The organism is Nocardioides maradonensis, assembly GCF_054777115.1.
This window is the reverse complement of sequence record NZ_BAAHAZ010000002.1, coordinates 302,727-357,226: the sequence shown is the minus strand read 5'-3', so window position 1 is coordinate 357,226 and position 54,500 is coordinate 302,727. Positions and strand designations below refer to the sequence as shown.

The following is a 54,500-nucleotide window of genomic DNA, read 5'->3' as shown; positions in this document are numbered from 1 at the left end:
CCCGTCGCCGAGCATCGCGACGACCGGGCGGTCGGGGTCGGCGACCTTGGCGCCGATGCCGGCGGGCAGGCCGTAGCCGAGCGTGCCGTAGCCGGTCGGGAAGAGGTACGACGACGGCCGGTACGCCGGCAGCTGGGCGAGCGTGCCGAGGTAGCAGGCCATCGCGTTGTCGGTCGCCATCACCACGTCGCGGGGTACGCCGGCCGCGAGTGCCGCGACGAGCTCGACCCACTCGGCGCCCTCGGCCTGCGCGTCCTTGGCCTTGCGCTCCCGCCAGGTCGCGGCGTCGGGACGAGCCGGCTCGCCGTCGCCGAGCGCGGCGAGCAGGGCGTCGAGAGCGGCCCTCGCATCGCCGACGACCGCCACCGCGGGGAGGGCGTTCGTGACCGCACCGACCGGGTCGACGTCGACCCGGACGAGCTTGCCGACCACGGGCAGCTCGCCGTACCAGAGGTCGGCGGGGGCGAGCTCGGTGCCGATCGCGAGCACGACGTCGGCCTCGGCGACGAGGTCGCGGACGGTCGGCAGGTGGATGCCCGCGCCCAGCGCGAGCGGGTGGTCCTCGGCCAGGACGCCCTTGCCGTTGGTGGTGGTGACGACGAGCGCGCCGAGTCGCTCGGCGACCAGTCGGACCCGGTCGGCCGCACCGCGGGCACCGCCGCCGACGAGGAGCACCGGCGCGGAGGCGCCGGCGAGCAGCTCGGCAGCGGCCGCGACGGAGGACGCCGTCGGCACCGGGACGGGCGACGGCACGGGCGGCACGACCGCCACCTCGGCGGTCTCCGCCAGCACGTCCAGCGGCACCTCCAGGTGCACCGGCCGCGGCCGGCCCGAGGTCATGATCGCGATCGCCTGCGCCACCGCTGTCGGGATCTCCGCGACGCTCGTCGGCCGCAGGCTCGCCGCCGCGACGGCGGCGAGGGCGGCCTGCTGGTCGCGCGACTCGTGCAGCAGCCCGTTGCCGGTGGCCGGGTGGCGCAGCGGCAGGCCGGGCGAGACGACGAGCACCGGGATCGAGTCGGAGTAGGCCTGGCCCACCGCGGTGGCGATGTTGAGCAGTGCCGGGCCGGTCGTCACGATCGCGACACCGACCCGGCCCGTCGTACGCGCGAAGCCGTCGGCGGCGTAGCCGGCGCCCTGCTCGTGCCGGGTGCTGACGTGGCGCACGCCGTAGGCCGGGAGGTGCCGGTAGATCTCCAGGTTGTGGGTTCCCGGGATGCCGAACGCGACGTCGACCCCGTGGGCCGCGAGCGCGGCGACGAGGGCCTCGCCCCCGGTCATGGCGGTCATGATGCCCCCTTCGAGGAGTCGGCCTTCGAGGAGTCGGCGTAGACGACCTTGCCCAGCCACTGTCCGCCATCGACGCTGAGCACGTCACCGGTGATGTAGCCGGCCCGGCGCGGGTCGAGCAGGAAGGCCGCGGACTCGGCGACCTCCTCGGGCGTGGTGAACCGGGCGGCCGGCACCGAGCCGAGCACCCGGGCGCGGTCCTCGTCGGTCGGCCAGAGCGCGGCGCCCGCGCCCTCGGTCTCCGTCGGGCCCGGCGAGATGCAGTTGACGCGTACGCCGCGCGCGCCCCACTCCGACGCCAAGGTGCGCGTCATCGCGAGGATGCCACCCTTCGCGGCGGCGCTGTGGACCGTGCCGGGGTGCCCGTGCCAGGCGTAGGACGCGATCACGTTGAGGATCGAGCCCTCGCCCTGGGCGAGCAGGTGCTGCGCGGCCGCGCGGGTGGCGTAGAAGGTGCCGTTGAGGACGATGTCGACGACCGCGCGCCAGCCGCCCGGCGTGAGATCCTCGGCCGGGCACACGAAGTTGCCGGCCGCGTTGTTGACCAGGGCGTCGATCCGGCCGAAGTCGGCGACCACGCCGTCGACGGCGGCGGTGACGGCGTCCGCGTCGCGCACGTCGCAGCTGACGAAGGCGGCACGTACGCCGTGCTTCTCCGCGAGGCGGACCGTCTCCTCCAGCGGCTCGGGACGGCGGCCGAGGACGACGACGTCACCGCCGCCCTCGGCGTACCGGACGGCGATGGCGCGGCCGATGCCCGAGCCGCCCCCGGTGACGAGGGCGACCTTGCCCGTGAACTCGCTCATGCGTCCTCTCCTCGGATGTCGGTGGTGGTGCGGTCGGCGGCCAGGACGAGCGCGTCGACCGCGACCGCTCCTCCGGGTCCGACGCGCAGCGGGTTGATCTCGCACTCGACGAGGTCCGGATCCTCGGCCAGCAGCCGCGAGACGGCGGCGACCACCGCGGCCGCCGCGTCCACGTCGACCGCCGGACGACCGCGCCAGCCGTCGAGCAGCGGGTGGGCGCGCAGCGACTCGATCATGGTGCGCGCGTCCGCCTCGCTGACGGGAGCGATCGCGACCTGCACGTCGCGGTAGACCTCGGCCTGCACCCCGCCCATCCCGACCAGGACGACCGGACCGAAGGACGCGTCGCGACGCGCGCCGACGATCAGCTCGACGGTGTCGGCCTGCCGGTCCATCTCCTCCAGGACGTACTCGCCCTCGCCGAGCCGTCCGCTCATCGCGGTGAACGCGGCCACCGCCGCGTCCGCGTCGGCGAGGCCGACGACCACGCCGCCCACCTCGGTCTTGTGCTCGAGCCACCCCGCCTTGAGGACGTACGGCGCCGACAGCCGGTCGGTCGCGGCCGCCAGGTCGGCGAGGTCGCGCACCGCCGCCGCTCCGGGGTAGCGCACCCCGGCCGCGGCCAGCCGGTCGCGACCCGCCAGGTAGGCGAGCGCCTTGCCGGTCTCGGCGGTCGGCTCGGCCACGGCGCCGGGCAGCGTCCGCGACGCGTCCTCGGCCATCGTGGTGGCGAGCTCCAGCGAGCGGGCGACCGCGTCGATGGTGTGCATCGTCGGCACGGCCTGCTCGCGCATCGAGCGCACCGCGACGGAGTCGTGGCTCATGCTGTGCACGACCACGGGCCGGTGGTGGGCGCCGACGACGCCGGCGAGCGCGCCGACGACCTCGAGCTCGCGCTCGACCAGCTCCGGGGTGTCGGCGCCGTAGCAGCCGAAGTAGCCGGACAGCACCACCGCGTCGACCTCGCCGCTGGCGGCGAGGACCTCGACCACCCGGGCGTACGTCGACAGGTCCTGCTCGCCCGCGCCGGCCAGGTCGACCGGGTTGGCCACCGCCGCGGCGGCGGGCAGCAGCGCGGCGAGCTCGGTCTGCGTCTCGGCGGTCAGCTGCGGCACGCGCAGGGTGTGCCGGGCGAAGGTGTCGGCGGCGATGGCGCCCTGGCCGCCGCTGTCGCTGACGATCGCGACCCGGCGACCGGTCGGCAGCGGGCCGCCCACCAGCAGGTGGGCGAGCTCGACCGCCTGGGCCGGGGTGTCGACGAGCGCGGCACCCGCGGCCCGGCAGGCCGCACGGACCACGTCGGTCGCGGCCGTGAGCGCACCCGTGTGCGACTGCGCCGCGGCCCGGCTCGCCTCGCTCGCGCCGACGGTCAGGACGACGACCGGCTTCCCGGCCTCGCGCAGCCGCGCCATGGTCGCGACCAGGTCGCGGGCGTCGGCGAAGCTCTCCAGGTAGAGCACGACCGCGCGGGTCTGCTCGTGGTCGACCAGGTCGGCGAGCAGCTCGGCCGCCGTGACGTCGACCTGGTTGCCGACGGACACGAACCGCGAGACGCCGAGGCCCTCGTGGGCCGCGAGACCCGCGAGCTCCAGGCCCAGCTGACCCGACTGGGAGATGATCGCCAGGTGTCCCGGGGTGAACGTGCCCCAGGCGAGCTCGAGGTCGGTGCCGGCGTCGTACATGCCCAGGCAGTTGGGGCCGACGATCCGGGCACCCGCGGACCGGATCCGGTCGGCGAGACGGCGCTCCAGGCCCGGCTCCCCGTGGGCGTTGTCGATGCCCGCGGTGATGCCGAGGAAGCCCTTCGTGCCCAGCGCGAGCGCCTGCTCGACGACGCCCGGGATGGTCGCCGCCGGTGCGCACAGCACCACCAGCTCCGGTGCCTCGGTGAGCTCGTCGAGCGAGCGGACCGAGGCCGCGCCGTCGATGGTCGCTCCCTGGGCGTTGACCAGGTGCACCTGGCGACGGTCCGCACCGCGCAGGGCGCCGCGGGCCAGCCAGTAGCCCCACTTGGCCGGATCGGCCGAGGCGCCGACGACCGCGACCGAGCGCGGGTCGGCGAAGACGGACAGGCTCATCGGGCGACCGCGCGGGAGATGATGAGGCGCTGGATGTCGCTGGTGCCCTCCTCGAGCTCCTCGAGCTTGGCGTCGCGGACCCACTTCTCCAGCAGGAACTCGCGGCTGTAGCCCCAGCCGCCGTGGACCGACAGCGCCGCGTTGGTCACCCAGGAGGTGTTCTCCGAGGCGGTCAGCTTGGCGATGGCGGACTCCATCGCGGTGGCCTCGCCCTGGTCGAAGAGCCGGGCGGCGCGCATCGTCACGAGGTGCGAGACGTCGGTCTTCGCGGCCATGTCGGCCAGCCGGAAGGCGACCGCCTGGTGCTCGATGATCGGCTTGCCGAACTGGGTGCGCTCCTGGGCGTACTGCGTCGCCTGGTCGAGGGCGGCACGGGACAGGCCGGTCGCGCCGGCGCCGATGAGGATGCGCGAGGCGTCGAACGTCCGCATCAGGCCGTAGAAGCCCTGTCCCTCCTCGCCGAGCCGGCGGTCCAGGCCCACGCGCACGTCGTCGAGGAAGACCTCGGCGTTGGTGATGCCGCGCTGGCCCATCTTCCTCATCGGCTGGCCGATGGTGACGCCCGGCAGGTCGCGGTCGATGACGAAGGCGGTGATGCCGCGCGAGCGCAGCGACGGGTCCACCGTGGCGAAGACGATGATCCACTCGGCGTACGGCGCGTTGGAGATCCACGTCTTCTGACCGTTGAGGACGTACTCGTCGCCCTCGCGCACCGCGCGGGTCTGCAGCGCCGCGGAGTCCGAGCCGACGCCGGGCTCGGTGACCGCGAGCGCCGTCACCGGCGGGTTGTCGCCCGTGAGCGGGGTGAGCCAGCGCTTCTTCTGCTCCTCGTTGCCGAGCGCCTCGATCGGGCCGGCGAAGAACGCGCTCGAGGTGAGGAAGTTGCCGATGCCCACGTCGCCGTAGCAGAGCTCCTCCTGGACCAGGCACTGCGTGACGAGGTCGGTGACCCCGCCGCCGCCGTACTCCGCCGGGAGCATGTACGACGCCAGCCCGATCTGCGCGGCCTTCGCCCACAGGTCCAGCGGCGACTCGGTGTCGGCTTCGTCGACCTCGCGGGCGCGGGGCCGGATCTCGCGCTCGGCGAAGTCGCGGGCGAGCGCCACGAACTCCTGCTGCTCGTCGGTCAGCGCGATGCCGTCACGGATGGTGTGCGTCATGGTGTGTCTCCTTGGGAAGTAGGGGCGGCGGCCGGCGGGCATGCTGGCGCCTTCCGACCGGCGGGGCCGGTCGGCGGTGGGGTGCGCGGACGGCGCCGGTCAGAGGCGACCCGCGGCGAGGACACGGCCCAGGAACTGCCGGGTGCGCTCCTCCCGCGGGTCCTCGAAGATCTGCTCCGCGCTGCCGCGCTCGAGGATCGCGCCCTGGTGCAGGAAGCAGACCTGCGAGGCCACCTCGCGCGCGAAGCCCATCTCGTGGGTGGCGAGCAGCATGGTGAGGCCGTCCTGGGCCAGCTCGCGCACGATGGCGAGCACGTCGCCGACGAGCTCGGGGTCGAGCGCCGCGGTGATCTCGTCGAGCAGCAGCACCTGCGGGTTGGTGGCCAGGGCACGCACGATCGCGACCCGCTGCTGCTGACCACCGGAGAGGGCGTCCGGGTAGCTGCCGGCCTTGTCGCGCATGCCGACCCGGTCGAGCAGCTCGAGGGCACGCTCCTCGGCGGCCGCCTTCTCGACCCCGCCCACCCGGACCGGGGCCAGGGTGACGTTGCGCAGCACGCTCATGTGCGGGAAGAGGTTGTAGGACTGGAAGACCATGCCCACGTTGCGGCGCAGCCGGTTGACGTCGACCCCCGGGCCCGTGACGACGTCGCCGTCGACCCGGATCTCGCCGGCGCTGATCGGCTCCAGCGCGTTGATCGTGCGCAGCAGCGTGGACTTCCCGGAGCCGGAGGCACCGATCAGGCACACGACCTCGTGCTTGTTGACCTCCAGGCTCACGCCGCGGAGGACCTCGACGTCGCCGTAGGACTTGTGCACGTCGTGGATCTCGAGGAATGCCATGTCAGGCCCTTCCGCTCTTGCGCTGCTCGCGGGCGATCAGCCGGTCGACGAAGCGCGCCTGGGGGATGGTGATGACGACGAACAGCAGCGCCACGACGATCACCGGGGACAGGTTGAAGACGTTCGACGACTCCAGCTGGGCGCGGGTGAACGCGTCGGCCACGCCCATCACGCCGATCAGCGCGGTGTCCTTCTGCAGGCCGATGAAGTCGTTGAGCAGCGGCGGCACGATCCGGCGTACGGCCTGCGGCACGATGACCGTGCGCAGCGTCATGCCGTAGCTGAGGCCCAGTGAGCGGGCCGCGGCCCACTGGCTCGGGTGCAGCGACTCGATGCCGGCGCGGTAGACCTCGGCCACGTAGCCGGAGTAGGTCAGCGTGAGCGCGATGATCGCCAGCCACAGCGGCGTCATGTCCCGGATCACCGGCACCTCCGCCAGCGCGAGGCCGAAGCCGACCAGGTAGAGCACGATGATGCTGGGAATGGCGCGGAAGACGTCGACGTACGACGTCGCGAGCCAGCGCAGCGGCCGGCCCGATCGTCCCGGCATCAGGCGCATCACGGCCAGCACCAGGCCGAACACCAGCACGAGCACCTCGGCGCCGATCGAGACCTGGATGTTGATCCAGAAGCCCTTCGCCACCTCGCGCCAGGTCGAGCTGATGAGGTCCCAGCGCAGGAAGGTGTGCGCGACGGCGCCGTGGTTCGCGGCGACGAAGCCCAGCAGGGTGGCGACGATGACGACGGCGAGCGCCCAGCCGTTCGCGACGGCCGCGCTCTCCCGGCCGGCCGCGGCCTCCCGTCGCGCGCCGACCAGGTCGCCGGCCGCCAGCAGGGTGGCGCGGGTCCGGCCGCGCGCGATCGCACGGAGGGCGGAGCCCAGCGGGAGCAGCGCGACCGCGCTGAGCACCCAGACCAGGGTGGTCGTGACGGCCGTACGCCGACCGAGGTCGGCCACCGCCGACACCGCGAGGTGGGCGCCGACGGCCGCGACGACCGTGATGACGACGGCCGTCGCAGCCAGCGGGAACACCGGTGCCGGGCGGCTCGCGCCGGGTTCGACCCGGGCGTCGGGGAGCTCCAGAGCCTGCACGCCCATGCTCAGCTCACGCTCCAGCGGGGGACGGCGTTCGGGTCGCCGCCGAGCTCCGGGCCGAGCCAGGTCGCGGACAGCTTGTCGAGGGTGCCGTCGGTGCTCATCTGCTTGAGCGCGTCGTCGATCGCCGAGGCGTTCGCCGAGCCCTCGGGGTAGATGGCGGCGTACTTCTCACCGGTGGAGAACTGGCCCTTGACCGCGAGCGCACCACCGGAGTTGGCCGCGAAGGCCAGCACGATCGAGGTGTCCTGGACCGCGGCGTCGATCTCGCCGCTGCGCACCGCGGTGACCATCGCGTTCTGGTCGCGGAAGGTGCGGACCTCCTGGGTCGGCTTGATCACGTCGTCGACGTACGCGACGGCGGTGGTGCCCACGAGGACGCCGAGGGACAAGGTCCGGATGTTGTCCGCGGTGATGTCGGCGTCGGCCTTCGCGAGCACGCCGATGTCGGAGTCGAAGTAGGGCTGGGAGAACTGGACGACCTTCTCGCGCTCGGGCGTCACCGAGATCTGCGCCATCGCGAGGTCGTAGTTCTTCGTCTTGCCGGCGACCAGGGCGTCGAAGGAGACGTTGTCGACCCGGACGTCCTTGAGGCCCGCGAGGTGGGCGATGTTGGCGGCGAGGCAGTACTCGAAGCCGCCGTTGATCGTGTCCGGCGTCGTGCCCTTCCACCAGCCCGGGGACGGCAGGTTCGTCTGCACGGTCAGCACGCCGCTCTCGACCGGGCTGAGGTGGATCGAGCCCTCCGTGCCGTAGAGCTGGCAGTGGGAGTCCGCGGTCGCGCTGGCCGTCGTCGTACCGCTGCTGCAGGCACCGGTCAGCAGCAGGCCGGGCAGCGCGGCCGCGGCGGCCAAGGCTCGAAGTGGACGCATCGAAACTCCTAAATTGATTGGCGCGTCAGTTGATTCACGAGGAGTGTGACTCAGCCCACGTCGGCATGTCAAGAGTGGTCCCGGGCAAAGATTCGGGAACGAACGAGACCGCCCGGCCAGGGGCCGGGCGGTCTCGTAGGAGTGGTGCGGTCGGGGCGGCTACGCCACTGTGATCAGGTCGACGACGCCGTCGCACACCTCGCGCATCCGGGTCAGGGTCATCGCCCGCGAGGACATCAGCACCTGGATGGCCAGCCCATCGACCATGCCGATGATGGCGTTCGCCAGCAGGACGGGGTCACCGGGCACGATGCGTCCTCGGTCCTGGCCGTCGCGGATGATCGCGGCCATCCGCCGGCGCCACTCGCCATACACCTTCTCGTTCAGTTCCTGCAGGTCAGGGTCATGCAGGGCCTCGAGCCAGAGCGCGAACCACAGGTGCCACGACTCGACCAGCAGCTCCTCGGACGGCAGGTACGAGGCCACCAGCACGTGCAGCCGCTGGGCGGGGTCGTCGATCGCGTCCAGGAGGTCGGAGCGTCGCGCCTCGGAGTTCTCGAAGTTCCACTCGAAGGCCGCGTGCATCAGCTCGCGCTTGGTGTCGAAGTAGTAGTGGATCGTGCCGGAGCTGATCCCGCTGCGCTTGGCCACGTCGGCCACCCGCATCGCCTGGAAGCCCTTCTCGGCCACCACCGCGCGGGTCGCCGCCAGGATCTGCTCCTTGCGCTCCGCCTCGACGCTGGGTCTTGCCATGCCGACCTCCTCGCAAACTTGACGCGTCAGTCAAACATGCCCACGCCCGTTCGGCAAGGGAAACGCCGAGATCCCGCCCGAGCCGAGGCTCGGACGGGATCTCGCACACGGCGGAGGCGGAGGGATTTGAACCCTCGATGGGCGATAAACCCAAACCGCATTAGCAGTGCGGCGCCATAGACCGGACTAGGCGACGCCTCCTCTACCGACCGGACGGATCCGGCGGCCCAAGGTTACCGGCCTCGCGCCGCCGCGACGAATCCGGTCCGCACCGAGGACGGGGTCAGCGAGCGGCGCCCTGGAGGTGGCGCCGTACGTCGCGCGCGAAGTCGTCCTTGTCGGACGCGATCAGGTCCATGGGGATCGTCGAGGAACGCCCGTCACGGAGCCGGATCACGACGCAGTCGAGGTCGCGCGGCGACGCGGCGACGACGTCCTCCACGTCGGACCAGCTGCCCTCGGCCAGGCCGACGCCGCGGACCAGGCGCACCCGGTAGCCGCTCGTCGTCAGCCGGACGACCACCAGCCGCGACGTGAGCCACCAGGCCAGGCCGATCATCCCGAGGACACCGGCGCCGAAGACGAGCACCAGGACGTCCGGGCTCCAGCCGGCGGCGATGACCGCGACGGTGACGACCAGGACCACCAGCGCCAGCACGATCGCGTAGGCGCCGACGAGGCGCACGAGAACGGGGCGGGCCATCCGGTAGTCGGACTGGGGCAGAACACTCACCGGACGATTGAACAAGACCGGGGCAGGGAGCGGCAAAGCGGCGGCACCTAGACTCGGCCCCGTCGTACGCCGTCATGAGGTACGACGTGGACAGGTGCCGGAGTGGCCGATCGGAACCGCCTTGAAAGCGGTCGTAGGGAGACCTACCGCGGGTTCGAATCCCGCCCTGTCTGCCGAGCGGCCGCCTTAGGGTGACCCCCATGAAGCTGCGCACGTCCCTGCCCGCGATCGCGCTGGCGCTGGTCGCCTCGACCCTGGCGCCCGGATCGGCGCACAGCGCACCCGCGACCGCCGCGCAGGCCGGCCCGCTGAGCAGCCCGTTCTACAGCTACTCCGGGTCGACCCCGCTGCGCGACGTGAAGCCGGGCACGGTGCTCAAGACGCGCACCGTTCCCTACAGCATCCAGGGCCTCCCGCTGCCGCTGCAGGCGACCCAGATCCTGTACCGCACCCGCAACCAGCTCGGCCGCGCCGTCGTGAACGTGACGACCGTCGTCAAGCCGGTGGTGCCGGTCAGCGGCACGCCGAAGGTGCTCTCCTACCAGTCCTTCTACGACTCGCTGAACCCCGCCGACGAGCCGTCCGCGGTCATCGCCGGCGCCTCGGGCCTGGGCGCGGGCAACGCGAACGTCGAGACCCTGGTCTTCGCCCCCGCCCTCCTCGCCGGCTACACCATCAACATCCCGGACACCGAGGGTCAGAAGGCGGACTTCGCCGCCGGACCGGAGTACGGCTACACCACGCTGGACTCGCTGCGCGCCATCTCGCGCTCGTCGGCGACCGGGGTCGGTGGCACGTCCAAGATCGGCCTGCTCGGCTACTCCGGTGGCGCGATCGCCAGCGAGTGGGCCGCCGAGCTGGCGCCGACGTACTCCCCGGGCATCGCCTCCCGCATCGTCGGTACGGCGATCGGCGGCGTGCTCGTCCACCCCGGCCACAACCTGCACTACATCGAGGGCTCGCTGGTCTGGGCGGGCGTGATGCCGATGGCGCTGGTCGGGCTGGCGCGGGCCTTCCACCTCGACCTCGCGCAGTACGCGAACGCCTACGGCCGCTCGGTCATGACGACGATGCAGAAGGCGCCGATCGCCGCGGTGCTCGGCATGTACCCGGGACTGACGTGGAAGCAGGTCGCGAAGGCGCGCTACCGGCGGCCCGAGCAGATCCCGGTCTTCGTGCGGACCGCCAACAAGCTGATCATGGGTCGCTTCCACACCCCGTCCGCGCCGATGTTCATCGGACAGGGCACCGGTGGCGCGCTCGAGGGCACCTCGCCCAGCAAGGTCTACGGGCCCGGTGACGGCGTGATGATCGCGGGCGACGTGCGCTCGCTCGCCCGGCGGTACTGCTCGCGCGGGGTGACCGTGACGTACACGCAGTACCCGCTGTCGCACTTCACGTCGGTGGCGCAGTGGCTGCCGGACGCCTACGGCTGGATCACGGACCGGTTCGCCGGGAAGGCCGCCCCGAGCAGCTGTGGCTCGATCGCACCGGGCAACTCGCTCGCCCCGCTCAGGCTGGCGCGGTTGCTCAGAGCAGCGGACCCCACCGCGCGGGCTCGGGGCGGACGACGTCCGGCCGCTGGGCCGCGCGACGCCGGCGGCCCGGCTTGCTGGTGACGACCAGGTCGATGCGGATCACGAGCCAGCCGATGAGGACGCCGAGCACGAGGCCGTAGACGAGGGACAGCCCGGCCTCGCGGATCAGGATCGCCGGGTTGGCCAGCGCGGTCGCCGCCGGTGCGGTCGCGGCGACGCCGAAGGCGCACACCCACCAGCCCTGCCGACGCCGCGCGCGCATGTGACAGCCGTAGACGAGGGCGGGTACGCCGAGGAGGGTGACGATCGGCCGCGGGAAGGCACCCAGGGTGCGGCGGCTGTCGTGCACCCACGCGAGCAGCTGGTCGACCAGGCCGGTCGAGCCGTAGCGACGCAGCAGCTCGGCGTACAGGAGGGTGACGGCGAGGAGGATCGTGCCGATGGCGACCACGAAGAGGCCCCGGCGGCCGAGGCCGTGCAGGCCGGCGCCGAGCCGGTAGACGACGGCGAACGCGCCGAGCAGGGCCAGCCCGAGCACGCCGTACTCGAAGCGGTAGATGTGCAGCGAGGGCTCGAAGCCGATCGCGGCGAGCCCGCCGATCGCGGCGAGGACCAGCGCGATCAGCGCCTCGCGGGCGGAGCCGACGAGGCCCCGCGTCGGCACCGTGACCATCACCGCGAAGACCGCCGCGACGGCCGCGACGAGGACCGCGGCCCCGGTGTGGAGCAGGTCGTAGTGGGTGAGCACGGTGACCAGGCCGAGCGCTGTCGCGAGCCCTCCGAAGATCAGCGGCCGACCGCCGTCGCGGACCGCGAGGCCGATGGTGAAGGCGGCGGCGATGACGACCGCGCCCGCCGGCGCGAACCAGGACGGGCCCGCCGGCACCACGGCACTCACCAGCATCCCGGTGCCGACCGCGACCAGCGCCAACCAGCCACCGAGGAGCCCGCGCGAGAACGACACGGGGCAGGACTTTACAAGCGTCGGTTGGCCAGGGACGGATTGGTACGACGCGCCTGCGCGAGCACCTCCGCGTCCGCAACCGCCCGGAGCACGGTCTCCTCCTCGGGACCCGCCTCGGCCAGGACCCGGCCCATCGGGTCGATCACGAGGCTGGTGCCGCAGTAGCGCGGCGCCGGCTGACCGGCCGCGGCGACGTACACGGTGTTCTCGATGGCGCGGGCCGTGAGCAGCGTGCGCCAGTGGTCGATCTTGCCGGGGCCGGCGACCCAGGCGGCGGGCAGCACCAGCACCTCCGCGCCCCGGTCGACGAGGGCGCGGGCGAGCTCGGGGAAGCGGAGGTCGTAGCAGGTCATCAGGCCGACCTTCCAGCCGGCGATGTCGACGACCACCGGCTCGAGGGGGCCCGCGGTGAGCCGGTCGGACTCGCGGTAGCCGAAGGAGTCGTACAGGTGGATCTTGCGGTACGCCGACGCGACCCGCCCGCGCACGAGCAGGGTGTTGAACGGCCGCACCGGGTCGGTGCCGATCTCGAACATGCCGGCAACGGCGGTGGTGGCGTCGCCCGCGGCGGCGGTGAGGGCTGCCGCGAACGGGCCGTCGGTGGGCTCGGCGTACGGGCTGACGTCGGAGCCGGGCGCGCCGAAGTCGCGGGCGAAGGCCTCCGGGAAGACCACGAGGTCGGCGTCCGCGGGGAACAGGCGCTGCAGGGTCGCGCGGTTCTCGCTCGGCTCGAGGGAGGCGGCGGCCTGGACCAGGGCGATCCTCAGCGGCGGGCGGTCTGCGGTGGACTCCGTCACGGTGCCAGCCTGCCATGCCCGCGTAACACGGCTGTGGAACGCTGAACCGGTGAATGCGGACCTCACGAGCTTCGCCGCCGTCATCCTCGCGGGGGGTCAGGGCGCCCGGATGGGAGGCGTGGACAAGGCCTCCATCGAGCTCGACGGCCGTTCCCTGCTCGAGCACGCGCTGGACGCGGTGATCGACGCCTCCGAGGTGGTCGTGGTGGGCGACCCGGCCCCGACGGAGCGGCCGGTGACGTTCGTGCGCGAGGACCCGCGGCACGGCGGTCCGGTCGCGGCCCTGCTGACCGGGCGCGACCTGCTGCTGCGACGGTTCCCGCGCATCGTCGTGCTCGCCGTGGACATGCCCCGGCTCACGTCCGCGACGTTCCGGCGGCTCGCCGACGCCGCGCCCGGTCACGACGGAGCGGTCCTGGTCGGCCCGGACGGCCGCAGGCAGCTGGCGATGCTGCTCGACCTGGCACGGCTGGACGCCGTGTCCCCGCCGCTGGAGGAGCGGTACGGCGCGGCCCTGCGCGCGCTGCTCGCCCCGCTGGACCTGGCGGAGGTGCGGTCGATCGGCACGGAGTGGCGTGACATCGACACCTGGACGGATCTGCGCGACCTCGCCGAGCCGCCCACCGACTCTTCACCGAATGACCACGGGTGACCCCTTGCCAGGGCCCTCGGATTGTCAGAGCCTGGGAACGTGAATCTGCACGACTGGATCGATGAGCTGTGCGACCTGCTCGACATCGATGCCGAAGCAGACGAGGGCCTGCTCGGCGACCTGTCAGTGGCCGCTTCCGACAACGTGTGCGCGGCGGCAGGGCCCGTGACGGCGTTCCTGCTGGGGTGGGCCGCGGCCACCCGCGACGCGGATCCCGACGAGGTGGAGAAGCTCGCCGCCCGTGCCCAGGCGCTGGCCGAGAGCTGGGACCGGCCGTCCTCGGCCGCGGATGACGACGAGGACGACGACGTGGAGGTCGAGGACGTCGAGCTCGACGAGGAGTACGAGCCCGCCTGACAGGGTGGAGGCCGTCGCGACCCTCGCTAGGGTCGGGACATGCGCGCCATCATCGCCAGCGAGCCCGGCGGACCCGAGGTCCTGAGCCTGCAGGAGGTCCCCGATCCCGTTCCCGGACCCGGCGAGGTCCTGGTTCGCGTCGCCGCGACCGCGGTCAACCGCGCCGACCTGCTGCAGCGGATGGGCTTCTACCCGCCGCCGCCCGGCGCGTCGGACATCATCGGCCTGGAGTGCAGCGGCACGATCACCGCGCTCGGCTCCGGGGTGACCGGATGGGACGTGGGCGACGAGGTCTGCGCCCTCCTCGCCGGGGGCGGGTACGCCGAGCAGGTGGCCGTCCCGGCCGGACAGCTGATGCCGATCCCGGCCGGCGTCGACCTGGTCACCGCGGCGGCGATCCCGGAGGTCGCGTGCACCGTGTGGTCGAACGTGTTCATGATCGGCGGCCTGCAGGCCGGCGACGCCTTCCTCGTGCACGGTGGAGGTGGCGGCATCGGGACGTGCGCCATCCAGCTCGCGTCGGCGCGGGGAGCGCGGGTGTTCACGACGGTCGGCAGCGAGGAGAAGGCGGCCGAGTGCCGCGCGCTCGGGGCCGAGGTCACCATCAACTACCGCGACGAGGACTTCGTCGAGGTCGTCCGCCGGCACACGGGCGGCGCCGGGGCGCAGGTCGTCCTCGACAACATGGGCGCGGCGTACCTGGGGCGGAACGTGGACGTCCTCGCCGACCAGGGCCGCCTCGTCATCATCGGTATGCAGGGTGGGGTGAAGGGAGAGCTCAACATCGCCACCCTGCTCAACAAGCGCGGCTCGGTCATCGCCACCTCCCTGCGCGGCCGGACGCTCGAGGACAAGGCGCGGATCTGCGCCTCGGTCGTCGAGAACGTCTGGCCCCTCGTCGCCGACGGCCGGCTCAAGCCGATCGTCGGCGCGGCCCTCCCCCTGGCCGAGGCCGTCGAGGCCCACCGCCGCATCGACGCGGGCGAGGTCGTCGGGAAGATCCTCCTCACCACCACCTGACCGCGAGTTCTGGCTCCTGGTCGACCGAAACCCTCCCTTCGGCTGACCACGAGCCAGAACTCGCGGGGTGAGTAGGGTCGGAGGCATGAGCGAGGAGCAGCAGATCGTCGTGATCGGGCCCGACGGCCAGCCGGTGTCGCAGCAGGCACCCACGGCCGAGCAGGAGGAGCGCGAGGGCGAGGGTCCGCTGACCGACCTGGTCGAGCAGCCCGCGAAGGTGATGCGGATCGGCAGCATGATCCGCCAGCTCCTCGAGGAGGTGAAGGCGGCTCCGCTGGACGAGGCGAGCCGGCAGCGCCTCGCCGACATCCACCGCTCGTCGATCAAGGAGCTCGAGCAGGGCTTGGCGCCCGAGCTCGTCGAGGAGCTGGAGCGGCTGTCCCTGCCGTTCTCGGAGCAGAGCGTTCCGTCCGAGAGCGAGCTGCGGATCGCGCAGGCCCAGCTGGTCGGTTGGCTGGAGGGGCTCTTCCACGGCATCCAGACGGCGATCTACGCCCAGCAGATGACCGCCCGCGCCCAGTTCGAGCAGATGCGGCGGGCGCTCCCGCCGGGCATCACCGCGGAGATGGTGCAGGGCCAGGCGCAGGGCCAGCACCCGGTCGAGGGCGGCCAGGACCCGACGAACGGGATGTACCTCTAGGACCTAGGACGCTGCTGAACAAGACGTCGTCTCGGCGGGGTTGATGGCTCTGGGCGGCGGGCGGGGCGCCACCAATGGCCGTCGAGCGGCAAGTTGAGTCAGCACTCTGTGGTGCGACAACGGGGTCGTCCCGCCCGCCTCAGGCCATGGTGTGCGCGCGATGTGGCGCTGCGCAAGGGCCCCGTTCCCGGCGTTCAGGCCAAGGCCCAGGTCCCGTTGCTCACGGTGAGTCCCATCTTGAGGAGGCGGCGCAGGTTGAGTGCGGCGGCGCGGTGGTGGAGCCAGTTGTTGTTCTTCTCGATCCCGCGGTAAGGCACACGCCGGTTGCCGCGGGTGAGCCAGGCGATGGAGCGTTCGACCATCGGTCGGTGCTGACGGTAGGTGGCTTGGAAGCCTTCGTCGGCTGCTCGTTTGCGGTGCGCGCGCTGAAGCTCGTCGTGCTCGCCGACGACGAGTTTTCGACCCCGCGACGAAGTGGTGCAGCGCGCGGCCAGTGGACAGTCGCGACACGCGATCCCGTAGGTAACGTTGCCGTTGTTGGTGATCTTGCGGGACACCCCGGCCGGACAGGTTGCGGTGCCAGCTTGGCGGTCGATGGTGAAGTCGTCGACGGTGAAGCCGCCCTCGACAGCCGGATTCAGCGGCCACGGCTTGAGCAGTGGGGTCCACTTCTTCTCGTTCAGGGTGTGCAGCATGTCGCCGGTGGCGTAGGCAGAATCGCCGAGGACCTCAACCTGCTGGTTCTCGGCGATGGTGGGGTCAGCGACCACGAGGTCGGCGCCCACGTTCGCATCGGAGTTTTCCGGCCCGTTGGTCTTGGTCAGCTTCACCGCAGACATCAGCCCGGTGTCGGGCTCGACCACGACGTGGGCCTTGAACCCGTCCTGACGACGTTCGCGGGTCTTGTGCGCGTGCCGGGTGTCGGGGTCCACGGTCGAGATCACCCGGTCCGGCGCGGTCTTGCGTGCGATCCGCCACCGACCGTCAGTGCCATCGGAGTCCTCGGCCGGCTCCACATCCTGACCGGCCACCAACGCCAGCAACGCGACCGCCTCGGCTGGCTTCCCGCCGGCTTCGGTGATCGCCTCAACATCAAGGGCAGCGAGCAGGGCGAGCGCGTCGCCGACCAGGGCGGTGACCAGCTCCTCGCGGGCCGCCGGGTCGTCCCACGCGATCGGCGGCTTTCCCGGCGCGTCATAGTCCTGACCGCTCAACGCAGCCAGCCGGGTGCACTCGGTGCCAATCAGCTCCTTGGCGCCGGGCACTTCACGGCCCACCCGGCGGATCTGGGCGACCAGCTGCGTGACCGTGTCCTGACGGGCGACCGCGTCGTCCAGGACGGTCGAGTCCAGCGCCCGACGCTGCTTCCCGGCGATCGCGCCAGTTTCAGTGACGATCTCGCGGACCACCTCGAAGATCCGCTGCGGGCGGTCACTGGCGGCCAGCCGACGCCGCCAGTAGGTCAACGCCGTGGGATGGAACCCCGCCGCGTCGATCGCGTACCCGCACGCCGCCTTCCACCGCAGGTCGAACGTCAGCGCGTCAACCGCTTCCCGGTCCGAATGCCCATACAACGCCTGAAGCACGATCACCGAGGCGATCACCTCGCCCGGGATCGAAGGCCGACCCCGACCGGACGGAAACAGGTCGGCGAACAACTCCGCTGGAAACAGCCGGTCGCGATGCTCGGCCAACAACGCATACACGCTGCCCGGCTCAAGCAGGTGCCCAGCCACCGACTCCACATCCAGCAGCTCACGCTGCCGATCCGACTCACCCTGCATGCCCTCAGGATTTCAGGTCAGCCCGCCGACCGAGGGAGGCGCGCCTTTTGTTCAGCAGTCTCCTAGGACCGCTCGCGGGCGAGTCGCCCGATGAGGAGCAGGCCCAGGACACCGATCAGGGCCAGACCGACCCCGGGGGCGATCAGCCGGTTGAGGGACGGGACGTCGCGGACGCCGTTCGCCGGCGGGTTCCACTGGACGGTCGTTCCGGAGCCACCGGGCGTGCCCAGGTCGGCGGTGAGCTTGTTGCGCAGGGCCTTGGACAGCCCGTGCGCCAGCAGCACCGAGCCGCCGCAGCGTGCCGAGGTGAAGCCGGTGCGCTGCTGGTCGAGGAACAGCAGGTACGTCGCCCGCTTCCTCAGCGACCTCCCGAGCCGGTAGCGCACCGGGACCTGCGTCAGGGTCGCGGTCGCACCGGGCTGGGCCGAGCCCCGGAACGTGGCGACCACCCGGATCGTGTACGTCCAGTACGCCGGGTGCTGCACGCTGTTCAACGGCGGACCGGGCGTCTTCACCGCCTTCGTGATGCGGGCCGCGATCACGGTGCTGACGCCCTCGGCCGCCTTCTGCACCGACGTCTTGTCCCAGGGCTTCACGGTGCACGAGGACGCCGTGGTGGCACGGGGCCGGGCGTGTGGGACCGCGCCGGCCGGGGCCGCGACGAGTCCGAGGGTCGTGCCCGCGACAAGGAGGATCGCGGCGATCCATCGACGTACCGGAGCAGGCATCACGACTCCATCTCACCAGATCGCCGGTCGCCGGGCCCGAACCAGCGGTCGATCTCGAGGGCCGCGCCGTCGTCGTTCACGTTCGCCGTGACGGCGTCCGCGATCTGCTTGACCTCGTCGGGAGCCTGGCCCATGGCCACCCCGCGGCCGGACCAGGTGAGCATCTCGATGTCGTTGCGCCCGTCGCCGATCGCGAGCACGTCGGCGGCGTCGACGCCGAGCTGGTCGGCGACGTACTGCAGGCCGGAGGCCTTGGAGACGCCCACGGGCGCAAGGTCCAGCCAGGCGGTCCAACCGATCGCGTAGTCGGTGCCCTGCAGCCCGAGACCGTCGACGAGGCGGATGAAGTCCTCGACCTCGGCGTCGGGGTCACGCACGATGACGCGGCTGACCGGGTGCGCCACGAGCTCCTCGACGTCGTCGACGACCGTCTCGTGGCCACCGAGCTCGCCTTCCGGGAAGGGCGCGGTCACGCGGTAGCCGAGCCCGCGCTCCTCGACCGCGACCAGCGCGGTGGGGTGCGCGGCGAGCACGGCGCGGACGGCCGGACCCGCGTCGAAGGTCTCCTCGAAGACGACCTCCATCGGCGGGTGGCGGAGCACGACCGCGCCGTTGGCCGCGACGATCCAGAGCCGCTCGGCGCGCTCGGGGTGAGCGGGGTCGTGCAGGTCGAGCATGTCGGCGACGCCGGTCATGTTGTGCGGCGCGCGGCCGCTCGCCAGCACGATGTGGGCGCCCGCGTCGAGGGCGCGCTGGACGGCCGCGTGGACGGGAGGGGTGACCTCCTCCTGGCTCGCGCCCTGACCCTCGATCCAGCGCAGCAGGGTGCCGTCGATGTCGAGGGCGACGAGCTTCGGGCGCCAGCTCATCGGACCGGCTCGAGCACCTCGCGGCCGAGCCACTTCTGCAGCGCCTTCGGGACCCTGACCGAGCCGTCGGCCTGCTGGTGCGTCTCGAGCACCGCGACGATGCAGCGGGTGATGGCCGTGAGCGTGCCGTTGAGGGTGGCGACCGGGGTCGTGCCGCCCTCGCCGCGCTGGCGGATGTCGAGCCGGCGGGCCTGGAAGTCGAGGCAGTTGGACGTCGAGGTGAGCTCGCGGTACTTGCCCTGGGTCGGGATCCACGCCTCGCAGTCGAACTTGCGGCTCGCGCTGTTGCCGAGGTCGCCCGCGGCCACGTCGATCACCTGGTAGGCCAGCTCGAGCTTGTCGAGGAACGCCTTCTCCCACTCGAGCAGCCGCTGGTGCTCGGCGTACGACTCCTCGAGGGTGGTGTAGACGAACATCTCCACCTTCTCGAACTGGTGGACCCGGATGATGCCCTTGGTGTCCTTGCCGGCGCTGCCGGCCTCCTTGCGGAAGCAGCTCGAGAACGCGGCGTAGCGCAGCGGCAGGCTCTCCGGGTCGAGGATCTCGTCGGAGTGGTACGCCGCCATCGGCACCTCGCTGGTGCCGACCAGGTAGAGGTCCTCGCCCTCGATCCGGTAGACGTTCTCCTCGGCCTGCTCCAGGAAGCCGGTGCCGTCCATCGCCTCGGGGCGGACCAGGGCGGGTGCGATGACCTGGGTGAAGCCGGCCTCGCGGGCCTGCTCCATGGCCAGGTTGATGAGCGCGAACTCCAGCTCGGCACCGACGCCGGTGAGGTAGTAGAACCGGGACCCGCTGACCTTGGCGCCGCGCTCGAGGTCGATCGCGCCGAGGATCCTGCCGAGCTCGACGTGGTCGCGCGGCTCGAAGCCCTCGGCGGCGAAGTCGCGCGGCGTGCCGACGGTCTCGAGGACGGCGAAGTCGTCCTCGCCACCGGCCGGGGTCTCGTCGGCGGTGATGTTGTGGATCCGCTTCAGGGCGATGGTCCAGGCCTGCTCGGCCTCCCGCTGCGTCTCCTCGGCCTGCTTGACCTCGACGGCGAGCGCCTTCGTCTGCGCGAGCAGCTCCTGCTTCTCCTCCGGGCTCGCCTTCGGGATCAGCCCGCCGAGCCGCTTCTGCTCGGCGCGCTTCGCCTCGAAGTCGGCGATCGCCTGGCGTCGTACGCCGTCGGCGGCCAGCGCCTCGTCCACCACGTCGGCGGACAGCCCGCGCTTGACCTGGCTCGCGCGGACACGGTCGGGCTCGTCGCGGAGGATGCGCGGGTCGATCATGCGCTCAGGCTATCGGCCCACGCGAGACCCGGGTTTGTCGCGGTCGAGACCCGGGTTTGTTCCAACCGAGACGTGTGACAGTCCCGCTACTCGGGCGTGACAAACCCCGGTTTCGGGAGTGACAAACCCGGGTCTCGGCGAAGACGCGTCAGAAGGGGGCGACCTTCTCCGGCGCGGGGAAGATCTCGTCCAGCTCGGCGAGGTCCTCCGCGGTGGGGACCCACGAGGCGGCCGCGGCGTTCGCGGCGACCTGCTCGACACGGGTCGCGCCGGCGATGACCGAGGTCACCGGGTCCTGGGCGAGCAGCCAGCCGATGGCGACCGTGACCTCGGACAGCCCACGGGCCGCGGCGAACTCGCCGTAGGCGACGAGCTGGGGCGAGGTGGCCTGCTCCACCAGGTGCGTGCGGGTGCGGGTGAGCCGGGTGCCCTCGGGGGCCACGCCGCCGGCGTACTTGCCGGTGAGCAGGCCGTTGGCCAGCGGGAAGTACGGGAGCACGCCGAGACCGAGCGCGCGGGCTGCGGGGAGCACTTCGAGCTCGGCGCGCCGGTCGAGCAGGTTGTACTGGCTCTGGCTGGAGATGAAGCGGGTGGTGCCGAGCGCGCGGGCGACGTACTCGGCCTCGGCGATCTCCCATCCGGCCCGGTTGGAGTGGCCGATGTAGCGGACCTTGCCCTCGCGCACCAGGTCGTCGAGCGCGCTGAGCGTCTCGTCGATGGGGGTGAGCGGGTCGGGAGTGTGGAACTGGTAGAGGTCGATCCAGTCGGTGCCGAGCCGGCGCAGGGACGCCTCGACCGCCGTACGGATGTAGCGGCGGGAGCCCCTTGCGCCGCCGTCCGGGCCGTTCACGCCGCCCATGTCCATGCCGAACTTGGTCGCCACGACCACGTCGCGCCGGCGCCGGCCGAGCGCGGCGCCGAGGCACTCCTCGGACAGGCCGGGGGTCGCGCCGTAGGTGTCGGCCACGTCGAAGAAGGTGATGCCCGCGTCGATGGCCGCGCCGACGACGCGGTCGGTGCCTTCCTGGGACTCGGTGGCCGTGCCGGGCCGCCCGAGGTTGTTGCAGCCCAGTCCGACGGCCGAGACGGAGAGCCCGGATCGGCCCAGGCGACGGAGCGGTACGGCGGGGGCGTCGGTCATGCTCCGACGCTATCCCTGCTCCGTGTCGCAGATATCCTCAGGCCCGTGCTCGACCGTCCCCGCTGGGCTCCCCTGCTGTGGTCCGTGCTCCTGCTCGGGCTGTTCGCCGGGCTGACCGGGCTCGTCGCGGGTCACTGGTCGCCGCTGGTCTCGCTCGACGACCAGACCCGCGGCTGGGCGGTCACCGCGAGCACCCCGGCCTGGTGGGTGCACGTGCTGCTCGGGATCGAGGTGGCTTTCGGCAACATCGGCATGACGGCGTACACGCTGCTGCTCGCGGGCTGGCTCGCCTTCGTCCAGAAGCTGCACCGGGCGGCGATCCTCGTGGTCGCCACGATGCTCGCCTGCCTGCTGGTGACCACCGGGGTCAAGGCGCTGATCGCCCGTGACCGACCCGCGTGGCAGTGGACCTCAGCGGTCCTGCACGGCCACTCCTTCCCGTCGGGGCACTCCTCCCACATCGCCTCGTTCGCGGGGCTGGCGATGGTGATCGCGCTGATGCTCATCCGCCGCTCCGCCTTCCGCCGCCTCGTGTACGCCGGCGCGACGCTGGTCGTGCTCGTGGTGGCCGCCGACCGCATCCTGCTGGGACGCCACCACCTGACCGACGTGGTGGGCGGGGTGCTGCTCGGTGCCGGCCTGGTCCTCCTCGGGCTGGCGCTCTACAGCCCGCTGCCGAAGAGCCACGCCCTCGGCGCACTCCCCCTGCCCGAGGCCTACCCGGGCAACCGCGAGCTGGCAGTGATCCTCAACCCGATCAAGGTCGAGTCGGTCTCCCAGTTCCAGTCGCTGGTGACCCAGATGGCGCTCGCCTCCGGGTGGTCCGAGCCGCGCTGGCTGTTCACCACGGTCGAGGACTCCGGCACCGGCCAGGCCCACGAGGCGGCCGTCGGCGGCGCCGAGCTGGTGCTGGTCTGCGGCGGCGACGGCACGGTCCGCGAGGTGTGCGCCGAGCTCGCCGGCACCGGCATCCCGGTCGGCATCGTGCCCGCCGGCACGGGCAACCTGCTGGCCCGCAACCTCAGCCTCCCGCTGTTCATCCGGGCCGCCATCGACATCGCCCTCACCGGCCAGGACCGGGCCATCGACATGGTCCACGTGACCGGCGATGGCATCGAGGACACCCACTTCATGGTGATGGCCGGCCTCGGCTTCGACGCCGCGATCATGGAGGGCGTCAACGAGGACATCAAGGCCAAGGTCGGCTGGCTGGCCTACGTGCTCTCCGGCCTGAAGGCGCTGATGTTCCCGACCATGCGGCTCGAGATCTCCGTCGACGACGGCCCGTGGACCAAGCACCGCGCCCGCACCTGCGTCATCGGCAACGTCGGCTCGCTGCAGGGCGGGATGAACCTGATCCCCGACGCCGCGATCGACGACGGCCAGCTCGACGTGGTGCTGCTCTACCCGCGCAAGTTCCTCAGCTGGATCCCGATCGTGGTGCGCATCCTGTCGCGCCGCGAGGAGCGCGCTGGGGAGTCGGTCGCGCGGATGACCGGCCGCAAGGTCGCGGTCCGGGCGACGACGGACGTGCCGCGCCAGCTCGACGGCGACATCATCGGGCTCGGCAAGGAGCTGACCATGGAGTGCATCCACGGCCGGGTGCTGGTGCGGGTGGCGCGCTAAAGGCGTGCCATGCGCGCGTGCGCGACCGCCTCGGACTCCTCCGGGGACAGCTCGGACTCGCCCGCCCAGGCCGCGATCGGCTTGGCGTAGGTGCGCGCCTCGTCGCGGCCGCGGATCGAGGTGAGCACGACCCCGTCGCCGGCGTCGTCGAGGAGGGCGAGCGACCACGACAGCCGGCCGCCCATCTCGTCGAAGGCGTCGTAGCGGACCACGGCCAGGTGGCGCAGCGCCCCCTTGGCCTCCTCCCGGAGGGCGGCCACCTCGGCCCGCAGCGACGGTACGTCGACGGGCAGGTCGGCGGCGGCGTCGGGACGTGCGGCGGACCGGCGTACCTCCAGGCGGGTGAGGACCGCCAGGGCCAGCGCGGCGATCGCGACGAGCAGGGCGAGGATGCCGAGGACCATGTGCGCAACGGTAGTGAAGGACGACGCCCTACCCTTGGCGCCATGCCCCGCATCGCGTACCAGGGGGAACCCGGCGCCAACTCCCACATCGTGTGCAAGGAGCACTACCCCGACTGGGAGGCCGTTCCGTGCGCCTCGTTCGAGGACGTGTTCGCCGCGGTGAAGAACGGCGAGGCCGACCGCGCGATGATCCCGATCGACAACTCGATCGCCGGTCGCGTCGCGGACATCCACCACTTCCTGCCCGACTCGGGCCTGCACATCGTGGCCGAGCACTTCCTGCGCATCCAGTTCGCGCTGATGGCGCTGCCGGGGGTCGGGGTGGACGAGATCGAGACGGTCCACAGCCACGTGCACGCGCTGGGCCAGTGCCGCCGGGTGATCCGCGAGCTCGGCCTCAAGCCGGTCATCTCCGGCGACACGGCCGGCGCCGCGCGCGAGGTGGTCGAGGCCGGCGACCGCCGGATGGCCGCGATCGCGCCGCCGCTCGCTGCCGAGGTCTACGGGCTGGAGATCCTGCGCGCCGACGTCGAGGACGAGGACCACAACACGACCCGCTTCGTCGTGCTCTCGCCCGACTTCGAGCCCGCTCCGGTGGGCGACGGACCGTTCGTGACGAGCTTCGTCTTCAACGTCCGCAACCTCCCCTCCGCGCTGTACAAGGCGCTCGGCGGGTTCGCCACCAACGGCATCAACATGACCAAGCTGGAGAGCTACATGGTCGGTGGGGAGTTCGCCGCCACCCAGTTCCTGGCGGAGGTCGACGGGCACCCCGACGAGCCCGGGCTGAAGCGGGCGCTGGAGGAGCTCACCTTCTTCACGACCGACATCAAGGTGCTGGGGGTCTACCCGGCCGACCCGTTCCGGCTGCGCTGACCGTGACACGGCGTCACCGGATGTCGAAGTTTGTCCTCCCGCACAGCCACGTTCGGCACTAAGGTGCCAGCATGGCAACGTTCTTCGAGCACTTCACGCCGACCGAGATCGCACGGATCAGCGGCGCCGGCCGACGTGTGAAGCTCCCCGCGGGCTGGTCCCCCATCTGGGCGGACACCCCCGCCGACAAGGCGTACATCATCCTCAGCGGCACCGTCTCCATCCGTCGTGACGGTGAGGAGATCGCGCAGTTGGGCCCGGGCGACATCGTCGGCGAGGCCGGCATCACCGGCGGCAAGCTGCGCTCCGCCACGGTCGTGGCGCTCACCCCGCTCGAGACGATCCACCTCACCGACGAGACGCTCCGAGAGCTCGACCACGACTGGCCGGCCTTCCACGAGGCGCTCGCCGACGTGGCGCAGTCCCGCCTGTCCTGAGGTGACCGAGACCCCCGACGACGGGGTCGACCGGGAGGTCGACTCCGTCGTCGCTGCGCCTGCGGGTGCTGACGCCGTGGACGGTGCCGGCCTGCTCGAGCAGCTCGAGGAGAGCCTCCTCGGATCGTTGCCCACGATGAGCCAGGAACAGATCGCCGAGCGCGCCGGCATCCCGCTCGAGCTCGCCAACGAGCTCTGGCGCCAGCTCGGCTTCGCCTCCACCCCGCTCGGCGAGATCGCCTACACCGAGGCGGACCTCGAGGCGCTGCGCCTGACCAAGGACCTCATCGACCTGGGCGTTCTCAACGCGGACCGCCAGGAGGGCCTGGTCCGCACCTGGGGTCGGAGCTTCGCGCGCCTCGCCGAGTGGCAGGCCGCGCTGCTCGCCGACGTGGCCGTCGAGAGCGGGATGGACCTCGCCGACGCGCTGGTCCTGCTCGGCGACGAGGCGCTCCCGCGGGTCGAGAAGCTGCAGGACTACACCTGGAAGCGGCACCTGCTCAGCGCCGCCGGCCGGCTGCTGGTCGACCGCTCCGGCGCGCACGCGGCGGGCGTCTGCTTCGTCGACATCGTCGGCTACACCTCGCGCTCCCGCACCCTCGACGACGCCGAGCTGGTCGAGTGGCTGGAGGCCTTCGAGACGCGCGCGCTCGTCACCGTGGTCGAGCACCACGGCCGGATCATCAAGAACATCGGGGACGAGCTGCTCATCGTCGCCGACAGCCCGCAGGACATCGCCGAGATCGCGCTGGAGCTGGTCGCCCGTGGGCAGGACCCCGACGACGAGTTCCCGGCCGTCCGCGCCGGTGTCACGTACGGCGACGTGGTCAGCCGGCTGGGCGACGTCTACGGCCCGGTCGTGAACATCGCCGCCCGGCTCACGTCGGTGGCGCGGCCCGGGACGGTGCTGATCGACCGCGGGCTGCACGAGGCGCTGGGTGGGCTGCCGGAGCAGGCCGAGGGCGAGCCGGACGACGACCACGGCGCCGAGGGCTCGGCGTACCGCTTCCGGCGGCTGCGGCGGGTCTCGGTCAAGGGCTACTCCCGGCTGCACGTGTGGGTGCTCAGCCGGCGCTGACCCCGCTCAGCGGATGGTGACCTGACGGTTCGCGAGCCCGTTGCGGGCCGACCGCTCCTCGGCGGTGAGCTCGCCGTCGGCCAGCTCGGCGAGCGCCGCGTCGAGCTTCGCCTTGAACGCCGCCGCGGGCGCCTCGACGGCCTCGGCACCGGTGCCGACCGGCAGGTCCCAGACCGGGGCGAGCAGGCCATGGGCGCGGAACATGCCGACGAAGCGCGCGTCCGGGACGATCACGTCGTCGCCGCGCACGTGGAGGCGCGCGAGCGCGTCGAGCAGCGCGTCCTCGGGCTCGGGCATCACCCAGCGCAGGTGCTCCTTGGCGCCCATCCGGGTCCAGTACGCCGCCTCGACCTCGGTCAGCCGCGCCGTCGGCGAGGCGGCGCCGTCCGCGGCCTCGAGTGCCTGGGCGACCTCGTCGGTCGCGTCCATGTCGGCCACCCAGAAGTCGAAGCCGTCGTGCACCGTGATGGTGAGCGGGGCATCGACGAGGAGGTCCTGGAGGCGCGGGCCCGGGCCGGGGTCGGCGGTCAGGCCGACGACGCCGGGCTCGGCGGTCAGCGCGGCCTCGAGCACGGCGCCCAGGTCGCGGGCCGGGTCGCCGTACGCGTGCTGGACCTGGAGGCCGAGCCAGATGGCGCCGCTCTCCCGGACGAGCGCGGGCGCGGCCATCGGCAGCAGCGTGCAGAGCTGGACGGTGCGGTCCTCGTGGCCCTGGACGGTGATCGGGGCGCTCGCGGCGGGGACCAGCTCGCGCAGCGCGACGACGTCACACTCCGAGGCGAGGCCCTCGAACGGCCGCTTGACGAACACCTGGCCGCCGCCGGGCGCGCCGTGGCACGCCTTGTAGCGCTTGCCGGAGCCGCACGGGCAGGGCTGCCGCGGACCGACCTCGCCGGGTGCGAGGGGCTTGGCGGTCTGGGTGCGGTTGCGCTTGGCCATGCCCGGAATCTACTGATCGAGCAGGCCCAGCATGAACTTCGGGCGGTCGGTGATGATGGCCTTCACGCCGGCGGCCCGGCACAGCTTGAGCTGGTACTCGTGGTTGACCGTCCAGACGTGGATGTCGCGGCCGGAGCGGACCATCGAGTCCAGGGTGCGGGGGTTCTGCTCGAGCATCCGGATGCCGGGGCCGAGGATCCACTCCGGCGGTGTGGTGCGCTTGAGGACCGGCCAGTAGCTGGGACGGTCGAGCAGCTGCACGAGCCGGACCTCAGGAGCGAGCCGCTGGACGCGCTGCAGGGCGGTGTTCGAGAAGCTCATCACCCGGATCGGGGCGCCCTCGGTGTGCCAGCCGAACTCGCGCAGCATCTCGACCAGCCGCTTCTCGACCAGCCCGCTGTAGCGGGTCGGGTGCTTGGTCTCGATCGCCACCTCGACCCGGCGCGGGTAGTCCGCGACGGTCTCGAGCAGCTTGCGCAGGGTGAGGACGCCGCGGAGGTTCTCGTCCTCGTCGGGCGCCTCGTCGTCGAGGTCGGCCCACGGGTTCTTCCAGGCCGCGAAGTCGAGCTCGGAGAGGTCGGCCAGCTCCATCCGGGAGACGACCCCCTTGCTCGCGGCGGTACGCCGGAGGTCCCGGTCGTGCACGCACACGAGGTGTCCGTCCGCGGTCAGCCGGACGTCGCACTCCAGCCCCTCGGCACCGACCTCCAACGCCTCCAGGTAGGCGCCCAGCGTGTGCTCGGCCAGCTCATGACTCGCGCCCCGGTGGGCGACGACCTGCGGTCGCATGGGGACAGTGTCGTGCATCCGGGCAACGGTGCGATGACCGACACTGGGCGGGTGCCCGAACTCGACCCGCTGGTGACCCGGCTGCGCGCCGCCGGCTGTGTCTTCGCCGAGGACGAGGCAGCTGTGCTCCGGTCGTCGGCGGGGTCGCCCGAGGACCTCGAGGCGATGGTGGAGCGGCGGGTCGGGGGCGAGCCGCTGGAGCACGTGGTGGGCTGGGTCGACTTCGCCGGGGTGCGGGTCGCGGTCGAGCCGGGGGTGTTCATCCCTCGGCAGCGGACGGCGCTGCTGGTGGAGGTCGCCGCCGCTTGCTTGCCGGCAGGTAAGCACTTACCTGCCGGCAAGCAAGTGGAGGCGACGGTCGTCGACCTCGGCTGCGGCAGCGGAGCCCTGGGCCTGGCCCTGGCCCGCACCCGACCGCCCGGCGAGGTCGCCGTGCACGCGGTCGACGTCGATCCCACGGCCACCGCGTGCGCGCACCGCAACCTGGCCGACGTGCCCGGGAAGGTCCACATCGGCGACCTCTTCGACCCGTTGCCGGCGGCGCTGGCGGGCACCGTCGACGTACTCCTCGCGAACATGCCGTACGTGCCCACCCGTGCCCGACGGCTGATGCCGGCCGAGTCCCGCGACCACGAGCCCCCGTTCACCACCGACGGGGGCGAGGACGGCCTGGAGCTGATCCGCCGCGTCGCCGCCGAGTCACCGCGCTGGCTGCGGCCCGGCGGCACCGTGCTCGTCGAGACCGGCGAGGACCAGGCCGAGGCGGTCGCCACCCTGTTCGCCGCCCACGACCTGATCCCGACGACCCATCGCGACGACGACCGTTGGGCGACCGTCGTGAGCGGCATCTCACGCTCACGCTGATTCCCCGCCGCCCGCCGCGCTCCCCTACGATCGCGGGGAGTTTCCGGAGCCCGAAGGGGATGCAGTGACTGTCAACGAGGACATCTTCGACCGTTGGAAGAACCGCGAGTCGACCGCAGAGGCGATGATCCCGATCATCGGCAAGCTGCAGCGGGAGAAGGACCTGACGATCCTGCTCCACAGCCGGTCGCTGATGAACAAGTCGGCGGTCAGCATCCTCAAGATCCACCGCTTCGCGCGCCAGATCGAGGGCGAGGAGCTCTCGGTCGTCCAGACGATGCCGTTCCTCGAGGCGATCGCCGACCTCGACGTGCGCGCCGCCAAGATCGACCTGGCGCTGCTGCTCAAGGCCTACAAGGCCGCGGGGGAGCCCGACGACGTCGCCGCCTTCACCGCCGAGGCCCTCGCCGGCGCCATCGGCGAGCACGAGACCCCGGCCGGCACCGACGTCGTCCTCTACGGCTTCGGCCGCATCGGCCGCCTCGTCGCGCGCCTGCTCATCGAGAAGACCGGCTCGGGCAACGGCCTGCGGTTGCGTGCCGTCGTCGTCCGCAAGGGCGGCGAGGGCGACCTCGCCAAGCGCGCCTCGCTGCTGCGTCGCGACTCGATCCACGGCCAGTTCAACGGCTCGATCACGGTGGACGAGGAGCGCAACGTGATCATCGCCAACGGCAACGAGATCCAGGTCATCTACAGCAACGACCCCAGCGAGATCGACTACACGGCGTACGGCATCGACGACGCCATCCTCATCGACAACACCGGCAAGTGGCGCGACCGCGAGGGCCTCTCGCAGCACCTGCGCCCGGGCATCCGCAAGGTCCTGCTGACCGCACCGGGCAAGGGCGACGTCCCGAACATCGTGCACGGCGTCAACCACCTCGACACCAACCTCGACGAGACCGTCCTGTCCTGCGCGTCCTGCACGACCAACGCGATCGTGCCGCCGCTGAAGGCGATGGAGGACGAGTTCGGCATCATCCGCGGCCACGTGGAGACGGTGCACTCGTTCACCAACGACCAGAACCTGCTGGACAACTACCACAAGGCCGACCGCCGCGGTCGCTCCGCGCCGCTCAACCTGGTCATCACCGAGACCGGCGCCGCGTCGGCCGTCGCGAAGGTCCTGCCGGACCTGCAGGCCAAGATCACCGGCAACTCGATCCGCGTCCCCACCCCCGACGTCTCGATCGCGATCCTCAGCCTGCAGCTCAAGCGGGAGACCACCCGCGAGGAGGTCCTCGACCACCTGCGCAAGGCCTCGCTGGTCGGCCCGCTGGCCCGCGCCCTGGACTACACCCAGGCCAACGACGCCGTCTCGACCGACTTCGTCGGCGCCCGGGCCGCCTCGATCGTGGACGGCAACGCCGCGATCGTCGACGGCGACAGCGCGATCCTCTACGTCTGGTACGACAACGAGTTCGGCTACTCCTGCCAGGTGCTGCGCACCGTGCAGTACATCTCCGGCGTCGAGTACCCGACCTTCCCGCAGCTGTAGGGACCCGTACGACGCACCACGGCCCGGTCGCTCCTCAGGAGCGGCCGGGCCGTTGCGCATTCCCGGCGACCGGCGCACACTGAAAAACAGGGATAGTGATCGGACGACGAGATGCAGGACGAACTCTCAGCGAATGTCGAACTGACCCACGAGGTGCTCGCGGCGCGGCTGGCCCACGCCCGGCAGAGCAGGCCCACCCGGGACCGGCCCCGTGACCGATTCCCCGCGACCGACCGGTTCCTGGCCAGCGCCAGCCGGCACGTCGCGGCGGCCAACGCCGTGCTGCTCCCTGCGGTGGCACGTCAGGTTCCCGAAGGGCGTCAGTTCGCCAAGGAGTTCGCCCGGCAGAGCCGTCGGCTGGAGGCCGCGCTGGCCGAAGCGAAGGGCAAGCTGTACGGGTCGACGTACAACATCCGCACGCCGTGGACCTCGGTATGGGGCGAGGTCCACGACGAGCTGGAGGCCTGGTTCGCGATGGAGGAGTCCCTGGTCAGGCGACTGACGGCCTCCCCCGACGTACGCCGCAGCATCGCGCAGCGCCTCTACACCGACGAGTCACGGGCGCCGAGCCGACCACACCCGTACCTGCCGCACCGGGGCCTCGCCGGCCGAGCGGCGCGGCAGGTCGCCCGCAGGGTGGATCGGTTCTGGGACACCGCCGAGGGGCGGATGCTTCCCGAACCGGTCCACTCCGCCACGCATGGCCGCGACGGACGGCTCACCCGCTACCTGCTCGCGGACCCGGACTTCACGCCCCCCGAGTAAGTCCCGCGCGGGCTCAGGCCTGCAGGTAGATCTCGCCGCCGGAGACCGTGATCTTCTTCTCCGGCAGCGCCGTCGCGGCCGGGCCCTGCAGCACCGAGCCGTCGGTGATGGAGAACTTGCTGCCGTGGCACGGGCAGTCCAGCGTGGCGCCGGCGGCGACCGAGCACCCGGCGTGGGTGCAGATCGAGCTGAAGCACTTGAACTGGCCCTTCGTCGGCTGGGTCACCACGACCGACTCGCTGGCGAAGACCGCACCGCCGCCGACCGGGATGGCGGACGTGGCGCCGAGCTGGGTGCCGGACGGCGCGTTCCCGCCGCCCGTCCCGGTGGTCGCGGCCGAGGTCGCCGGAGTCGATGCGGGAGCATTCGGGTCACCCGCCACCTGGTTGCCCTTGCTGCCGCAGGCAGCGAGCAGCGGGACCGCTGCTCCTGCGCCGGCCAGGGCGACGATGCTACGGCGGGGAAGGGCGTTGTCGGTCATGTCTCTCCTCGAGTCGCCTCAGTTGCCAGCGGCGCTGGCGGGAACGGTGTTCTGAACCTGGTCTTCCCACGCGGCACGCGCACCGGAGTCACCCACACGGTAGACCTGCACGCCCGCCGCGAGCGCGGCGACGATCGCGAGCGCACCCACGACCTTCAGCGGGTTGCCCACCTTGCCGCGCCGGTCCAGCACGACCAGCACGACGTCGAGCAGCAGCAGGGGCAGGGCGAACCAGATCAGCTGGTCGCCGAGCTGGGCGTGCTTGCCGGGGTCGCCGACGTGGGTCTCGAGGGACTCGCCGCTGGAGGTCGCCACCGGGATGAGCAACGTCGCCAGGAGCGAGCAGCCGACCAGCAGCAGGCCGTACGACCGGCGCCAGGCGGGCCGGACGACGAGGGCGATGGTGCCCAGGATCGCGAGCGGCAGCAGCACGACCACGGCGTGGACGACGAGGGGGTGCACAGGCAGGCCGTTGATCACGTTGAACATGGGGACAGCCTCCCCATCCCGGGGTCAGGCTCGCGCCAACGCCACGTCAAGAGCACGTCAAGGATCGCCCAGAGGCTGCTGAGGATCACTACATTCGAGGCGTGGCGACGGTGATGGTGGTCGAGGACGACGGAGCGATCCGGCAGGCGCTCACCCGCGGGCTGTCCTCCCTCGGTCACGTCGTCACACCGGTCTCGCACGGCGCCGAGGCGGTCAGCGCCTTCGCGGCGGCGCCGGTGGAGGTGGTGGTCCTCGACCTCGGGCTTCCGGACATGGAGGGCGAGTCGGTGCTGGGCGTCGTCCGCGCGCTCGGCGACGTGCCGGTCATCGTGGCCACGGCGCGCGACGACGACCGCGAGGTCGTGCGGCTGCTCGACGCCGGCGCGGACGACTACCTGATCAAGCCGTTCTCGGTCGCCCAGATGGACGCCCGGATCCGCGCGGTGCTCCGTCGTACGACGCAGGCCCCGGGCTCCTCCCCCGAGCTGACCGTGGGGGAGATCGTCCTGGACGGTCGCGCCCGGGAGGCCACCCTCGCCGGCCGTCCGCTGGAGCTCTCCCGGCTGGAGTTCGACCTGCTCCAGTTCCTCATGCAGCACGCGGGCGAGGTCGTGACCAAGCCGGTCCTCCTCGCCGAGGTCTGGCGGCAGCCGTGGGGCGGCGCCGACCGCACCGTCGACGTCCACCTGTCCTGGCTGCGCCGCAAGCTCGGGGAGACCGCGGCCGAGCCGCGCTACCTGATCAGCGTGCGTGGGGTGGGCGTGAAGCTGGTCGACCCGGGGGCGCCCCAATGAGGCTGCGCACCCAGGTCACCGTGCTCGGCGTCGGCACCGCCGCGCTCGTCATCGTGCTCGCGAGCATCCCGATCGCGCTGCTGCTCCGCAACAAGGCGTACGCCGAGGCCGAGCAGCGGGCGACGTACGCCGCCCAGGGCACCGCCGACTACATGACCACGAGCAGCTACAACGGTCCGACGCTGGAGCTCTACCTGAACCGGCTCAACGACCGTGTCAGCACCCCGGTGACCGTCCTCGAGCCCGGCGGCCAGATGGCCGGAGCGCCGCTGAGCGCCGATGCCCGTGCGGCCGCGCTGCGGGTCCCGGCGCCGGCCCTCGGCGACCACGACCGGGACAACCACGACCTCGGGGCGGTGTCGCGTCCCCAGGCGGCCACGATCGACGACGGACGGGTGGTCCAGGTGTTCTGCGCCGCGCACGGCGGGAGTGCCCGGGTCGTGGCGACCGTGGACTACGGCTCGGTGGGCAGCACGGTCCGCGCGCAGAACCTCGGCATCGGCGCAGTGGCCCTGCTCCTGCTCGCCCTGGCCTGGCTCGCCGCCGACCTCGTCGGCCGCCGCATCACCCGCCCGCTCGGGCTCACCGCGGACACCGCGAGCGCGCTGAGCCGCGGTGAGATGCACGCGCGGGCGCCGGTGGCGGGGCCGCCCGAGGTCGCGCGGGTCGCCGAGGAGCTCAACGCCCTCGCCGCGCGGATCGAGGAGCTGCTCACCATGGAGCGGGAGAACGCGGCCGACCTCTCCCACCGGCTCCGTACGCCGCTCACCGCCGTCCGGCTGGGGGTCGAGGCCCTGCCCGACGGGCTGCAGCGGCTCGAGCTCGAGGAGCACGTCGCCCTGGTCGAGCGCAGCCTCACCCAGCTGATCCGGGCCGCGCGGCGGGGCGACCGCGAGGGGCTGCACCCCGCGTGCGACGCCGCGGCCGTGGTCCGCGATCGGGTGGCCTTCTGGAAGCCGCTCGCCGAGGACCAGGAGCGCAGCTGCACCGTCACCGTGCCGGACACCCCGGCGAAGGTCCGGCTCGTGGCCGACGACCTGGCCGGTGCGCTGGACGGCCTGATCGAGAACGCGATCGCGCACACCCCGGAGGGCGTCTCGATCAGCGTGCAGGTCACGGCCGACGGCGATGACTGGCGGATCGAGGTCCTCGACCAGGGGCCGGGCATCCCGGCGACGGCGATCGAGCGCGGTCGCAGCGACCGCGGGTCGACCGGCCTGGGCCTCGACATCGCCCGCTCGACCGCGGAGGCGGCCGGCGGGCGGCTGGAGCTGGTCAGCGAGGGTCGCTGGCGCGGCGTACGACTGCTGCTTCCTGCTGCCCCGTGATGTCCTCGGGCTCGGCGTGGGCGAGGGCGTGGTGGCCCTCCTCGTCGCCGTGCGTGCGCCACAGGTAGGCGACGAGCACGCCGAACGCCAGCAGCCCGGCGGCCGTCACCGGACCGGTACCGAGGGCGACGCCGCCCTGGTCCTTGGCGTGTGCCAGCCAGTCGGCGACGCTCGCACCGAGCGGCCGGGTCAGCGAGTACGCCGCCCAGAAGCACACGACCGCGTTCGCGCCCAGGCGCCAGGCCGCCAGCGGGACCAGGATGAGCACGCCGAACAGGATGATCGAGCCCATGAAGCCCATGTGCATGTTGATCGCGGTGGTGTCGCCGAGCGCGGTGCCGAGACCGAAGGTCAGCAGCACGGTCGCCCAGTAGAACCGCTCGCGGCGGGCCGTGGTGATCGAGTGCACCGACAGGGTGCCCTCGCTCCGGCGCCACCAGGTCAGGACCGCGACGAGCGCGAGCAGGTAGACGCAGGAGTCGACGTAGTACGGCGTACCGAGCACCACGTGCGGGCCGTCGGCCACCATCGTGCCGAACACGGCGACCATGAGCACCGTCGTCCAGTACCGGATCGGGCTGTACGTCGAGGCGCGCAGCTGCCACCACAGCGCCATGAAGAACCCACCGATGCCGACCACGGCGGCCAGCACCAGGTTCGTGGTGCCCATGAAGTCGGCGCCGGTCTCACCGATCGCGGTGGTCAGCAGCTTGACCACCCAGAACAGGACGAAGACCTCCGGCACCTTGGGGGCGACGAAGGTGCGGGGTGCTGTGCGTTCGGCAGTGCGCTCAGTCATGCGAGGACGGTAGGTGGCCCTTCATGAAGGGGACCTGAAATGGCAGTCAGGAGGTGACGGTCGCCACGTGCGTACGCAGCGTCGGGTTGCCGCAGTAGGTCGCCATCCGGAGCAGGTCGGCCTTCTCGGCGCGGTCGATCGCCAGGCCCCACCGGGTCTTCACGACCACCCACGAGCGGACGTAGCGGCAGGGGTGGTCGATCGGCATCCACTCGTCGGGCTCCTGGTCGCCCTTGGAGCGGTTGGCGTGCAGCGAGACGGGCACCAGCGTGCGCGGGTCGGCGAGGTCGTTGGCGTAGGCCTCGCGTCGGGCCGGGGTCCACCGCTTCCCGCCCGACGCCCACACCTCGGCCAGCGGGACGAGGTGGTCGATGTCGAGCTGGAAGGCCCGCAGGTAGGTGGTGTCGTCGTACCAGTCGTACCAGCGGCCGGTCTCGACGGTGCAGTACTGGTTCTGGGTGACCGGCACCGTGGACGAGCGCTGCAGCACCTCGGCGCGGGTGTCGCAGCCGTCGTGGTCCTGGTCGGTCCAGGTCGGGAACAGGTCGCGGTCGTAGCCGTTCGGCGTCTCGGCGGCCACCTGCAGCGCGTTGATCGCGGCCCTCATCCGCAGCACGACGAGCGTCCCGTTGCCGGCGTACGACGACGCGTGGGCGGGCGCGGGCAGCAGGCCGCCGAGCACGAGACCGAGGACGACGAGCAGGACCGACCGAGAGAGGCGATGCACCCGCGCACGGTATGTCATCGCGCCGCTCCCCCGTGGTCTTTCGGTGGAGGTCGGGACCTACTGCCCGCGGTACGCCGGCGGCCGCTTCTCCAGGAACGCGCCCACGGCCTCGTCGAGGTCGTCGCTCATCAGGAACGCGGAGTTCCACACCGCCACGTAGCGCAGGCCGGCCTCGACCCGCGGGCCGCGCTCGGCGTCGAGCACGTCCTTGATGCCGCTGGTCACCAGGGGCGAGTTGGCAGCCATCCGGCCGGCCAGGTCGGCGGCCGCGGCGCGGAGGGCGTCGCCGTCGGCGTACACGGTGTTGACCAGGCCGATCCGCTCGGCACGCGCCGCGTCGATGTCGTCGCCGGTGAGGGCGAGCTCGCGCAGGTGGCCGTCGCCGATGATGCCGACGAGGCGCTGCAGGCTGCCGAGGTCGGCGACGATCGCGACCTTGACCTCCCGGACGCTGAACTTCGCGCCTGCCGTGCTGATCCGCACGTCGCACGCCGCTGCGAGGTCGACGCCGCCACCGATGCACCAGCCCTCGATCGCGGCGATGGTGGGCTTGCGGCAGGCCGCCACCGCGGTGACGGTGTCCTGCAGGTCGCGGATCTCGTCCAGGAACTCCACGCGTCCGCGGGCACCGGGGAGCGTCGACCTCCGGCCGAAGCTGCCGGCCGCCTCCGCCAGGTCGAGCCCGAACGCGAAGTGCCCGCCGGTGCCGGTGAGGACGATCGCCCGGACGTCGTCGTCGCGGTCGAGCGCACGGACGGTCTCCCGCAGCTCGGCGAAGTACGCCGTGTCCATCACCGGCTTGCCACCGGCGCCGACGAGCTCGACCGTGGCGACGTGGCCGTCGCAGGTGACTCCGAAGCGCCCGCTCACGAGGCCGCCCCGGCCGTGCGCCGCTCCTGGAGGAGACCGGCCAGGACCCGCATGTGCTCGACCTTGTCCGCGTCGTCGGGCGCGACCGGCGAGGTGAGCAGCGTGCGCACGCCGCCGGCCTCCAGCGCGTCGAGCTTGGTCCGCAGCTGGTCCTCGTCACCGAAGAGGGCGACCGCGTCGACCAGGTCCTGAGGTACGGCGGCCGCGGCCTCCGCCTTGCGACCGGACAGGTAGAGGTCCTGGATGTCCTTGGCCTCGGACTCGTAGCCGTAGCGGCAGGCCAGCTGGTTGTAGAAGTTCTTGTCGCGGGCGCCCATGCCGCCGATGTAGAGCGCCAGCTGGTTGCGGACCGCGGCGACGGCCTCCGGCGACGGCTCCCCGACCGAGAACGGGATCTGCAGCTGGATGTCGAGCTCGCCGAGGCCGGGGTCGCGCTTCGAGAAGCCCTCCTCGAGCGCGTCGGCCCACGCGTTGGCCGCCTTGCCCGGGTGGAAGAACAGCGGCTGCCAGCCCTGCGCGATCTCGGCGACCAGGGCGACGTTCTTCTCGCCCAGGGCCGCGATCGAGATCGGGATGTCGCTGCGCACCGGGTGGTTGATCAGCTTGAGCGGCTTGCCGAGGCCGGTGCCGCCGTCCTCCTTGGTCAGCGGCGCCTTGTAGTACTTGCCGGCGTGGTCGAGGACCTCGCGCTTCCAGATCGTGCGGCAGATCTCGACGACCTCGCGGGTGCGGCCGATCGGGGCGTCGTACTTGACGCCGTGGAAGCCCTCGACGACCTGCGGACCCGACGCACCCAGGCCCAGGGTGAACCGCCCGTTCGAGACGTGGTCGAGGCCGGCGGCGGTCATCGCCAGGAGCGCGGGCGTGCGCGAGTAGACCTGCAGGATCGCGCTCATGATCTCGAGCCTCTCGGTCTTCGCAGCCACGAAGCCCAGCTGGCTCACCGCGTCGAAGGAGTAGGCCTCGGGGATGGCCACCATCTCCAGGCCGGCCTGCTCGTAGGCCTGCAGCAGCTCGACGGTCTCCGCGAACTCGCCGGCGTAGTTGATGATCATTCCGAGCTTCATCGGCCCGGCCTCCTTCGCTAGAGTGAAACCAGTCAGCACAGACTGGTTGATGGCTCGGAGCCTAGCGACGACATCGGCGGCTGTCACCAAGGGAGTCAGGGAATGAGCGCCACGTCACCCGCGACGCGGACGGTGCAGAGCCGGTCGATCGACGTACGCCGGCGCATCCTCGAGGCGGCCGTCGCCGTCCTCGTCGAGCACGGGTACGCCGGCGCGACCACCCTGCGGATCCAGGACCGCGCGGGCGTGAGCCGGGGCCGGCTGCTGCACCACTACCCCTCCCGCGACGACCTGCTCATCGCGGCGTCGCACCAGCTGGCGAGCAGCCGGATCGCCGAGCTGACGTCGGACACGACCTGGCCGGAGGACCCGGGCGAGCGGATCGACGCGGCCGTCGAGACGCTGTCGACCTGCTTCACCCAGGGCGGCTACTTCTGGGCGGCCACCGAGCTCTGGCTCGCGGCCCGCAACCACGAGGAGCTGCGCGCCCAGCTGCTGCCCCTGGAGCGCGAGCTCGCCGCGGAGGTACGCCGGGCCGCGGACGGCTACTTCGGCGAGGAGCTGGCCGCCCACCCGGAGTTCCGCGACCTGCGCGAGGTGATCTTCACCAGCCTGCGCGGCATGGCGCTGAGCCGGGCGTTCGACCCGCGCGACGAGCCGATCCAGCGGCACATCGCGCGGCTGCAGCGGCTCGCGCGGTCCGTGCTGCTCTGAGGCACCGTCGTACCTGACCAACGCGTTGGGTTTCCGGCGCAGAACCAACGCGTTGGTCAGGTACGACGGACCTACGCGCCGCCGAGGGAGCAGGCGCTCAGGCGGGCGCGCCGACGCGGTCGCCGGTGAAGACCGGGAGCGCCTCGACGCCGTACACGGCCGACAGCCTGCGGAACTCGAGGTCGTCGAGGTCGGCGGCCATGGAGAGGTCCGGGAACCGCTCGGCGAGCATCCGCAGCGCCGTCCGCAGCTCCATGCGGGCGAGCTCGGCGCCGACGCAGCGGTGCATGCCCCAGCCGAACGCCAGGTGCCGCGTGGGCTCACGGGTCGGGTCGAAGTCGCCGAGACCGGAGCCGAGGACGGGATCGCGGTTGGCGGCCATCAGCGAGACACCGACGGCGTCGCCCTCGTGGATGGTGACCCCACCGACCGTCACGTCGCGCTTCGCGAAGCGCAGGAACGCCAGCTGGACGACGCACAGGTGCCGGAGCAGCTCCTCGACCACCTTGTCGACCGACTCCGGGTCCGAGCGCAGCATCCGGCCGGCCTCGGGGTTCGTGGCGATCAGGTAGGTGCCGAGCGCGAGCATCGAGGCGGAGGTCTCGTAGCCGCCGAGGAAGACGCCGTCGGCGATGCCGCCGAGGGTGAGGTCGTCCAGCTCGTCGCCGTGCTCCTTCAGCAGCGCGCCGATCAGGCCGTCGCCGGGGTTGGCGCGCTGCTCGCGCACCGCGTTGATGAGGAACTCGCGCGTCCCCTTCTGCGCGCCGAACGCGCCGGCACCGCCCTCGCTCAGGTCGAAGCGCGCCACGCCGAGCTCGAGGAACTTGGCGCGGTCGTCGACCGGCAGCCCGAGCAGGTCGCAGATCACGTCGAAGGGCACCGCGAAGGCGAACTCCTGCACCATGTCGACCGCCCCGCCGTCGGCCCCCGCGGACGCCATCGCCTCGAGCCGCTTGGCGACGATCTCCTCGATGCCGGGCTGCAGGCGGGCGAGCCGGCGCATCGTGAACTCGGGCGTCAGGTAGCGCCGCAGCGTCGTGTGCAGCGGCGGGTCGGTCATCCCGAGACCGCCGATCTGCTCCTCCTCGGACTTCCCCTCCTGGGAGACGAACTGGCCGAGGTCGTTGGACCAGGTGTCCGCGTCGCCGGCGAGGACCTCGCGCGCGGCGTCGTACCCGCTCACCAGCCAGACGCTCTTGCCGAACAGGGTCGCCAGCTTCTTGACCGGCGCCTCGGACTGGACGTCCATCAGCGCCGGGAGCGGGTCCAGACCGTCACGCTTGAGCGGCAGGGACAGCGACTCCGGCAGGAAGCGCAGCTTGCGGAGGTCGATGCCGTCCTTCATGGTCCGGTTGAGCAACCAGACTCCGACGCGGTTCTTCGCGAACCCGATGAGGCCCATGAGCCCCATTCCACCATCAAATGCGCCTCATTCCCGCCTCGACGCGACCCCTACTAGCCTGTGCGCATGCCGCCCGAGACCCTGGACTGGAGCAGGTACGACGCCGCGCTGTTCGACCTCGACGGCGTGATCACGCCGACGGCGGAGGTCCACATGCGCGCCTGGGCGCGGATGTTCGGCGACTTCCTCGCCGGCCTGCCGGGACAGCCGCCCTACACGGACGCGGACTACTTCCGCTACGTCGACGGCAAGCCGCGGTACGACGGGGTGCGGTCCTTCCTGGCCTCGCGCGGCATCACGCTGCCCGAGGGCGCGCCCGCCGACCCGATCACCGCGGAGACGGTGTGCGGCCTCGGCAACCGCAAGGACGAGCTGTTCGGGGAGGTGCTGGAGCGCGACGGCGTGGCCCCCTACCCCGGCTCGCTCGCGCTGCTCCGACAGCTCAAGGAGCAGGGCACACCGATGGCGATCGTGTCCTCGAGCCGCAACGCGCCGGCGGTGCTGACGGCCGCGGGGCTCCTCGACTACTTCGACACCGTCGTGAGCGGCGCGGTCGCCGCCGAGCTCGGGCTGGCCGGCAAGCCCGCACCGGACACCTTCCTGCACGCGGCCTCCGAGCTCGACGCCGAGCCGGACCGCACGGTGGTGTTCGAGGACGCGGTGAGCGGCGTGGCCGCCGGGCGGGCCGGGCACTTCGGCCTCGTGGTGGGCGTGGACCGCGGCGCCGGGGCCGAGGCGCTGCTGGAGCACGGTGCGGAGGTCGTCGTACGGGACCTGCAGGAGCTGGTCCGGTGAGCCCCGGCGCCTCGCACGTGGCCCCGCCGGCCACCGACCCGATGGACCGCAGCCGCTTCCCCGCCGACGAGTGGCGACTGGTCGAGACCCGCTTCGACGCCGCCGACCTCGGCACCACGGAGTCCCTGTTCACCGTGGGCAACGGCTACCTCGGGATGCGCGGCAACTACGAGGAGAGCCGCGACGCCCACGTCGACGGCACCTACCTCAACGGCTTCCACGAGACCTGGCCGATCCTGCACGCCGAGGAGGCCTACGGGTTCGCCCGGGTGGGCCAGACGATCGTCAACGTCCCGGACCCCAAGGTGATCCGACTGTACGTCGACGACGAGCCGCTGCACCTGTCGAAGGCCGACCTGCTCGAGTACGAGCGGGTCCTGGACTTCCGCGACGGCACGCTGACCCGCGAGCTGGTGTGGCGCACGCCCGGCGGCAAGCGGATCCGGGTGCGCAGCACCCGGATGGTGCCGCTGGACCAGCGCCACCTCGCGGTGATGACCTACGAGGTCACCGTGCTCAACCTGCCGGCCTCGGTCACGATCTCCTCGCAGCTGCTCAACCGGCAGGACCGCGAGCTGATCAAGGAGGACGAGACCGCCGAGAACGTCGACCCGCGCAAGGCGTCGGCCTTCGACCGGCGTGTGCTCGTGCCGGTGCTGCACAGCGCCGACGCGGAGACCGGCCGGCTCGAGCTCGGCTACCACACCGCGGAGTCCGGGCAGACCCTCGGCGTGGTCGTCGACCACCAGCTGGAGAGCACGTCCACCGCCCGCGTCGACGCCTACGCCGACGAGGACAGCGCGAAGGTGATCTACCAGCTCGCCGCGCAGGCCGGCGAGACGATCCGGCTCACCAAGCTGGTGTCCTTCCACCACGCCGACTCGGTCCCGCCGCGCGAGCTGATCGACCGCTGCGAGCGGACCCTCGTCCGGGCTCGCGAGGCGGGTCTGGCGCAGATCCAGGAGACCCAGCGGGCGTGGCTGCGGCTGTTCTGGGAGCGCGCCGACGTCGAGATCCCGGGTCACGCGGGCATCCAGCAGGCGGTGCGCTGGAACCTGTTCACGATCCTGCAGGCCGCGGCGCGCGCCGAGGGCCAGGGCATCCCGGCCAAGGGCGTGTCCGGCTTGGGCTACGGCGGTCACTACTTCTGGGACACCGAGATCTACGTCCTGCCGTTCCTGACCTACACGCTGCCGTGGGCGTCGCGGAACGCGCTGCGCTACCGGCACACCCTGCTCCCCGCGGCCCGGCAACGGGCGCGCGAGCTGGCGCAGAAGGGCGCCCTGTTCCCGTGGCGCACCATCAACGGCCAGGAGGCCTCGGCCTACTACGCCGCGGGCACGGCGCAGTACCACATCGACGCCGACATCTCGTACGCGTTGAGCCAGTACGTCGGCGCCACCGGCGACGACGAGTTCCTCGCCAGCGGCGCCATCGACATCTTCGTGGAGACCGCCCGGCTGTGGGCCGACCTCGGCTTCTGGAGGGACGAGTCCCGGCGTACCTTCCACATCCACGGGGTCACCGGCCCGGACGAGTACACGACCGTCGTCAACGACAACCTGTACACGAACGTCCTCGCGCGCTTCAACCTGCGCCGCGCCGCGCACGCGGTCTGGGAGCTGGAGCGGGACAACCCGGCGGCGTACGCCGACATGGTGCGCCGGACCGGGCTGCGCGAGGAGGAGCCGGACGAGTGGGCCTCGGCCGCGGCCGGCATGTCGATCCCGTACGACGAGTTCCTGGGCATCCACCCGCAGGACTCGCACTTCCTCGAGCGCGAGCTGTGGGACCTGGAGAACACCCCGCTGGACAAGCGGCCGCTGCTGCTGAACTACCACCCGCTGGTGATCTACCGCTTCCAGGTGCTCAAGCAGGCCGACGTCGTGCTCGCGCTGTTCCTGCAGAGCGAGGAGTTCAGCGCGGAGCAGAAGAAGGCCGACTTCGACTACTACGACCCGATCACCACGGGCGACTCCACGCTGTCCGGGGTGGTGCAGTCGATCATCGCCGCCGAGGTGGGGTACGCCGACCTGGCGCTGCGCTACTTCCTCGGCTCCCTCTTCGTGGACCTCGCCGACCGGCACGCCAACACCGCCGACGGGCTGCACATCGCGTCGACCGGCGGAGTGTGGAGCGCACTGGCGTGCGGCTTCGGTGGCTTCCGTGACCTCGGCGCGGCCCGCGGCGAGGAGCAGTGGCAGCTGGACCCGCGGCTCCCCGAGTCGTGGGAGTCGCTCACGTTCCGGCTCACGCTGCGCCGCACCCGGGTGCGGGTCTGCGTCCGGGCGAGCGAGCTGGAGCTCCAGATCGAGGAGGGCTCGGGGCCGGTGACGTTCAAGGTCCGGGACAAGCTGGTGACGGTCTCGACAGACGAGGCGGTCGTCGTACCTCTCGAGCACCAGGGGCCACGGCTGGTCGGCGAACCGGTCAACCCGGCCGGGGTCCAGCGCGCCGACGGGACGGTCCTCAGCGCGACCGTGCCGTCGGGCGACTGACTCGGGTCAGGACGCGTCGTCGGGCGGGTCGGCGTAGGAGATCGAGTCGGCGCTGACCGGGCCGTCGTCGTCGGTGTTGACCGCGGCCGCGCCGGTGGTCATGGCGGCGATGACCGCGGCCGAGGCGACCCAGCGGCCGGTGACCATGACGGTGCGCCGGCGGCGGGACGGGCGTTGTTCGGGTACCTCCATGACCTCAGACGATGACAGGCCTGTCTGAGAAAGACATGAAGTCAGACCTTGCGGTCCTCGGGGCTCTGCGGGAGGAAGTTCTTCGCGATCTCGTCCCACGCCTTCTCGATCAGGTCCTCCATGTCGAGCTCCATCGCCCTCTGGATGTAGGGCTTGGCGAGCTCGACGCGCACGACCTTGAGCAGGAACCGGCGCAGCTCGGACTCCAGGCCGGTCATCTTCTGGAACACCGCGCCGCGGCGGGTGGAGGGCTGGATGCTCAGGCCCACCTGGTCCTCGGCGGGGGTGAGCAGCTCCATCCGGATCGTCGTCGGGGCGACGGTGTGCACGACCAGCTGCAGCGGCACCACGACGTCGGCGTCGAAGGTGAGCGTGTCGAAGGGCAGCTCGAGGGTGAAGGTGACGGCGATCGGCAGGTCGACGCCGTACGTCAGGAGGTCGCCGGGGATCTCGGCGGCGCTGCAGCCCGTGAACCGGCCGAACACCTTGACGCTGGCGAACGCGCGGCCCGGGCCGGCACCCATCGGACCGAGCTCGATGGTGGGACCGAGCAGGGCGTCGATCGTGTCGGCCACCCGGCCGGGGTTGAGCACGCGGCGGATGTAGTGGCGGCCGAACTGCTCGTAGCTGATCTCGACGCCTGTCGGTGCCTCGACCGGACGCGGCCCGAGCGTGGACTCGGGCTCGGCGGTCGGGACCGCCGCGACGGGCGCGGCCGGGTCGACCTCGGGCAGCAGCCCCGGGGCGACCTCGAGCGCGGCCTCGCTGGGCGTGAGCCTCGGCGGGAAGGTCGGCACTGCGTCGCTCACCCTCGGTCACGCCCCCTGGTCGTCATCAGCACCGTGTCGTCGCGCCGCGCGGACACGGTGCTAGCGAAAGTTAGCACCAGGGTCACCCGGCGTGGATGTGGGGTCGACGCCGCCGATCGGGCTCGGCGCGGCGGACGACCTCGCGGGTCAACGGTGCCACCTCACCGCCGCCGAAGAGCAGGAAACGGGCCAGCTGGCCCAACGGGTCGCCCTCGGTCCACTCGAAGTAGATGTGCGGACGCACGCCCGTCCGGGCGTAGATGTCGAGCAGGAGCGCGGCAAGGGCGTTCGGCACGGTGGCGGCACGAACGGTCAGTACCCGGAACTCGTCGTGCAGGACCTCGCCGTGCACCTCGATCCGGCTCTCGAAGTCGGAGTAGTCCGCGACGGTGACCTCCACGAAGATGATGTCACCGGCGTCGGGCAGCTCGTGGTCGTCGACGACCTGCAGCACCTTCTCCCGGTACTCCGCCACGTCCCGCGCGCCCGGTTCGTTGGCCACCAGCCGGATGCTCCGCCGCGCACAGTCGCGCACGAACGACTCGGCCTTGGCGTCGTAGGTGATCTCCGTGGCGCGCAGCTCCAGGGAGCGGAAGATCCGCGACACGAGCGAGACGACGATGATCGCGGCGATGAAGCACCCGCCGATCTTCACGCCGTCCGGTCGCTCCCTGACGTTGTCGATCGTCGTGTAGGCCATCACCAGGGAGATCGCCACGAACGCGGCCGTCCAGCCGTGCTGCCTCGCCTTCCGCGCCGCCAGCGCGACCGCGACGCTCGCCGAGGTCATGAGCACCAGCACACCGGTCGCGTAAGCGCCGCCCTGTGCGTCGACGCTGGCGTCGAAGATCCAGGTGATGAAGAAGGCGGTGACGGTCAGCACCAGCACCAGCGGCCGCGTCGCGCCCGCCCACTCCGGCGACATGCCGTAGCGGGGCAGGTAGCGCGGGATCAGGTTGAGCATGCCGGCCATCGCCGAGGCGCCTGCGAACCACAGGATGAGGATGGTGGAGAGGTCGTACGCCGTACCGAAGGTGTCGCCCAGGTAGAGGTGGGCCAGGTAGGCCAGCGCGCGGCCGTTGGCCGAGCCGCCGGTCCCGAACTCCCTCGCCGGGATCAGCCAGGTCGTCACCAGGCTCGACGCGATCAGGTAGACGCTCATGATGATCGCGGCCGTGGTGAGCAGCCGCTTGGTGTTGCGGATCCGTCCGGCGGGTCGGGTCGGCTGGTCGTCGGCGTCGCCGCGCACGTGACCCATCACCGCGACGCCGGTCTCGAACCCGGACATGCCCAGCGCGAGCTTCGGGAACAGCGTCAGCGACACGGCGATCATCAGCGCGACGTTGCCGTGCTCCAGCGTCAGCGAGTGCCACCAGTCCGGGACGACGTGCCCGTGGTGGATCACGTGCACCACGCCCACCGCGATGACCACCGCGTTGAGGGCCAGGTAGGCGACCACGAGCGCGACGGCGACCCCGATCGCCTCGCCGAACCCGCGCAGGAACACCGCACCGAGCAGCGCGACGAGGAACAGCGTCACCCACATCTCCTTGCCGTGCAGGTACGCCGGCACGTGCGGGTTCTCGACCGCGTGGGCGGCCGCGTCGGCGGCCGAGAGCGTGATCGTGATGATGAAGTCGGTCAGCGCGAAGCCCAGCAGCACGAGCACGAAGAGCTTGCCGCGCCAGAACGGCAGCAGCCGCTCCAGCATCGCGATCGAGCCCTGGCCGTGCGGGCTCTCCTGCGCCACCCGCCGGTAGACCGGCAGCGCACCGAACAGCGTGAGCAGGACCAGGATGATCGTCGCCATCGGGCTGAGCAGGCCGGCCGCCAGGAACGCGATGCCGGGCTGGTAGCCGAGCGTCGAGAAGTAGTCGACACCGGTCAGGCACATGACCTTCCACCAGGGGTGCGGCCTGTCGTGCTGCTCCGAGATCTCGCTCACGGAACCATCCAACGCCGCCGGAGCCCGGACGGAACGGTTGCTAACAGGTCCCTAACGTCCTCCCGGTCACAATGGCGGTGTGCTCAGCCAGCAGCGTCGGACCGTGGGCTACCTGGTCGGGATCGCCGGCCCCCTCGCCCTGGTCGTCCCCCTCGTCGCGCAGCGCGGCCACCTCGGGCTGGCGGGCGACGTGTCGGCGTACCTCGTCGTGGTGGTGGTCAGCGCGCTCGTCGGCGGGATCGGCCCCGCGCTGGTGGCCGCGGTCTGGAGCGGGCTGCTGCTCAACTACTTCTTCACCGAGCCGCTGCACACCCTGGCCATCAACGACCCCGACAACGTCGTCGCGGTCGCTGCCTTCGTGGTGGTGGCCGCGATGGTCAGCTGGGTCGTCGACGTCGCCGCACGACGGGCGGACGCGGCGGCGGCCGCGGCCGAGCTGGAGGCCGCCGACCGGATGCGTACGGCGCTGCTCGCGGCCGTCGGCCACGACCTGCGCACGCCGCTGGCGACGGCCAAGGCGGTCGTCTCGGGCATGCGCGACGCCGAGGTGACGCTCTCCGAGCAGGACCGGGGCGACCTCCTGGCGACCGCCGACTCGGCCCTCGACCGGCTCAGCGGACTGGTCGACAACCTGCTCGACATGAGCCGGCTGCAGGCGGGCGCGCTGCCGGTGCGGCTGCGGCCCACGGTGCTCGAGGAGGTGGTGGCGCAGGCGCTGGACCACCTCGACGTCGCCCCGCGCTCGGTGGTGCTGGAGCTGCCCGAGGACCTGCCCGCGGTCGTGGCCGACGCCGGTCTGCTCGAGCGGGTCCTCGCCAACCTGGTCGCCAACGCCCAGCGGTTCTCGCCGGCCGACCGACCCGCCGCCGTGGTCGCGGACGCGGTCGACGACTGGGTGGAGGTCCACGTCGTCGACCACGGACCCGGGATCGCGCCGGGCGACCGGGGCCGGGTGTTCCTGCCGTTCCAGCGGCTGGGCGACACGACGACGGCGTCCGGGGTCGGGCTCGGGCTGGCGCTGGCGCGCGGCCTCACCGAGGCGATGGACGGCCGGCTCGTCGCCTCCGACACCGAGGGCGGCGGGCTCACCATGACCGTCCTGCTGCCGGCGGAGGCGGCGTCGTGACCGCGCCCCGGGTCCTCGTCGTCGACGACGAGCCGCAGATCCTGCGGGCGCTCGGCATCAACCTGCGGGCGCGCGGCTGGGCCGTCGACACCGCGGGCGACGGCATCGAGGCGCTGTACAAGGCCCGCTCCTCGGCGTACGACGTCGTGGTGCTGGACCTCGGGCTGCCCGACCTGGACGGGGTCGACGTGCTGGCCGGGCTGCGCGAGCGGTCCGACGTACCGGTGCTGGTGCTGTCCGGTCGCGGTGACAGCGTCGACAAGGTGGAGGCGCTCGACGCGGGCGCCGACGACTACGTGACCAAGCCCTTCGGGATGGACGAGCTGCTCGCCCGCCTGCGTGCGTTGGTACGCCGCCACGCCGGCCCCGACGACCCGGAGCCGGTCACCTTCGGTGACGTCGTCGTGGACCTCGCCGCGAGGCGGGTGACCCGCGCCCGCGTCGACGTACGCCTCACCCCGACCGAGTGGCACCTGCTCGAGGTGCTGGCCCGCAACCCCGGCCGGCTGATGTCCCAGCGGCAGCTGCTGACCGAGGTCTGGGGGCCGGGCTACGAGACGGCCCAGGGCAACCTGCGCCTCTACATGGCCCAGCTGCGGCGCAAGCTCGAGCCCGACCCCGCGCGGCCCGTGCACTTCCGGAACGAGCCGGGGATGGGCTACCGCTTCGAGCCCTGACGGGGTCTGGTGGACCTGCGTGTGGCAGCGGCGAACCAAAGCTCCGTGCACTCCAGGCGCGGCCGTTCGCGCGCGAGTCGGTGCAGGCGCCCGGGCATGGTCCGCGCAATTTCGTCAAAAGGCTCCAGCGGACTGTGATGTATGACACAGTGGCGCACCTTGGGGGTCAGCGGCGGGCGCCGCCGGAACGGGGAACGTCATGTTCATTCGTCGATCGCGCGGCAAGGGGGAAGGCCACGCAGGGCTCGACGGCACGCTGGCAAAGCAGGCCGCGATGTTTCTCCTGGGGGCGGGGCTTGCCGTAACAACAGCGGCCGGTCTCGTCCCTGGCTCGCTCCTTCCGGCTGCAAGCGCAGTCGACGGGGTCGGGTGCGTCGACAACGGCGATGCGGGGGCCATCTCCGGCGCCCAAGTTGACGGCGGTCCGACCTACACCGCCAGCGGCACACGAGCCGACGTATGGGTCGTTCCCGTCTCCAGTGTCGATTGTCAGCACATCCAGTCTCTGTTCACATGGAGCAGCAACGGTCTTGGTGGGTTCGAGGCTGGCTATCTCATCGGGTACAGCAACTGCCAGGGATATACCGGCCACTTCTACAGCACGCCCCATCTCTTCTACTGGGCCTATAGAAGCGATCACGTACTGTCGGGCTGCGCCGTGCTTGACGCCACCGTCGACTCGGGCACGTCCCCAACGATCCGGGGCTCCGACACGGATCGGAACGGCTACTGGAGTGCCTTCCTTAACGGCAACAACCTTATGCCCAACGGCATCCCGCTCGACTTCACACAGGGTGCTAACGGATGGGGCATGGAGCGAGGCGCCACCACCGACAACGGGTATTCGCACTTCAACAACCTGAGCGAATACCACGCGAACACCGGCTGGTCGACCTGGGACGAGATGCAGAGAAACGCCGATAGCGACCCGGGTTGGCACTACGTCGAGGTCAACAGCTACACCGGTGGGTCCGAGCGGGATCAATAGAAAACTCCCAAGGCCGAAGCAGCGTTTCGGGTCAGCCAAGGCGTCTAGTAGGTGTGAGGGCAGCCGAAGCCGAGAGGAGTGACATGCGAGTTCGCGATGAGATGGACGAGCTTGTCGCTGCTCATGGAGATCGACTGCTCCGTGTTGCCTACCTGCTGACCGGCGAACAATCCGCGGCGGAGGATCTCCTGCAAGACACGTTGCTTCGGGCCCAGCAGAAGTGGGCGGCCGTGAGCCGCGCCGACAACACCGGCGCGTACGTACGGCAGATGCTGGTCAACCTCCATCTCTCCCAGGCGCGCCGCCGGCGAGTCGCCACGGTGAGTCTCGAGATCGCCGGCTCGGCCGCCTGGGTCGGCACTGACGACCCCGGAGATCTCGTCGCCCAGCGCCAACAGCTGCGGGATGCCTTGCAGCGACTACCCCCGCGCCAGCGGGCCGTACTGGTCCTCCGCTTCTACGAGGACCTGGACGACACCGCGATCGGCGACGCCCTCAACATCTCCCCGTCGACCGTCCGAAGCACCGCGGCCCGCGGTCTCACATCCATTCGATCCACGCTGGACGATCCCGACTACGAACGGAACACCCGAAATGCACTCTGACGAGACCCTCGCGAACCGCCTGCAGGACCTGGCCGACAACGTCGACTCCGCCGGCGTCGAGCGCGTACGCCTGCGCGTACGGAAGGCGCACCCGAGTCGCTGGTCAATGCGCCGGCCCATGCTCGCCACCGGCATGCTCGGCGCGGCCGCAGCCGCAGCCGCGATCCTCACGCTGAACGCGACCGGCGTCCTCGGCGGCGCTGCTCAGCACTCCACCACGACTGCGTCGGCCACGGGCCAGGATGGAGTCAACGACTTCATCCCCTTGGCTCATCCAGGCAAGCCATGCCTCGGAGGAGTGAAGACGCCTTTGGCGAGCCTTCCCGCGCAGGCAGGGCCTGCGGTATGGATGCCTTCCGCCGCACTCGCCAACAAGACCAACCTGACGGGCGTCTGGAGCTGCGGCACCGGACCTGCACTCACGTTCGGTAACATCTCCGTCTACTTCGAACCGGCTACCAACACGCCGGACGACAAGAAGCAGTGGTTCACTGACCTCGCCGAGCAAGGTCACGGAGGGCAGGTTGAAACGCTGCTTGGCCAGCCGGCGTTCGTGGATGGTCCCGACGGTAACGGAGGGGTCGGCGAGGCCGTGGTCGTCGTAGGCAACACCCTCATCAGGGTGATCGGCGACGGTCAGGCGACGGGTGATGACCTGGCGGCGATCGTGAGCTCGATCGACGTCGCCCACCCCCTTCAGTGACAACCTACGCCCCGGCGCACAGCTTCACCCCGCTCAGGAAGCTCCCAGGAGCCCCTGGGATCATCCTGGGTGTGGGGAATGTGTTCGACTGCGAGATCCCGGCACGCCTGCGGGACGTCAACCTGGCCGGTCACGTGGACAACGTGGAGGCGATGCGGGTCCTCGACGAGGCGCGCCAGCTGTTCCTGCGGTACGCCGTGCTGCCCGACTCCCCCGACGACCGGCCCGGGCTCTTCCGGGACGTGCCGGCCGGGGTGTCGGACCTGGTCGCGGCGCAGCGGGTGGAGTACCACGCGGAGATGCGCTTCGTGCCCTTCCAGCCGTTCCTGGTGCGGATGTGGGTCGGCCACCTGAGCCGCTCCTCGTTCACGACCTGCTTCGAGCTGCGGGTGGCCGCGGACCACGAGCCGGCGATCGTCGGCGAGTCGACGCTGGTGATGTGGGACCACGCGGAGGACGCCGCCTGGCGGTTCACCGACTCCGTGCGGACCACCCTCGACGCCTACCTCGGCCGGCCGGTGGCCCTGCGTCCGCGGCCGGGCGAATGACCAGGACGCGGCTGGCCGTCGCCGGCATCGCCCTCGTCGCCGCGCTGCTGCGGATCCCGTTCCTCACCTGGCCCGCCACGATCGACGACGGCGGCTTCTACCTGGTCGCCCAGTCCTGGCTGCACGGCGGGCCCAACATGTACGGCCACTACTGGGTCGACCGCCCACCCGGCCTGATCGCCCTCTTCGCCCTGGCCGCCGCGAGCGGCCACCTCATCGTCATGCGGCTGATCGCCCTGCTCGCGGTCGTGGTGCTCATCGTCGCGGTGGCCCGCGCCGTCCAGGTCCTCGGCGGATCGCCCGTCTGGGCCGCGGCCGTCGCCGCCGGCCTGACGCTGACGCCGCTGTTCGGCGCCGAGCTGGACCCCGGCGAGCTGCTCGCCGCCTCCGTCACGGCGCTCGCCTTCCTGGCCGCGGTCGAGGCACGTCGTACGCCGGGGTGGCGCGGCATCGTGCTCGCCGCGACGGCTGGCCTCGTCGCCGTCGCCGCGGCGTCGGTGAAGCAGAACTTCGTCGACGGCCTCGCCGCCGTGGCCGTGCTGCTGACGGCCGACCTGCTCAACCGACGCAGCAGCGAGCGACGGCGTTCACTGAGCCTCCTCCTCGCCTCCGGGGCCGGTGTCCTGGTGGGTGCGGTGGTGCTGCTGGTCGTGTCGGAGGTCGCGATGACCGGGCCCGGCGCGCTGTTCGACGCGCTCGTGACCTTCCGGATCGACGCGCGCAGCTACCTCGCCGCGAACCCCAGCAACCGACTGGCCACCCGGCTCGCGTCCCTCGACGACCGGGCGCTGCTCTCGGGCCTGCTCCCCCTCGTCGTCGTCCTCGCCGTCGCGGCGGTGCGCCGGTTCCGCGAGCCGAGCGCCGCCGGGCTCGCCGTCGCGGTGGGCATCGTCATCGGCGTGATCGGCATCGTCGGCGGCGGTGGCGCGTGGTCCCACTACCTGATCTGCCCCACCGTGTGGGTCGCGATCGGCGCGGGGTTGGCGGGGCGCTCGATCCTGACCCGGATCGCCGTGGGCGTGGTCGTCGTGTCGTGCGCCGTCAACCTCGTCGACCAGCTCGACGCCGGGCCGACGCACGAGTGGCGGGACGCCCGGGCGATCGGCCTGGCGATCCACCGCGCCGCCCAACCCGGGGACACCGCGATCGTCCTGTACGGCGTGGCCGACGTGCAGTACTACACCGGGCTGACCTCGCCGTACCCCTACCTGTGGTCGCTCCCGATGTGGGTGCGCGACCCCTCCCTCGCCGAGCTCCGCACGCTGGTGGCCGGGCCGGACGCACCGACCTGGATCGTGCAGACCAACGGCCACATCTTCGTCGGCGCCCACCGCGACGAGCTCGGTGCGCTCGTCGCGCAGCGCTACCGGCCGGTCAGCACCGCGTGCGGCAGCCGGATCTGGTTGCTCGCCGGCCAGGACCGTCCGATCCCGTCGACCTTCCGGTGCAGGAAGCCCTGATCCGCTGCCCCTGGTCAGATCAGGTCGACGCTGAAGTAGCGGGTCTCCTGGAACTCACGGATGCCCTCGCGCGCGCCCTCCCGGCCGATGCCGCTCTGCTTGACACCGCCGAACGGGGCGGACGGATCGGAGACCAGGCCGCGGTTGACGCCGACCATGCCGGCCTCGATCCGCTCGGCGAGCTTGAGGCCGTCCTGGAGCCGCCCCGCGTAGAGGTACGCCGCCAGCCCGTACTCGGTGTCGTTGACCAGCCGGACCATCTCGTCGAGGTCGGTCCAGGTGACGACGGGGGCGACCGGGCCGAAGATCTCGCCGGTGAGGATCTCCGCGTCCGGGGCGACGTCGGTGAGGATCGTGGGAGCGACGTACCAACCCTCGGGGGTGGTGGCCTGGTGGGCGATGCGGGCGCCGGCCGCGACGGCGGAGGCGACCTTGGCGTTGATCTCCTTGGCGGCCTTCTCGGTGATCATCGGGCCGATGTCGCTGCCCTCGGAGGCCGGGCCGACCTTGAGCGCCTCGACCGCCTTGCCGAAGCGGGCGACGAAGTCGTCGGCGACGTCGGCGTGCACGTAGAACCGGTTGGCCGCGGTGCAGGCCTGCCCACCGTTGCGGAACTTGGCGAGCATCGCACCCTTCACGGCCTCGTCGATGTCGGCGTCGGCGGTGACGATGAAGGGCGCGTTGCCGCCGAGCTCCATGCCGGTGTTGACGACGCGCTGGGCCGCCTGGGCGAGGAGCTTCTGGCCGACCGGCGTGGAGCCGGTGAAGGAGATCATCCGGATCCGGTCGTCCTCGAGCCAGGCGCCTACGAGGGCTCCGGAGTCGGTGCTGGGGACGACGTTCACGGCGCCCTCGGGCACACCGGCCTGCTGCATCAGGTCGGCCACCGCCAGCGCCGTCAGCGGCGTCTCGCTGGCGGGCTTGAGCACGACGGTGCAACCTGCCGCGAGCGCCGGGCCGATCTTGCGGGTGGCCATGGCCGCGGGGAAGTTCCACGGTGTGACGAGTGCGGCCACGCCGACGGGCTGGTGGGTCACGATCGTGCGCGCACCAGACGCCGGTGCGATCGAGTAGTCGCCCTCGCTGCGCACCGCCTCCTCGCCGAACCAGCGGAAGAACTCGGCGGCGTACGCCACCTCGGCGCGGGCGTCGGCCAGGCTCTTGCCGTTCTCCGCGCTCATCAAGGCCGCCAGCCGTTCGGTGTCGGCGACCATCAGCTCGTAGGTCCTGCGCAGCACCTCGCCGCGCTGCCGCGGGGTGGTGGCGGCCCACGCCGGGAAGGCGGCCGCGGCCGCGTCGACGGCGGCCTTGGCCTCGGCAGTGCCGCCCGAGTGCACCTTCGCGATGGTGCCGCCCGTGGCCGGGTCGTGGAGGTCGAAGGTCTCGCCGGTGTGCACCGGCTTCCCGTTGATGCGGAGTCCCGGGTCGACGCTCTCGACGGCAGTGCTGAAGTCCTCGCTCATACCGCCACGTTAACGCGATTGTGGAGGGTCGGAGCGGCTGAGATGATCGGAGGATGCTGGGCATCACCGACCTGTCGACGTACCTGGCCGGTCTGATCGTGATCATCCTGCTGCCCGGCCCGAACTCGCTCTACGTGCTGTCGGTCGCGGCCCGGCGCGGCCGGCGGGCGGCGTACACGGCGGCGTGCGGGGTGTTCACCGGCGATGCCGTGCTGATGACGCTCTCGGCGGCCGGGGTGGCGTCGCTGCTCGAGGCCAACCCGGTGGCGTTCGACGTCGTGAAGTTCGTCGGTGCGGGCTACCTCGGGTGGCTGGCGTTCACCATGATGCGCGCAGCGATCCGCACGTGGCGGATGCGCCGCGACGAGGTGCTCGCCGCGACCCGCGGCGTTCCGGTCGAGGAGCTGGAGCGGCCCTACCGACGCGCGCTCGTGATCAGCCTGCTCAACCCGAAGGCGATCCTGTTCTTCATCGCGTTCTTCGTGCAGTTCGTGGACCCGGCGTACGCCCACCCGGCGCTGTCGTTCCTCTTCCTCGGCGTCCTCGCCGAGATCGCGAGCGCGCTCTACCTGTCCACGTTGATCTTCGGTGGGGTGCGGCTGGCGGAGACCTTCCGTCGGCGCCGCGGGCTCGCCGCAGGTGGCACCTCCGCGGTCGCGACGGTGTTCCTCGGGTTCGCCGTCAAGCTGTCGCTGGCCCACGGCTGATGGACCCGCTGCTCGGGGTGGTGCTGGCTGCGGGGGCGGGCCGTCGCTACGGCGGTCCCAAGGCGTTCGTGCGGACGCCTGGTGGCGTGACCTGGCTGGAGCGGACCTGCTCGGTGCTGCTGGACGGGGGCTGCGACGCGGTCGTGGCGACGGTGCCGGTCGGTGGGGACGTGCCGGCGCTGGACGAGCGGGTGACGCTGCTGCCGCTGCGCACGTCCGGGCAGAGCGAGTCGCTGGCGGCGGCGCTGGACCTCGCCGTCGCGCGGGGCGCCGCCGCGGTGGTGGTGATGCTCGTGGACCTGCCGGACGTGGGCGCCTCGGTCGTGGCGCGGGTGCTCGACGGGGGTGTGGGAGCGGACTCGCTGGTGCGGGCGTCGTACGACGGGCGCCCCGGTCACCCGGTCCTCATCGGTTCCGCGCACCTCGTGCCCCTGCTCGGCACCCTGACCGGCGACACGGGGGCGAGCGCCTACCTCAAGGCGCACGGCGTTCAGCTCGTCGAGTGCGGTGACCTCGCCACCGGGATCGACGTCGACACCCCCCGAGAGGACACCTGATCGTGTACGTGCCCCCGTTCAACCGCGTCGCCGACCTCGAGGAGATCCGGGCGATGGTGGCCGCCACCCCGGCCGCGTGGCTGGTGACGAC

Annotated in this window: 57 protein-coding genes and 2 tRNA genes (2 of these 59 cut by a window edge); 28 read left to right on the top strand and 31 right to left on the bottom strand. The window is 71.7% G+C overall.

What is annotated here, in order from left to right; genetic code table 11:
• The 10 genes from ACYVAQ_RS03410 to ACYVAQ_RS03365 form a co-directional block, all read right to left on the bottom strand.
• A protein-coding gene (locus ACYVAQ_RS03410) for a 5-guanidino-2-oxopentanoate decarboxylase (protein WP_460787045.1) crosses the window boundary here: on the bottom strand, positions 1 to 1,290 show its 5' portion. Its footprint begins 318 nt before the window's first position; 1,290 of the gene's 1,608 nt are visible here — the first part of the coding sequence; its start codon is at positions 1,288 to 1,290; the stop codon falls past the left edge of the window.
• Entirely contained in the window at positions 1,287 to 2,096 is an 810-nt protein-coding gene (locus ACYVAQ_RS03405) for an SDR family oxidoreductase (protein ID WP_460787044.1), read from the bottom strand. The genes ACYVAQ_RS03410 and ACYVAQ_RS03405 overlap by 4 nt, the downstream gene beginning before the upstream one ends.
• On the bottom strand, positions 2,093 to 4,174 hold the full coding sequence (locus tag ACYVAQ_RS03400; protein ID WP_460787043.1) for an acetate--CoA ligase family protein: 2,082 nt from the start codon (positions 4,172 to 4,174) through the stop codon (positions 2,093 to 2,095). Before ACYVAQ_RS03400 ends, ACYVAQ_RS03405 begins: the two co-directional genes overlap by 4 nt.
• Complete coding sequence (locus tag ACYVAQ_RS03395) at positions 4,171 to 5,334, bottom strand: acyl-CoA dehydrogenase family protein (RefSeq protein WP_460787042.1); 1,164 nt, start codon at positions 5,332 to 5,334, stop codon at positions 4,171 to 4,173. The genes ACYVAQ_RS03400 and ACYVAQ_RS03395 overlap by 4 nt, the downstream gene beginning before the upstream one ends.
• A 99-nt stretch (positions 5,335 to 5,433) precedes the next feature.
• On the bottom strand, positions 5,434 to 6,177 hold the full coding sequence (locus tag ACYVAQ_RS03390; RefSeq protein WP_460787041.1) for an amino acid ABC transporter ATP-binding protein: 744 nt from the start codon (positions 6,175 to 6,177) through the stop codon (positions 5,434 to 5,436).
• Between the two features lies 1 nt (position 6,178).
• On the bottom strand, positions 6,179 to 7,276 hold the full coding sequence (locus tag ACYVAQ_RS03385; protein ID WP_460787040.1) for an amino acid ABC transporter permease: 1,098 nt from the start codon (positions 7,274 to 7,276) through the stop codon (positions 6,179 to 6,181).
• A gap of 2 nt (positions 7,277 to 7,278) precedes the next feature.
• Positions 7,279 to 8,145, bottom strand: coding sequence for an ABC transporter substrate-binding protein (locus ACYVAQ_RS03380; RefSeq protein ID WP_460787039.1), 867 nt, complete (start codon positions 8,143 to 8,145; stop codon positions 7,279 to 7,281).
• A 159-nt stretch (positions 8,146 to 8,304) separates the two neighbouring features.
• On the bottom strand, positions 8,305 to 8,898 hold the full coding sequence (locus tag ACYVAQ_RS03375; RefSeq protein ID WP_460787038.1) for a TetR/AcrR family transcriptional regulator: 594 nt from the start codon (positions 8,896 to 8,898) through the stop codon (positions 8,305 to 8,307).
• A 111-nt stretch (positions 8,899 to 9,009) separates the two neighbouring features.
• Positions 9,010 to 9,099 (bottom strand) — tRNA-Ser (locus ACYVAQ_RS03370).
• 82 nt (positions 9,100 to 9,181) lie between these two features.
• The gene (locus tag ACYVAQ_RS03365; RefSeq protein ID WP_460787037.1) at positions 9,182 to 9,631 is read right to left on the bottom strand and encodes a hypothetical protein; all 450 of its coding nucleotides are present in this window, start codon (positions 9,629 to 9,631) and stop codon (positions 9,182 to 9,184) included.
• Between the two features lie 88 nt (positions 9,632 to 9,719).
• Here ACYVAQ_RS03365 and ACYVAQ_RS03360 point away from each other — a divergent pair.
• Positions 9,720 to 9,804 (top strand) — tRNA-Ser (locus tag ACYVAQ_RS03360).
• A gap of 27 nt (positions 9,805 to 9,831) precedes the next feature.
• Complete coding sequence (locus ACYVAQ_RS03355) at positions 9,832 to 11,250, top strand: lipase family protein (protein WP_460787036.1); 1,419 nt, start codon at positions 9,832 to 9,834, stop codon at positions 11,248 to 11,250.
• Here the strand turns inward: ACYVAQ_RS03355 and ACYVAQ_RS03350 are convergent.
• Complete coding sequence (locus ACYVAQ_RS03350) at positions 11,162 to 12,133, bottom strand: hypothetical protein (protein ID WP_460787035.1); 972 nt, start codon at positions 12,131 to 12,133, stop codon at positions 11,162 to 11,164. The genes ACYVAQ_RS03355 and ACYVAQ_RS03350 overlap by 89 nt on opposite strands.
• 11 nt (positions 12,134 to 12,144) lie before the next feature.
• Positions 12,145 to 12,930 (bottom strand): carbon-nitrogen hydrolase family protein, encoded by a 786-nt coding sequence (locus ACYVAQ_RS03345; protein WP_460787034.1) that lies wholly within the window; start codon positions 12,928 to 12,930, stop codon positions 12,145 to 12,147.
• A gap of 49 nt (positions 12,931 to 12,979) precedes the next feature.
• Between ACYVAQ_RS03345 and mobA the strand changes: the two genes are divergently transcribed.
• From mobA to ACYVAQ_RS03325, 4 genes are all read left to right on the top strand, one after another.
• The gene (mobA, locus tag ACYVAQ_RS03340) at positions 12,980 to 13,582 is read left to right on the top strand and encodes a molybdenum cofactor guanylyltransferase (protein ID WP_460787033.1); all 603 of its coding nucleotides are present in this window, start codon (positions 12,980 to 12,982) and stop codon (positions 13,580 to 13,582) included.
• Between the two features lie 39 nt (positions 13,583 to 13,621).
• Entirely contained in the window at positions 13,622 to 13,939 is a 318-nt protein-coding gene (locus tag ACYVAQ_RS03335; RefSeq protein WP_460787032.1) for a DUF6457 domain-containing protein, read from the top strand.
• Between the two features lie 39 nt (positions 13,940 to 13,978).
• Positions 13,979 to 14,959: an NAD(P)H-quinone oxidoreductase gene (locus ACYVAQ_RS03330; RefSeq protein WP_460787031.1), complete on the top strand. Its 981-nt coding sequence runs from the start codon at positions 13,979 to 13,981 to the stop codon at positions 14,957 to 14,959.
• A gap of 85 nt (positions 14,960 to 15,044) precedes the next feature.
• Positions 15,045 to 15,599: a bacterial proteasome activator family protein gene (locus ACYVAQ_RS03325; protein WP_460787030.1), complete on the top strand. Its 555-nt coding sequence runs from the start codon at positions 15,045 to 15,047 to the stop codon at positions 15,597 to 15,599.
• Positions 15,600 to 15,793: 194 nt separating this feature from the next.
• Here the strand turns inward: ACYVAQ_RS03325 and ACYVAQ_RS03320 are convergent, their stop codons facing one another.
• From ACYVAQ_RS03320 to ACYVAQ_RS03300, 5 genes are all read right to left on the bottom strand, one after another.
• Positions 15,794 to 17,383 (bottom strand): IS1182 family transposase, encoded by a 1,590-nt coding sequence (locus ACYVAQ_RS03320; RefSeq protein WP_460787029.1) that lies wholly within the window; start codon positions 17,381 to 17,383, stop codon positions 15,794 to 15,796.
• Between the two features lie 62 nt (positions 17,384 to 17,445).
• On the bottom strand, positions 17,446 to 18,111 hold the full coding sequence (locus tag ACYVAQ_RS03315) for a hypothetical protein (RefSeq protein ID WP_460787028.1): 666 nt from the start codon (positions 18,109 to 18,111) through the stop codon (positions 17,446 to 17,448).
• On the bottom strand, positions 18,111 to 18,980 hold the full coding sequence (locus ACYVAQ_RS03310) for an HAD family hydrolase (RefSeq protein WP_460787027.1): 870 nt from the start codon (positions 18,978 to 18,980) through the stop codon (positions 18,111 to 18,113). Before ACYVAQ_RS03310 ends, ACYVAQ_RS03315 begins: the two co-directional genes overlap by 1 nt.
• Positions 18,977 to 20,248 carry a serine--tRNA ligase gene (serS, locus tag ACYVAQ_RS03305; RefSeq protein WP_460787026.1) on the bottom strand — a complete coding sequence of 424 codons (1,272 nt, stop codon included), beginning with the start codon at positions 20,246 to 20,248 and terminating at the stop codon, positions 18,977 to 18,979. Before serS ends, ACYVAQ_RS03310 begins: the two co-directional genes overlap by 4 nt.
• Positions 20,249 to 20,396: 148 nt before the next feature.
• Entirely contained in the window at positions 20,397 to 21,389 is a 993-nt protein-coding gene (locus tag ACYVAQ_RS03300) for an aldo/keto reductase (protein WP_460787025.1), read from the bottom strand.
• Between the two features lie 45 nt (positions 21,390 to 21,434).
• On the opposite strand from ACYVAQ_RS03300, the gene ACYVAQ_RS03295 reads away from it, so the two are divergent.
• Positions 21,435 to 23,015 (top strand): bifunctional phosphatase PAP2/diacylglycerol kinase family protein, encoded by a 1,581-nt coding sequence (locus ACYVAQ_RS03295; protein ID WP_460787024.1) that lies wholly within the window; start codon positions 21,435 to 21,437, stop codon positions 23,013 to 23,015.
• On the opposite strand, the gene ACYVAQ_RS03290 is transcribed toward ACYVAQ_RS03295, so the two are convergent.
• The gene (locus ACYVAQ_RS03290; RefSeq protein WP_460787023.1) at positions 23,012 to 23,419 is read right to left on the bottom strand and encodes a DUF4446 family protein; all 408 of its coding nucleotides are present in this window, start codon (positions 23,417 to 23,419) and stop codon (positions 23,012 to 23,014) included. The two genes, ACYVAQ_RS03295 and ACYVAQ_RS03290, sit on opposite strands and share 4 nt — an antisense overlap.
• Before the next feature lie 42 nt (positions 23,420 to 23,461).
• Here ACYVAQ_RS03290 and ACYVAQ_RS03285 point away from each other — a divergent pair, with 42 nt between their 5' ends.
• The 3 genes from ACYVAQ_RS03285 to ACYVAQ_RS03275 all read left to right on the top strand — a co-directional run bounded on the left by ACYVAQ_RS03285 (position 23,462) and on the right by ACYVAQ_RS03275 (position 25,810).
• Complete coding sequence (locus ACYVAQ_RS03285; protein ID WP_460787022.1) at positions 23,462 to 24,295, top strand: prephenate dehydratase; 834 nt, start codon at positions 23,462 to 23,464, stop codon at positions 24,293 to 24,295.
• Between the two features lie 71 nt (positions 24,296 to 24,366).
• Entirely contained in the window at positions 24,367 to 24,732 is a 366-nt protein-coding gene (locus ACYVAQ_RS03280; RefSeq protein ID WP_460787021.1) for a Crp/Fnr family transcriptional regulator, read from the top strand.
• Between the two features lies 1 nt (position 24,733).
• On the top strand, positions 24,734 to 25,810 hold the full coding sequence (locus ACYVAQ_RS03275) for an adenylate/guanylate cyclase domain-containing protein (protein ID WP_460787020.1): 1,077 nt from the start codon (positions 24,734 to 24,736) through the stop codon (positions 25,808 to 25,810).
• 6 nt (positions 25,811 to 25,816) lie between these two features.
• Here the strand turns inward: ACYVAQ_RS03275 and ACYVAQ_RS03270 are convergent, their stop codons facing one another.
• Positions 25,817 to 26,749: a DUF5926 family protein gene (locus ACYVAQ_RS03270; RefSeq protein WP_460787019.1), complete on the bottom strand. Its 933-nt coding sequence runs from the start codon at positions 26,747 to 26,749 to the stop codon at positions 25,817 to 25,819.
• A 9-nt stretch (positions 26,750 to 26,758) separates the two neighbouring features.
• Complete coding sequence (locus tag ACYVAQ_RS03265) at positions 26,759 to 27,538, bottom strand: glycerophosphodiester phosphodiesterase (RefSeq protein ID WP_460787018.1); 780 nt, start codon at positions 27,536 to 27,538, stop codon at positions 26,759 to 26,761.
• Between the two features lie 51 nt (positions 27,539 to 27,589).
• Here ACYVAQ_RS03265 and ACYVAQ_RS03260 point away from each other — a divergent pair, with 51 nt between their 5' ends.
• The 3 genes from ACYVAQ_RS03260 (at position 27,590) to ACYVAQ_RS03250 (ending at position 30,665) form a co-directional block, all read left to right on the top strand.
• Complete coding sequence (locus ACYVAQ_RS03260) at positions 27,590 to 28,402, top strand: putative protein N(5)-glutamine methyltransferase (protein WP_460787017.1); 813 nt, start codon at positions 27,590 to 27,592, stop codon at positions 28,400 to 28,402.
• A gap of 64 nt (positions 28,403 to 28,466) precedes the next feature.
• Positions 28,467 to 29,900: a glyceraldehyde-3-phosphate dehydrogenase gene (locus tag ACYVAQ_RS03255; RefSeq protein ID WP_460787016.1), complete on the top strand. Its 1,434-nt coding sequence runs from the start codon at positions 28,467 to 28,469 to the stop codon at positions 29,898 to 29,900.
• A gap of 111 nt (positions 29,901 to 30,011) precedes the next feature.
• Complete coding sequence (locus ACYVAQ_RS03250; protein ID WP_460787015.1) at positions 30,012 to 30,665, top strand: hypothetical protein; 654 nt, start codon at positions 30,012 to 30,014, stop codon at positions 30,663 to 30,665.
• Between the two features lie 13 nt (positions 30,666 to 30,678).
• Here ACYVAQ_RS03250 and ACYVAQ_RS03245 read toward each other — a convergent pair whose 3' ends face one another.
• Both ACYVAQ_RS03245 and ACYVAQ_RS03240 read right to left on the bottom strand, forming a co-directional pair.
• A complete protein-coding gene (locus ACYVAQ_RS03245; protein ID WP_460787014.1) occupies positions 30,679 to 31,146 on the bottom strand; it encodes a Rieske (2Fe-2S) protein in 468 nt (155 codons plus the stop codon).
• An 18-nt stretch (positions 31,147 to 31,164) separates the two neighbouring features.
• Entirely contained in the window at positions 31,165 to 31,635 is a 471-nt protein-coding gene (locus ACYVAQ_RS03240) for a DUF2231 domain-containing protein (RefSeq protein WP_460787013.1), read from the bottom strand.
• A gap of 101 nt (positions 31,636 to 31,736) precedes the next feature.
• On the opposite strand from ACYVAQ_RS03240, the gene ACYVAQ_RS03235 reads away from it, so the two are divergent.
• Positions 31,737 to 32,429, top strand: a complete 693-nt coding sequence (locus ACYVAQ_RS03235) for a response regulator transcription factor (RefSeq protein WP_460787012.1) — start codon at positions 31,737 to 31,739, stop codon at positions 32,427 to 32,429.
• Positions 32,426 to 33,757 carry a HAMP domain-containing sensor histidine kinase gene (locus tag ACYVAQ_RS03230; protein ID WP_460787011.1) on the top strand — a complete coding sequence of 444 codons (1,332 nt, stop codon included), beginning with the start codon at positions 32,426 to 32,428 and terminating at the stop codon, positions 33,755 to 33,757. Before ACYVAQ_RS03235 ends, ACYVAQ_RS03230 begins: the two co-directional genes overlap by 4 nt.
• On the opposite strand, the gene ACYVAQ_RS03225 is transcribed toward ACYVAQ_RS03230, so the two are convergent.
• From ACYVAQ_RS03225 to ACYVAQ_RS03210, 4 genes are read right to left on the bottom strand one after another with little or no spacing between them, the layout of a single operon-like run.
• On the bottom strand, positions 33,705 to 34,556 hold the full coding sequence (locus ACYVAQ_RS03225; protein WP_460787010.1) for a COG4705 family protein: 852 nt from the start codon (positions 34,554 to 34,556) through the stop codon (positions 33,705 to 33,707). The genes ACYVAQ_RS03230 and ACYVAQ_RS03225 overlap by 53 nt on opposite strands.
• A 46-nt stretch (positions 34,557 to 34,602) precedes the next feature.
• A complete protein-coding gene (locus tag ACYVAQ_RS03220) occupies positions 34,603 to 35,283 on the bottom strand; it encodes an HNH endonuclease family protein (RefSeq protein ID WP_460787009.1) in 681 nt (226 codons plus the stop codon).
• Positions 35,284 to 35,340: 57 nt separating this feature from the next.
• Positions 35,341 to 36,153 carry a crotonase/enoyl-CoA hydratase family protein gene (locus tag ACYVAQ_RS03215; protein WP_460787008.1) on the bottom strand — a complete coding sequence of 271 codons (813 nt, stop codon included), beginning with the start codon at positions 36,151 to 36,153 and terminating at the stop codon, positions 35,341 to 35,343.
• Entirely contained in the window at positions 36,150 to 37,220 is a 1,071-nt protein-coding gene (locus tag ACYVAQ_RS03210; RefSeq protein WP_460787007.1) for an LLM class F420-dependent oxidoreductase, read from the bottom strand. The genes ACYVAQ_RS03215 and ACYVAQ_RS03210 overlap by 4 nt, the downstream gene beginning before the upstream one ends.
• Before the next feature lie 102 nt (positions 37,221 to 37,322).
• On the opposite strand from ACYVAQ_RS03210, the gene ACYVAQ_RS03205 reads away from it, so the two are divergent.
• Complete coding sequence (locus ACYVAQ_RS03205) at positions 37,323 to 37,934, top strand: TetR/AcrR family transcriptional regulator (RefSeq protein WP_460787006.1); 612 nt, start codon at positions 37,323 to 37,325, stop codon at positions 37,932 to 37,934.
• A gap of 97 nt (positions 37,935 to 38,031) precedes the next feature.
• Here the strand turns inward: ACYVAQ_RS03205 and ACYVAQ_RS03200 are convergent, their stop codons facing one another.
• Positions 38,032 to 39,336 (bottom strand): cytochrome P450, encoded by a 1,305-nt coding sequence (locus tag ACYVAQ_RS03200; protein WP_460787005.1) that lies wholly within the window; start codon positions 39,334 to 39,336, stop codon positions 38,032 to 38,034.
• A gap of 66 nt (positions 39,337 to 39,402) precedes the next feature.
• On the opposite strand from ACYVAQ_RS03200, the gene ACYVAQ_RS03195 reads away from it, so the two are divergent.
• Positions 39,403 to 40,131, top strand: a complete 729-nt coding sequence (locus tag ACYVAQ_RS03195) for an HAD family hydrolase (RefSeq protein ID WP_460787004.1) — start codon at positions 39,403 to 39,405, stop codon at positions 40,129 to 40,131.
• A gap of 17 nt (positions 40,132 to 40,148) precedes the next feature.
• Positions 40,149 to 42,629 (top strand): glycoside hydrolase family 65 protein, encoded by a 2,481-nt coding sequence (locus tag ACYVAQ_RS03190; RefSeq protein WP_460787071.1) that lies wholly within the window; start codon positions 40,149 to 40,151, stop codon positions 42,627 to 42,629.
• Positions 42,630 to 42,635: 6 nt separating this feature from the next.
• Here the strand turns inward: ACYVAQ_RS03190 and ACYVAQ_RS03185 are convergent, their stop codons facing one another.
• The 3 genes from ACYVAQ_RS03185 to ACYVAQ_RS03175 all read right to left on the bottom strand — a co-directional run bounded on the left by ACYVAQ_RS03185 (position 42,636) and on the right by ACYVAQ_RS03175 (position 45,575).
• Positions 42,636 to 42,821, bottom strand: coding sequence for a hypothetical protein (locus ACYVAQ_RS03185; protein ID WP_460787002.1), 186 nt, complete (start codon positions 42,819 to 42,821; stop codon positions 42,636 to 42,638).
• Positions 42,822 to 42,862: 41 nt separating this feature from the next.
• A complete protein-coding gene (locus tag ACYVAQ_RS03180) occupies positions 42,863 to 43,630 on the bottom strand; it encodes a hypothetical protein (protein WP_460787001.1) in 768 nt (255 codons plus the stop codon).
• Between the two features lie 82 nt (positions 43,631 to 43,712).
• Entirely contained in the window at positions 43,713 to 45,575 is a 1,863-nt protein-coding gene (locus tag ACYVAQ_RS03175) for an APC family permease (RefSeq protein ID WP_460787000.1), read from the bottom strand.
• Positions 45,576 to 45,654: 79 nt separating this feature from the next.
• Here ACYVAQ_RS03175 and ACYVAQ_RS03170 point away from each other — a divergent pair, with 79 nt between their 5' ends.
• From ACYVAQ_RS03170 to ACYVAQ_RS03140, 7 genes are all read left to right on the top strand, one after another.
• Entirely contained in the window at positions 45,655 to 46,701 is a 1,047-nt protein-coding gene (locus ACYVAQ_RS03170; RefSeq protein WP_460786999.1) for a sensor histidine kinase, read from the top strand.
• Positions 46,698 to 47,378 (top strand): response regulator, encoded by a 681-nt coding sequence (locus ACYVAQ_RS03165; RefSeq protein ID WP_460786998.1) that lies wholly within the window; start codon positions 46,698 to 46,700, stop codon positions 47,376 to 47,378. Before ACYVAQ_RS03170 ends, ACYVAQ_RS03165 begins: the two co-directional genes overlap by 4 nt.
• Before the next feature lie 199 nt (positions 47,379 to 47,577).
• Positions 47,578 to 48,366 (top strand): hypothetical protein, encoded by a 789-nt coding sequence (locus tag ACYVAQ_RS03160; protein WP_460786997.1) that lies wholly within the window; start codon positions 47,578 to 47,580, stop codon positions 48,364 to 48,366.
• 83 nt (positions 48,367 to 48,449) lie between these two features.
• Positions 48,450 to 48,971: a SigE family RNA polymerase sigma factor gene (locus tag ACYVAQ_RS03155; protein WP_460786996.1), complete on the top strand. Its 522-nt coding sequence runs from the start codon at positions 48,450 to 48,452 to the stop codon at positions 48,969 to 48,971.
• Entirely contained in the window at positions 48,961 to 49,674 is a 714-nt protein-coding gene (locus ACYVAQ_RS03150) for a hypothetical protein (RefSeq protein WP_460786995.1), read from the top strand. Before ACYVAQ_RS03155 ends, ACYVAQ_RS03150 begins: the two co-directional genes overlap by 11 nt.
• A 71-nt stretch (positions 49,675 to 49,745) precedes the next feature.
• Entirely contained in the window at positions 49,746 to 50,222 is a 477-nt protein-coding gene (locus tag ACYVAQ_RS03145) for an acyl-CoA thioesterase (protein WP_460786994.1), read from the top strand.
• The gene (locus tag ACYVAQ_RS03140) at positions 50,219 to 51,682 is read left to right on the top strand and encodes a hypothetical protein (protein WP_460786993.1); all 1,464 of its coding nucleotides are present in this window, start codon (positions 50,219 to 50,221) and stop codon (positions 51,680 to 51,682) included. Before ACYVAQ_RS03145 ends, ACYVAQ_RS03140 begins: the two co-directional genes overlap by 4 nt.
• Positions 51,683 to 51,696: 14 nt before the next feature.
• On the opposite strand, the gene ACYVAQ_RS03135 is transcribed toward ACYVAQ_RS03140, so the two are convergent.
• On the bottom strand, positions 51,697 to 53,145 hold the full coding sequence (locus ACYVAQ_RS03135) for an NAD-dependent succinate-semialdehyde dehydrogenase (RefSeq protein ID WP_460786992.1): 1,449 nt from the start codon (positions 53,143 to 53,145) through the stop codon (positions 51,697 to 51,699).
• A gap of 53 nt (positions 53,146 to 53,198) precedes the next feature.
• On the opposite strand from ACYVAQ_RS03135, the gene leuE reads away from it, so the two are divergent.
• The 3 genes in view from leuE to ACYVAQ_RS03120 are tightly spaced (at most 2 nt apart) and all read left to right on the top strand, a layout consistent with a single transcriptional unit that may run on beyond the window.
• The gene (gene leuE, locus ACYVAQ_RS03130) at positions 53,199 to 53,852 is read left to right on the top strand and encodes a leucine efflux protein LeuE (protein WP_460786991.1); all 654 of its coding nucleotides are present in this window, start codon (positions 53,199 to 53,201) and stop codon (positions 53,850 to 53,852) included.
• Positions 53,852 to 54,409: a nucleotidyltransferase family protein gene (locus tag ACYVAQ_RS03125; protein ID WP_460786990.1), complete on the top strand. Its 558-nt coding sequence runs from the start codon at positions 53,852 to 53,854 to the stop codon at positions 54,407 to 54,409. The genes leuE and ACYVAQ_RS03125 overlap by 1 nt, the downstream gene beginning before the upstream one ends.
• 2 nt (positions 54,410 to 54,411) lie before the next feature.
• Positions 54,412 to 54,500 carry the beginning of an FMN-binding negative transcriptional regulator gene (locus ACYVAQ_RS03120; protein ID WP_460786989.1) on the top strand. 532 nt of this gene lie beyond the right edge of the window, so the window shows 89 of its 621 coding nt (coding positions 1-89); it begins with the start codon at positions 54,412 to 54,414; its stop codon lies off the right edge, out of view.

Coding starts and splice junctions, on each gene's coding strand:
- ACYVAQ_RS03405 (WP_460787044.1), bottom strand. CDS start 2,096: ATGAGCGAGTTCACGGGCAAGGTCGCCCTCGTCACCGGGGGCGGCTCG.
- ACYVAQ_RS03400 (WP_460787043.1), bottom strand. CDS start 4,174: ATGAGCCTGTCCGTCTTCGCCGACCCGCGCTCGGTCGCGGTCGTCGGC.
- ACYVAQ_RS03395 (WP_460787042.1), bottom strand. CDS start 5,334: ATGACGCACACCATCCGTGACGGCATCGCGCTGACCGACGAGCAGCAG.
- ACYVAQ_RS03390 (WP_460787041.1), bottom strand. CDS start 6,177: ATGGCATTCCTCGAGATCCACGACGTGCACAAGTCCTACGGCGACGTC.
- ACYVAQ_RS03385 (WP_460787040.1), bottom strand. CDS start 7,276: ATGGGCGTGCAGGCTCTGGAGCTCCCCGACGCCCGGGTCGAACCCGGC.
- ACYVAQ_RS03380 (WP_460787039.1), bottom strand. CDS start 8,145: ATGCGTCCACTTCGAGCCTTGGCCGCCGCGGCCGCGCTGCCCGGCCTG.
- ACYVAQ_RS03375 (WP_460787038.1), bottom strand. CDS start 8,898: ATGGCAAGACCCAGCGTCGAGGCGGAGCGCAAGGAGCAGATCCTGGCG.
- ACYVAQ_RS03355 (WP_460787036.1), top strand. CDS start 9,832: ATGAAGCTGCGCACGTCCCTGCCCGCGATCGCGCTGGCGCTGGTCGCC.
- ACYVAQ_RS03330 (WP_460787031.1), top strand. CDS start 13,979: ATGCGCGCCATCATCGCCAGCGAGCCCGGCGGACCCGAGGTCCTGAGC.
- ACYVAQ_RS03325 (WP_460787030.1), top strand. CDS start 15,045: ATGAGCGAGGAGCAGCAGATCGTCGTGATCGGGCCCGACGGCCAGCCG.
- ACYVAQ_RS03320 (WP_460787029.1), bottom strand. CDS start 17,383: ATGCAGGGTGAGTCGGATCGGCAGCGTGAGCTGCTGGATGTGGAGTCG.
- ACYVAQ_RS03315 (WP_460787028.1), bottom strand. CDS start 18,111: ATGCCTGCTCCGGTACGTCGATGGATCGCCGCGATCCTCCTTGTCGCG.
- ACYVAQ_RS03310 (WP_460787027.1), bottom strand. CDS start 18,980: ATGAGCTGGCGCCCGAAGCTCGTCGCCCTCGACATCGACGGCACCCTG.
- serS (WP_460787026.1), bottom strand. CDS start 20,248: ATGATCGACCCGCGCATCCTCCGCGACGAGCCCGACCGTGTCCGCGCG.
- ACYVAQ_RS03300 (WP_460787025.1), bottom strand. CDS start 21,389: ATGACCGACGCCCCCGCCGTACCGCTCCGTCGCCTGGGCCGATCCGGG.
- ACYVAQ_RS03290 (WP_460787023.1), bottom strand. CDS start 23,419: ATGGTCCTCGGCATCCTCGCCCTGCTCGTCGCGATCGCCGCGCTGGCC.
- ACYVAQ_RS03285 (WP_460787022.1), top strand. CDS start 23,462: ATGCCCCGCATCGCGTACCAGGGGGAACCCGGCGCCAACTCCCACATC.
- ACYVAQ_RS03280 (WP_460787021.1), top strand. CDS start 24,367: ATGGCAACGTTCTTCGAGCACTTCACGCCGACCGAGATCGCACGGATC.
- ACYVAQ_RS03270 (WP_460787019.1), bottom strand. CDS start 26,749: ATGGCCAAGCGCAACCGCACCCAGACCGCCAAGCCCCTCGCACCCGGC.
- ACYVAQ_RS03265 (WP_460787018.1), bottom strand. CDS start 27,538: ATGCGACCGCAGGTCGTCGCCCACCGGGGCGCGAGTCATGAGCTGGCC.
- ACYVAQ_RS03250 (WP_460787015.1), top strand. CDS start 30,012: ATGCAGGACGAACTCTCAGCGAATGTCGAACTGACCCACGAGGTGCTC.
- ACYVAQ_RS03245 (WP_460787014.1), bottom strand. CDS start 31,146: ATGACCGACAACGCCCTTCCCCGCCGTAGCATCGTCGCCCTGGCCGGC.
- ACYVAQ_RS03240 (WP_460787013.1), bottom strand. CDS start 31,635: ATGTTCAACGTGATCAACGGCCTGCCTGTGCACCCCCTCGTCGTCCAC.
- ACYVAQ_RS03230 (WP_460787011.1), top strand. CDS start 32,426: ATGAGGCTGCGCACCCAGGTCACCGTGCTCGGCGTCGGCACCGCCGCG.
- ACYVAQ_RS03225 (WP_460787010.1), bottom strand. CDS start 34,556: ATGACTGAGCGCACTGCCGAACGCACAGCACCCCGCACCTTCGTCGCC.
- ACYVAQ_RS03210 (WP_460787007.1), bottom strand. CDS start 37,220: ATGAAGCTCGGAATGATCATCAACTACGCCGGCGAGTTCGCGGAGACC.
- ACYVAQ_RS03205 (WP_460787006.1), top strand. CDS start 37,323: ATGAGCGCCACGTCACCCGCGACGCGGACGGTGCAGAGCCGGTCGATC.
- ACYVAQ_RS03200 (WP_460787005.1), bottom strand. CDS start 39,336: ATGGGCCTCATCGGGTTCGCGAAGAACCGCGTCGGAGTCTGGTTGCTC.
- ACYVAQ_RS03195 (WP_460787004.1), top strand. CDS start 39,403: ATGCCGCCCGAGACCCTGGACTGGAGCAGGTACGACGCCGCGCTGTTC.
- ACYVAQ_RS03185 (WP_460787002.1), bottom strand. CDS start 42,821: ATGGAGGTACCCGAACAACGCCCGTCCCGCCGCCGGCGCACCGTCATG.
- ACYVAQ_RS03160 (WP_460786997.1), top strand. CDS start 47,578: ATGTTCATTCGTCGATCGCGCGGCAAGGGGGAAGGCCACGCAGGGCTC.
- ACYVAQ_RS03155 (WP_460786996.1), top strand. CDS start 48,450: ATGCGAGTTCGCGATGAGATGGACGAGCTTGTCGCTGCTCATGGAGAT.
- ACYVAQ_RS03150 (WP_460786995.1), top strand. CDS start 48,961: ATGCACTCTGACGAGACCCTCGCGAACCGCCTGCAGGACCTGGCCGAC.
- ACYVAQ_RS03140 (WP_460786993.1), top strand. CDS start 50,219: ATGACCAGGACGCGGCTGGCCGTCGCCGGCATCGCCCTCGTCGCCGCG.
- ACYVAQ_RS03135 (WP_460786992.1), bottom strand. CDS start 53,145: ATGAGCGAGGACTTCAGCACTGCCGTCGAGAGCGTCGACCCGGGACTC.
- leuE (WP_460786991.1), top strand. CDS start 53,199: ATGCTGGGCATCACCGACCTGTCGACGTACCTGGCCGGTCTGATCGTG.
- ACYVAQ_RS03125 (WP_460786990.1), top strand. CDS start 53,852: ATGGACCCGCTGCTCGGGGTGGTGCTGGCTGCGGGGGCGGGCCGTCGC.